This window comes from Corallococcus sp. CA041A, assembly GCF_003612075.1.
In the GTDB taxonomy this organism is placed as follows: Bacteria; Myxococcota; Myxococcia; order Myxococcales; family Myxococcaceae; genus Corallococcus; species Corallococcus exiguus.
In genome coordinates, this window is sequence record NZ_RAWF01000028.1 from 1 (window position 1) to 51,140 (window position 51,140).

At 70.0% G+C, this 51,140-nt stretch carries 48 protein-coding genes; 20 read left to right on the forward strand and 28 right to left on the reverse strand.

What is annotated here, in order from left to right; translation table 11 throughout:
• Nucleotides 1-392: 392 nt before the first annotated feature.
• From D7V77_RS07725 to D7V77_RS07760, 8 genes are all read right to left on the reverse strand, one after another.
• Nucleotides 393-845 (reverse strand): hypothetical protein, encoded by a 453-nt coding sequence (locus tag D7V77_RS07725; RefSeq protein ID WP_120575622.1) that lies wholly within the window; start codon nt 843-845, stop codon nt 393-395.
• Entirely contained in the window at nt 842-1,489 is a 648-nt protein-coding gene (locus tag D7V77_RS07730) for an anti-sigma factor (RefSeq protein ID WP_120575623.1), read from the reverse strand. The genes D7V77_RS07725 and D7V77_RS07730 overlap by 4 nt, the downstream gene beginning before the upstream one ends.
• 84 nt (nt 1,490-1,573) lie before the next feature.
• Nucleotides 1,574-2,188 carry an RNA polymerase sigma factor gene (locus D7V77_RS07735; protein ID WP_120575660.1) on the reverse strand — a complete coding sequence of 205 codons (615 nt, stop codon included), beginning with the start codon at nt 2,186-2,188 and terminating at the stop codon, nt 1,574-1,576.
• A 61-nt stretch (nt 2,189-2,249) separates the two neighbouring features.
• Nucleotides 2,250-3,323 carry an Immediate early protein ICP0 gene (locus D7V77_RS07740; RefSeq protein WP_233596751.1) on the reverse strand — a complete coding sequence of 358 codons (1,074 nt, stop codon included), beginning with the start codon at nt 3,321-3,323 and terminating at the stop codon, nt 2,250-2,252.
• A gap of 174 nt (nt 3,324-3,497) precedes the next feature.
• On the reverse strand, nt 3,498-4,016 hold the full coding sequence (locus tag D7V77_RS07745; RefSeq protein WP_199733751.1) for a hypothetical protein: 519 nt from the start codon (nt 4,014-4,016) through the stop codon (nt 3,498-3,500).
• The gene (gene hemF / locus D7V77_RS07750) at nt 4,016-4,915 is read right to left on the reverse strand and encodes an oxygen-dependent coproporphyrinogen oxidase (protein ID WP_120575624.1); all 900 of its coding nucleotides are present in this window, start codon (nt 4,913-4,915) and stop codon (nt 4,016-4,018) included. Before hemF ends, D7V77_RS07745 begins: the two co-directional genes overlap by 1 nt.
• 43 nt (nt 4,916-4,958) lie before the next feature.
• Nucleotides 4,959-5,708, reverse strand: coding sequence for a hypothetical protein (locus tag D7V77_RS07755; RefSeq protein ID WP_233591308.1), 750 nt, complete (start codon nt 5,706-5,708; stop codon nt 4,959-4,961).
• Between the two features lie 60 nt (nt 5,709-5,768).
• Complete coding sequence (locus D7V77_RS07760) at nt 5,769-6,062, reverse strand: DUF3467 domain-containing protein (RefSeq protein ID WP_120575625.1); 294 nt, start codon at nt 6,060-6,062, stop codon at nt 5,769-5,771.
• Between the two features lie 70 nt (nt 6,063-6,132).
• On the opposite strand from D7V77_RS07760, the gene D7V77_RS07765 reads away from it, so the two are divergent.
• A complete protein-coding gene (locus D7V77_RS07765; RefSeq protein ID WP_120575663.1) occupies nt 6,133-6,954 on the forward strand; it encodes a carboxylesterase in 822 nt (273 codons plus the stop codon).
• On the opposite strand, the gene D7V77_RS07770 is transcribed toward D7V77_RS07765, so the two are convergent.
• Complete coding sequence (locus tag D7V77_RS07770) at nt 6,908-9,025, reverse strand: ATP-binding protein (RefSeq protein ID WP_120575626.1); 2,118 nt, start codon at nt 9,023-9,025, stop codon at nt 6,908-6,910. The genes D7V77_RS07765 and D7V77_RS07770 overlap by 47 nt on opposite strands.
• A 223-nt stretch (nt 9,026-9,248) precedes the next feature.
• On the opposite strand from D7V77_RS07770, the gene D7V77_RS07775 reads away from it, so the two are divergent.
• From D7V77_RS07775 to D7V77_RS07785, 3 genes are read left to right on the forward strand one after another with little or no spacing between them, the layout of a single operon-like run.
• Nucleotides 9,249-9,977, forward strand: a complete 729-nt coding sequence (locus D7V77_RS07775) for an ABC transporter ATP-binding protein (RefSeq protein ID WP_120575664.1) — start codon at nt 9,249-9,251, stop codon at nt 9,975-9,977.
• Complete coding sequence (locus D7V77_RS07780; RefSeq protein WP_120575627.1) at nt 9,974-12,514, forward strand: FtsX-like permease family protein; 2,541 nt, start codon at nt 9,974-9,976, stop codon at nt 12,512-12,514. Before D7V77_RS07775 ends, D7V77_RS07780 begins: the two co-directional genes overlap by 4 nt.
• 3 nt (nt 12,515-12,517) lie before the next feature.
• Nucleotides 12,518-13,717, forward strand: a complete 1,200-nt coding sequence (locus tag D7V77_RS07785; RefSeq protein ID WP_120575628.1) for a lipocalin-like domain-containing protein — start codon at nt 12,518-12,520, stop codon at nt 13,715-13,717.
• Nucleotide 13,718: 1 nt separating this feature from the next.
• On the opposite strand, the gene D7V77_RS07790 is transcribed toward D7V77_RS07785, so the two are convergent.
• On the reverse strand, nt 13,719-14,132 hold the full coding sequence (locus tag D7V77_RS07790; RefSeq protein WP_120575629.1) for a DUF6194 family protein: 414 nt from the start codon (nt 14,130-14,132) through the stop codon (nt 13,719-13,721).
• 106 nt (nt 14,133-14,238) lie between these two features.
• Here D7V77_RS07790 and D7V77_RS07795 point away from each other — a divergent pair, with 106 nt between their 5' ends.
• On the forward strand, nt 14,239-14,667 hold the full coding sequence (locus D7V77_RS07795; protein WP_233596752.1) for a DUF3574 domain-containing protein: 429 nt from the start codon (nt 14,239-14,241) through the stop codon (nt 14,665-14,667).
• Here the strand turns inward: D7V77_RS07795 and D7V77_RS07800 are convergent.
• Nucleotides 14,664-15,557, reverse strand: a complete 894-nt coding sequence (locus D7V77_RS07800; protein WP_120575631.1) for an NmrA/HSCARG family protein — start codon at nt 15,555-15,557, stop codon at nt 14,664-14,666. The genes D7V77_RS07795 and D7V77_RS07800 overlap by 4 nt on opposite strands.
• Before the next feature lie 77 nt (nt 15,558-15,634).
• Between D7V77_RS07800 and D7V77_RS07805 the strand changes: the two genes are divergently transcribed.
• From D7V77_RS07805 to D7V77_RS07835, 7 genes are all read left to right on the forward strand, one after another.
• On the forward strand, nt 15,635-16,246 hold the full coding sequence (locus D7V77_RS07805) for a TetR/AcrR family transcriptional regulator (RefSeq protein WP_120575632.1): 612 nt from the start codon (nt 15,635-15,637) through the stop codon (nt 16,244-16,246).
• Nucleotides 16,247-16,268: 22 nt separating this feature from the next.
• Nucleotides 16,269-17,252 carry an SDR family NAD(P)-dependent oxidoreductase gene (locus D7V77_RS07810; RefSeq protein ID WP_120575633.1) on the forward strand — a complete coding sequence of 328 codons (984 nt, stop codon included), beginning with the start codon at nt 16,269-16,271 and terminating at the stop codon, nt 17,250-17,252.
• 388 nt (nt 17,253-17,640) lie between these two features.
• Nucleotides 17,641-17,877: a hypothetical protein gene (locus D7V77_RS07815; protein WP_120575634.1), complete on the forward strand. Its 237-nt coding sequence runs from the start codon at nt 17,641-17,643 to the stop codon at nt 17,875-17,877.
• A gap of 213 nt (nt 17,878-18,090) precedes the next feature.
• Entirely contained in the window at nt 18,091-19,575 is a 1,485-nt protein-coding gene (gene glpK, locus D7V77_RS07820) for a glycerol kinase GlpK (protein WP_120575635.1), read from the forward strand.
• 75 nt (nt 19,576-19,650) lie between these two features.
• The gene (locus tag D7V77_RS07825) at nt 19,651-19,962 is read left to right on the forward strand and encodes a 4a-hydroxytetrahydrobiopterin dehydratase (RefSeq protein ID WP_120575636.1); all 312 of its coding nucleotides are present in this window, start codon (nt 19,651-19,653) and stop codon (nt 19,960-19,962) included.
• A gap of 8 nt (nt 19,963-19,970) precedes the next feature.
• Complete coding sequence (locus tag D7V77_RS07830) at nt 19,971-21,215, forward strand: hypothetical protein (RefSeq protein ID WP_233596753.1); 1,245 nt, start codon at nt 19,971-19,973, stop codon at nt 21,213-21,215.
• 447 nt (nt 21,216-21,662) lie between these two features.
• A complete protein-coding gene (locus D7V77_RS07835; protein WP_120575638.1) occupies nt 21,663-22,973 on the forward strand; it encodes a hypothetical protein in 1,311 nt (436 codons plus the stop codon).
• A 4-nt stretch (nt 22,974-22,977) separates the two neighbouring features.
• Here D7V77_RS07835 and D7V77_RS07840 read toward each other — a convergent pair whose 3' ends face one another.
• Nucleotides 22,978-24,456, reverse strand: a complete 1,479-nt coding sequence (locus D7V77_RS07840) for an ammonia-forming cytochrome c nitrite reductase subunit c552 (protein ID WP_120575639.1) — start codon at nt 24,454-24,456, stop codon at nt 22,978-22,980.
• The gene (gene nrfH, locus D7V77_RS07845) at nt 24,453-24,971 is read right to left on the reverse strand and encodes a cytochrome c nitrite reductase small subunit (protein WP_233596754.1); all 519 of its coding nucleotides are present in this window, start codon (nt 24,969-24,971) and stop codon (nt 24,453-24,455) included. Before nrfH ends, D7V77_RS07840 begins: the two co-directional genes overlap by 4 nt.
• Before the next feature lie 142 nt (nt 24,972-25,113).
• On the opposite strand from nrfH, the gene D7V77_RS43640 reads away from it, so the two are divergent.
• The 3 genes from D7V77_RS43640 to D7V77_RS07855 are packed head-to-tail and all read left to right on the forward strand — an operon-like array spanning nt 25,114 to nt 27,955.
• The gene (locus D7V77_RS43640) at nt 25,114-25,434 is read left to right on the forward strand and encodes a hypothetical protein (RefSeq protein ID WP_158620727.1); all 321 of its coding nucleotides are present in this window, start codon (nt 25,114-25,116) and stop codon (nt 25,432-25,434) included.
• A 2-nt stretch (nt 25,435-25,436) separates the two neighbouring features.
• On the forward strand, nt 25,437-26,948 hold the full coding sequence (locus D7V77_RS07850; RefSeq protein ID WP_158624354.1) for an FAD-binding protein: 1,512 nt from the start codon (nt 25,437-25,439) through the stop codon (nt 26,946-26,948).
• Nucleotides 26,945-27,955: a hypothetical protein gene (locus tag D7V77_RS07855; RefSeq protein WP_147452010.1), complete on the forward strand. Its 1,011-nt coding sequence runs from the start codon at nt 26,945-26,947 to the stop codon at nt 27,953-27,955. Before D7V77_RS07850 ends, D7V77_RS07855 begins: the two co-directional genes overlap by 4 nt.
• A gap of 61 nt (nt 27,956-28,016) precedes the next feature.
• Here the strand turns inward: D7V77_RS07855 and D7V77_RS07860 are convergent, their stop codons facing one another.
• From D7V77_RS07860 to D7V77_RS07895, 8 genes are all read right to left on the reverse strand, one after another.
• A complete protein-coding gene (locus tag D7V77_RS07860; protein ID WP_120575643.1) occupies nt 28,017-29,417 on the reverse strand; it encodes a family 2B encapsulin nanocompartment shell protein in 1,401 nt (466 codons plus the stop codon).
• A gap of 33 nt (nt 29,418-29,450) precedes the next feature.
• Nucleotides 29,451-30,848, reverse strand: coding sequence for a family 2B encapsulin nanocompartment shell protein (locus D7V77_RS07865; protein WP_120575644.1), 1,398 nt, complete (start codon nt 30,846-30,848; stop codon nt 29,451-29,453).
• 53 nt (nt 30,849-30,901) lie between these two features.
• On the reverse strand, nt 30,902-33,163 hold the full coding sequence (locus tag D7V77_RS07870) for a family 2 encapsulin nanocompartment cargo protein terpene cyclase (RefSeq protein WP_120575645.1): 2,262 nt from the start codon (nt 33,161-33,163) through the stop codon (nt 30,902-30,904).
• A gap of 188 nt (nt 33,164-33,351) precedes the next feature.
• The gene (locus tag D7V77_RS07875; RefSeq protein ID WP_120575646.1) at nt 33,352-33,750 is read right to left on the reverse strand and encodes a cell envelope biogenesis protein TolA; all 399 of its coding nucleotides are present in this window, start codon (nt 33,748-33,750) and stop codon (nt 33,352-33,354) included.
• Nucleotides 33,751-33,893: 143 nt separating this feature from the next.
• A complete protein-coding gene (gene dapE / locus D7V77_RS07880; RefSeq protein WP_120575647.1) occupies nt 33,894-34,982 on the reverse strand; it encodes a succinyl-diaminopimelate desuccinylase in 1,089 nt (362 codons plus the stop codon).
• A gap of 45 nt (nt 34,983-35,027) precedes the next feature.
• The gene (locus D7V77_RS07885) at nt 35,028-35,660 is read right to left on the reverse strand and encodes a cupin domain-containing protein (RefSeq protein WP_120575648.1); all 633 of its coding nucleotides are present in this window, start codon (nt 35,658-35,660) and stop codon (nt 35,028-35,030) included.
• Nucleotides 35,661-35,743: 83 nt separating this feature from the next.
• A complete protein-coding gene (locus D7V77_RS07890; protein ID WP_120575649.1) occupies nt 35,744-36,571 on the reverse strand; it encodes a 2,3,4,5-tetrahydropyridine-2,6-dicarboxylate N-succinyltransferase in 828 nt (275 codons plus the stop codon).
• Nucleotides 36,572-36,634: 63 nt separating this feature from the next.
• Nucleotides 36,635-36,946 (reverse strand): hypothetical protein, encoded by a 312-nt coding sequence (locus D7V77_RS07895; protein ID WP_120575650.1) that lies wholly within the window; start codon nt 36,944-36,946, stop codon nt 36,635-36,637.
• Between the two features lie 198 nt (nt 36,947-37,144).
• Here D7V77_RS07895 and D7V77_RS07900 point away from each other — a divergent pair, with 198 nt between their 5' ends.
• From D7V77_RS07900 to D7V77_RS07910, 3 genes are all read left to right on the forward strand, one after another.
• Entirely contained in the window at nt 37,145-38,611 is a 1,467-nt protein-coding gene (locus D7V77_RS07900) for an aminotransferase class I/II-fold pyridoxal phosphate-dependent enzyme (RefSeq protein ID WP_120575651.1), read from the forward strand.
• A 56-nt stretch (nt 38,612-38,667) separates the two neighbouring features.
• On the forward strand, nt 38,668-39,387 hold the full coding sequence (locus D7V77_RS07905; RefSeq protein ID WP_120575652.1) for a glycosyltransferase family 2 protein: 720 nt from the start codon (nt 38,668-38,670) through the stop codon (nt 39,385-39,387).
• Between the two features lie 245 nt (nt 39,388-39,632).
• On the forward strand, nt 39,633-40,667 hold the full coding sequence (locus D7V77_RS07910) for a rod shape-determining protein (protein ID WP_014400170.1): 1,035 nt from the start codon (nt 39,633-39,635) through the stop codon (nt 40,665-40,667).
• Between the two features lie 68 nt (nt 40,668-40,735).
• On the opposite strand, the gene D7V77_RS07915 is transcribed toward D7V77_RS07910, so the two are convergent.
• Nucleotides 40,736-43,087: a hypothetical protein gene (locus D7V77_RS07915; RefSeq protein WP_120575653.1), complete on the reverse strand. Its 2,352-nt coding sequence runs from the start codon at nt 43,085-43,087 to the stop codon at nt 40,736-40,738.
• A 645-nt stretch (nt 43,088-43,732) separates the two neighbouring features.
• Here D7V77_RS07915 and D7V77_RS07920 point away from each other — a divergent pair.
• Nucleotides 43,733-43,942 carry a hypothetical protein gene (locus D7V77_RS07920; RefSeq protein ID WP_120575654.1) on the forward strand — a complete coding sequence of 70 codons (210 nt, stop codon included), beginning with the start codon at nt 43,733-43,735 and terminating at the stop codon, nt 43,940-43,942.
• 48 nt (nt 43,943-43,990) lie between these two features.
• The gene (locus D7V77_RS07925; protein WP_120575655.1) at nt 43,991-44,185 is read left to right on the forward strand and encodes a hypothetical protein; all 195 of its coding nucleotides are present in this window, start codon (nt 43,991-43,993) and stop codon (nt 44,183-44,185) included.
• 39 nt (nt 44,186-44,224) lie between these two features.
• Here D7V77_RS07925 and D7V77_RS44235 read toward each other — a convergent pair whose 3' ends face one another.
• From D7V77_RS44235 to D7V77_RS07955, 6 genes are all read right to left on the reverse strand, one after another.
• Entirely contained in the window at nt 44,225-45,043 is an 819-nt protein-coding gene (locus D7V77_RS44235) for a c-type cytochrome (RefSeq protein WP_199733752.1), read from the reverse strand.
• Nucleotides 45,044-45,066: 23 nt separating this feature from the next.
• Nucleotides 45,067-46,185 (reverse strand): metallophosphoesterase, encoded by a 1,119-nt coding sequence (locus tag D7V77_RS07935; protein WP_120575656.1) that lies wholly within the window; start codon nt 46,183-46,185, stop codon nt 45,067-45,069.
• Nucleotides 46,186-46,197: 12 nt separating this feature from the next.
• Entirely contained in the window at nt 46,198-47,508 is a 1,311-nt protein-coding gene (locus D7V77_RS07940) for a cytochrome-c peroxidase (protein ID WP_120575657.1), read from the reverse strand.
• A gap of 224 nt (nt 47,509-47,732) precedes the next feature.
• A complete protein-coding gene (locus tag D7V77_RS07945) occupies nt 47,733-48,662 on the reverse strand; it encodes a hypothetical protein (protein ID WP_121754089.1) in 930 nt (309 codons plus the stop codon).
• A gap of 364 nt (nt 48,663-49,026) precedes the next feature.
• Complete coding sequence (locus D7V77_RS07950) at nt 49,027-50,403, reverse strand: bifunctional lysylphosphatidylglycerol flippase/synthetase MprF (RefSeq protein ID WP_233596755.1); 1,377 nt, start codon at nt 50,401-50,403, stop codon at nt 49,027-49,029.
• 262 nt (nt 50,404-50,665) lie between these two features.
• The coding region (locus tag D7V77_RS07955; RefSeq protein WP_199733753.1) for a biosynthetic peptidoglycan transglycosylase at nt 50,666-51,140 on the reverse strand (475 nt) is incomplete at its 5' end.

A 51,140-nucleotide genomic window follows, 5' to 3' on the forward strand; every position in this document is an offset into this window, starting at 1 on the left:
CCGTCCCGCCCGTCCTGCCCTCAGACCCAAGAGCAACTGCCGTGCCGTCGCTCAACCCAGCGTTTTCCGAGGGAAGAAACCCTGGAGCACCCCTGCCTCGCAGGGCAGGACTGACTTTCTTTCAGCCCGGCTCCAGGTAGATCCGCCCTCTTTCCTGCCCTCCGGTGCCATGCGCACCCCGGCGCACGTCAGGCGGGGGACGGAGCTGTCCGACGCTGGGACAGCACACCGTCCACGCAGGGGTGGATGTGCGAGGACCTGGGAAGCTTCAGGGATGGTGGGCCCTGACGCGGGGCCGCCCGGGGAGAAGGGGGCCATCCAGGCGTCAGGGTGGGGATTCCGCGGACGGCGCCTGCCTCGAGGGCGGCGCGCATCCGTCACGACTTACACAGCTACTTCGACGGCGGCACCAGGACGAGGATGAGCTCGCCACCCACGTGCTTGCCGGCCTTCTGGTACACGGCGCCCTGACGGCCCAGCTCCACCTCCACGGAGGACTGGTTCGGGATGATGACGCGCAGCGTGGCGCTGCCGTCCTTCATGCCCAGCAGCTGGAGCGACGCGTTCGTCCCGTTGGGGAGCTTCACTTCCGTGGGCTTCTGGGCGCCCACCTCCACGGTGTCCAGCGACATGCGCTTGAAGGAGGTGAAGCTGAAGTTCTGCTTCTGGAACGCCTCCTTCATCTTGTTGAGCTCGGGCGGCTCCACCGCGGTGCCCTTGTTGGAGGCCAGCACCACCTCCACCTGCACCTTCACCTTCTGCTCCTGGGCGGAGGCGACCGCCGGCCCCATCACCAGACCCACGGCGAACAGCAGAGCCAGCACCGCCCACGTCGGCTTCGTCATAGCGCTCCTCCGGTGGGCCGGGGCGGGACGGACGGAGCCGGCGTCGGCTGTCCTCCCTGGCCATCCTGCTCCACGCTCGAATCCTGGGACTCCACCGCGCCCGGCTTCTTCTCCTTCACGGGCTCCGGGGCCTGCTCCTGCTCGTCCACCATCCAGATGATGGAGCCGCCGCCCTCCGTCTCCATCACCACCGGGGCCACGCGGGCGCCCTGGTAGGACTGGATGGACTTCACCGTCATGCGCTCGGCGGCGTAGCCCTCCGGCGCGTTGTCGCGCAGCACCAGCGGCAGGGCCACCAGCATCACCACCGCGGCGGTGGCCAGCGACGAAATCATCGCCGTGCGCTGGTAGAGGAACATCTCCGACAGGGCCAGCCGCATCCGCTCGATGAGGGGCGGCTTCTCCGGCGTCACCCGGGCCATGACCTTCTGGGCGAAGTCCTTGAAGTCGACGTCGTCCACCGCCATGTCCAGGCCGACCCGGAGCAACCCGGACTCGGCGCGCAGGTCCGCCGCGCGGCCCGTGCAATCCCGGCAGGCGGCCAGGTGCCGCTCCACGTTGACGCGCTCCCCAGGAGCGACTTCACCGTCGATGTAGGGAGACAGGAGCGGTACGAAACGCTCACACGCGGGATTTCCGGCCATACTCTTCACCCTGCGGGCTGGTGGGAATTCGTCGGTGGGACGCGACGGGCCCCACGGATATTCGAGGAGGCCTTTCTGGCATCCTCATTCGTTGCCCACTCCGCTCTTGGCTTCGTCCAGCTCCAGATAATCCCCCAGGATTTTCTGCACCTTGGCGCGCGCGTGGAAGAGCCGGCTCATCACCGTGCCCTTGGGGATGTCCAGCGTGCGGGCCAGGTCCTCGTAGGACATTCCCTCGATTTCGCGCAGCAGGAGGATGGCGCGGTGCTTCTCCGGCACCGTGGCCAGGGCCTCCTGGATCTTCTCCGCCAGCTCCTTGCGCAGGGCGCTCTTCTGGGGATTGGTCCCCAGGCGGCTGCCGAGCGCGCCGATGCGGGCTTCGGAGAGGTCCACTTCCTGCGTCTCGTCGAACTCCACGGCCTCGCCGCCGCCGCGGCGCTTGCGCAGCACGTCGATGCAGATGTTGGACGTGATGCGGTAGAGCCACGTGTAGAAGGACGCGTCGCCCTTGAAGTGGTCCAGGTACTTGTAGACCTTGACGAACGCCTCCTGAGAGACGTCCATCGCCTCCTCCTTGTCCTTCAGCATTCCGAGCGCGACGGCATACACCTTGCGCTGGTAACGCTCGACGAGGAGCTTGAAGGCGCGCTGGTCCCCGCTGCGGACGCGCTTGACGAGTGTGAGGTCGTCGGTGGCCAAGTGCGCGGCACCGTAGCACAAGCCGCGCCAACCCCAAGGCTTTCGACGCGCCCCGTCGCTCCTAGAGGGAGCTGACGAGCGCGATGGCCGCCAGGGCCAGGCCCACCATGGCCAGCACCGCCCCGAAAATCATGCGGTCCCACTGGGCCTGGGTGACGGCGGAGTCCTCCGTGTCCTCCCCGGCCCGGAAGGTGTGGAGCACGTTCCAGAACATGCGGCCGCCCAGCCGGCGGTCGCTGCCATGGCGGTCGCGGGGGTCGTCGTTCTGGAGGGGGTGCCCCTGGGCGTCCCGGCGCACGAAGGTGCCGGGCAGGGGGTGGTAGAGGCCGGGGGTGAGCGGGGCGGCCTGCTCGGAGTGGCGCACGTCGGGCGGGGGCTCCAGCCGGACGGCGTCCGCGCGCTCGCGGGCCTCCTCGGGGGTGGGCGCGTCCATCACCCACATCCCGGCCTCCACGCCGCTCTGCCCGGTGTGGGCATCCTGGAGGTGGGCGAAGCCCTGGTCCTTGAGGGCCTGCTCGAAGGCGGCCTTGCCCTCCGCGGCGGGAGGGTGCGCCGCGGCGGCCTCCGCGTAGGCGGCGAAGAAAACCCACAGGCGGGCCACCCGGTCCGACGAGGGCAGCGACGAGGGCCGCACCTGCGCGGACAGGAGCGCCCCGTCCGACGCGAAGCGCTTGCCCACCGCGAGGTGGCTCTCCAGGTCGTTCAGGTCGGACGGGATGAGCGACTCCACGTCCAGCACCGGCCCGCGCGCCTCGCCCGCGCCCAGGTAGGGGCTGGCGGTGGTGGGCACGGAGCCGGGCGTGCGGAAGCCGTCGCCGCCCTTGCGCCGGGGCGTCTGGGTGGCCGCGCCGGAGGACTCGAAGCCCGTGCCGGCGTCCGCGCGAGGGGCCCGACCCGTCCCGTCGGAGCGAGGGCCCCGGTTGGGAATGTCGACGCGGACCGAACGGGGGCCCACGTCGCCACCCTCCGGAGAGGCGCCGGCCTCCGTCCCTTCGCCGCCGGGGAGGCCGGGCTCGCCGGGCTCCGCGCCAGACTCCAACGGCGCGCCACCATCGGCTTCCGGCGGAAGCCCCACGGGCGGGGAGCCGATGCGGGTGCGGTCGCCGGACGAGGTGGTGGGGGTGGAGGTCTCCATCCCGTCATCGCGGAACGGAGACGCTGGCGATGGGCCCGTCGGCGCAGAGGAGCCACCGCCGGAGCGGGGCCCACCAGAGCCGGGAGGACCTCCTGCGCGGGGGCCGCGGATGTCGCCGACGTTTCCCATCACGAAGGATTCTCTCACAACGAGAACCCCGAGTTGCATGGGGGGCTACTCCCCCTCGCGCTCCACCTCCACGGGGCTGGTCATTCCGTTGGCATCCAGACGGACGCGGTACACGGCGTTGAGGCCGTCGCCATCTTCGTCCACGCGGGCGAGGCAGGACACCTCGGGTTCACCCACGGGGCTCTCCTCCGCCCGCACCTCGTATTGGAGGTGAACGATGGGGCCCGGGTCGAAGCCGATGCGGTGGAAGTCCTCGTGGTCCTGCGGGAAGGGCACGCCCTCGCCATGTCGAGGCACGGGCGCGGGATAGGGCGCGATGGGCACGTAGTCGCCGTGCTCGTCCCGGAAGGCCTGCACCGCGTCGCACAGGGCCAGCACCTGGACGCGGGCCTCATTGGCCACCCGCTCCGGCGACGCGCGGCTCCGGCCCGACGCCCCCATGATGGGCAGGTAGGCGATGTACAGGCAGCTCATGGCCACGGCGAGGAACACCGTGACCGCGACGCCCAGGCGCACCGCGAGGTTGCGGGGGCGCGCGGGGCCGGGCTCCGGAGCCGAGGACATCAGGCCCACTCCCGGGGATTGCGCAGCACCTCCACCAGCCGGCCTTCGGGCGTGCCGGGCTCCGGGTGGTAGTCGTAGCGCCAGCGCACGCGCGGCGGCAGCGACATGAGGATGGACTCCGTGCGCCCCTGCGTCTCCAGGCCGAAGATGGTGCCCCGGTCGTAGACGAGGTTGAACTCCACGTAGCGGCCCCGGCGCACCTCCTGCCAGTAGCGCTGCTCCTCCGTCACCGGCGTGTCCTTGTGCTTCCGCGCGATGGGCAGGTACGCGGGGATGAAGCTGTTGCCGCACGCCTGCACGAACGCGAACTCGCGCTCCAGGTCACCGCCCATGTTCTCGAAGAAGATGCCGCCCAGGCCGCGCGCCTCGCCCCGGTGGCGCAGGTGGAAGTACGAGTCGCACGCGGCCTTGAAGCGCGGGTAGTACGTGGGGTCGTGCGCGTCGCACGCGGCCTTGTGCGCGCGGTGGAAGTGCGCCGCGTCCGCTTCGTCCAGGTAGTACGGCGTCAGGTCCGCGCCGCCGCCGAACCACGCGCGCCCGCCCTGGTGGATGAAGCGGTAGTTGGCGTGCACCGTGGGCACATGCGGGCTCTTCGGGTGCAGCACCAGCGACAGGCCACCGGCCCAGAAGGTGCGCCCCTCGCCCTGGAGCTTCCTGGCGAAGGCCTCCTCCAATTCGCCATGGACGATGGAGATGTTGACGCCCGCCTTCTCCAGGACGGCGCCATCCTCCAACACGCGGCTGCGGCCGCCACCGCCTCCAGGGCGGCTCCACGCGTCCTCGCGGAAGCGGCCCTGGCCGTCCAGTTCCTCCAGCGCTCCGCAGATGTCGTCCTGGAGCTTCTGGATGAAGGCGGCCATGCGCCCCTTCAAACCCTCCACATCCACCGTCGCCGTCATGCCCGTTGTCTCCCTGTCGCGGGTTGAACGGGCAGACACACTACTAAGGGCCCTGGGCGGACGGGGCCTCGAAGTCCACGGGAGGCGTGGATGGCGCCAGGTTGCCCGCTGCATCGAAGGCCTCGATGCGCGCGCGATAGCTGCGCCCGTCCTCTAGAGAGAAGGCCCCACCGCAGGCCTCATGGCCCAGATAAGCCGTATTGCCTTGCACGGGCAGCAGGTACTGCTGGGGAGAGATGCCCAGCCGGCGCGGCGACAGCTTCACCACCAGGAAAGCGGGGCTCTCCTCGCGTAGCGCCAGGTTGAGCTTCACGAAGCGCGCGATGCCCTGGGGCGAGCGGCGCACGAAGCCTTCCGAGACCGCAGGGCGCTTCACCCATTTAGGTGCCTTGGCGTCCGGCCCCTTGCCGCTCAGCCATGACGGCTGCGCGCCCACCTGGCCGTTGAGGAGGGCGATGTTGGGGAGCACCTCCTGCAGGTTCAGGAAGTAGCGCTTGTCCGGCTGCATCGGCTCCGCCAGCTTGAGGATGATGGTGGCGCGGCCCAGGGAGCTCTCCCAGCCCTTGGTGACCTTGAGCTTCACCTCGTGGTCGGTGGAGACCAGCTTCAGCGGCTTGCCCACCAGTCCCAGCACCGGCGACTTCGCGGTGCCCACGCCTTCCAGCAGGATGCGCATGTTGGTGGGGACGATGCCGCCGGGCGCGGGATACAGCTGCACTCCGTCCCCGGTGCACTGGGCGGAGGCGTTGGCGGCGGACAACAGGGCAGCGGCGAACACGAGGGCTCGGAACACGATGCCGCTCAGTGTGCGCCGGGAAAGGCCGCGAGGGAAAGTCCCGGCGGCTCCTGCCCTTCAGTGCTTGGGGCCTTCGTCCTCGCCCAGGGTGATGGCGCCGAAGCGCGCTTCGTAGCGTTGCACGTTTTCCTGGAGTGCCTTCAAGAGCCGCTTGGCGTGGCGCGGGCTGGTGATGATGCGCGAGCGGACGCGGGCCAGGGGCTGCTGAGGTTGGACATAGAGGAAGTCCAACACGAACTCCGAGTCCGTGTGATTCGTCAGGACCAGGTTGCTGTACTGGCCATTGGACACCTCTTCGGTCATCTGCACCTGGAGCTGCACTTCAGGGGGCTTCGTCGGAGTGTCGGCCATGAGTCAGGCGGCATAGCGCCTGGGGCCCGTCGTGGCCAGTGTCCTCCCCGTGAGCACGCGCTGGCGCGACATCGACGGAGAGTCCACCGCGCCCTTCACGCTGGGGCGGGGGCCGGACGCCTGCCTGCTCCTGCATGGATTCACCGGCAGTCCCTGGGAGGTGCGTCCCCTGGGTGAGGCCCTGGCGGCGCGGGGGATGCGCGTGGTGGCGCCCAGGCTTCCGGGCCACGGCACCACGCCGGAGGCGATGCTGGGCGTGGACTTCCGCGACTGGCAGGCCTGCGCGGACGAGGCGCTGGCGTCGCTCTCCGGACACCGTCGCGTGTTCGTCGCCGGACTGTCCATGGGTGCGCTCCTGGCGCTGCGGTTGGCCGCGCATCAACCGGAATCCGTGCACGCGCTCGCGCTGGTGGCGCCCGCGGTGCGCTTCCGGGGCGCGCGCATGGCGCTGGTGAGACAGCTGTGCCGCACGCCGCTGCTCGAATGGACCACGCCGTGGGTGGACAAGGGCGGCACGGACATCTCCGACCCGGAGGTGCTGGCGAAGGCGCCAGTGCTGCCCGCGTTCCCGGTGGCCCGGCTGCGCGACCTGTGCAGGCTGCAGGACCTGGCGCTGGCGGACGCGCCCCGGGTGCGCTGCCCGGTGCTGGTGGCCACCGCGGAGCAGGACCACGTGGTGGATCCGGAGGGCGGACGCTGGCTCGCGCGGCGGATGAAGGCGTGTCCCCAGGTGCGGCACGTGGCCTATCCGGAGGGCTTCCACATCATCCCGCGCGACGTGAGCGGTGCGCGGCTCGCCCGGGAGGTGGGGGACTTCCTCCAGCCGTGGCGCGCGGAGGAGGACTTCAGGAGCCGACCGGATTGGCCGGAGCAAGACGCGCCACCGCCGTGAGCAACTCCACCGCGTCGAGCGGCTTGGTGACGAAGGCGCTGAAGCCCGCGCGAAGGGCGCGGTCGCGGTCCTCGCGGCGCGCGGCGGCGGTGACGGCGAGCGCGGGCACACCGCCTCCGGACTCCCAGGGCAGCGCGCGCAGCCGGTACAGGAGCGAATAGCCGTCCTCGCCGGCCAGCGTCACGTCCGTCACCAGCACCGTGGGCGGAGAGCGGCGCACCTCGTCCATGGCGTCGGTGACGTTGGTAGCGGTGAGCACGTGGGCGCCCACGCGGGTGAGCAGCACGGACATCCACTCGCGCGCGTCCGGCTGGCCATCCACCACCAGCACGCGCTGGCCCTCCAGCTCCGGGAAGCGCGGCAGCGTCAGGCCCTCCACGGGGCGCGGCACGCGCAAGGAGCCCGGGGCCGTGCCCACGCGCGAGTTGGGCAGCACGACCGTGAACGTGGCGCCCCTCCCCAGCCCTTCGCTGACGGCCGTCACGGTGCCTCCGTGCAGCTCCACCAGGTGCCGCACGATGGACAGGCCCAGGCCCAGGCCGCCGTGCTGGCGGCTCACACCGGTGTCCGCCTGATGGAAGCGCTGGAAGAGGAAGGGAAGGAAGTCAGTGGGGATGCCCTCGCCGTCGTCGCGCACCACCAACTCCGCGCCCTCGTCGCACGTGCGCGCGGACACCGTCACGTGGCCGCCGTGCGGAGTGAACTTGATGGCGTTGGAGAGCAGGTTCCACACCACCTGCTGCAAGCGGTCCGGGTCGCCGAACAGCGGCACGCCATCCTCGTCCACGGAGACATCGAGCGTCAGCTCGCGCGCGAGCGCCGTGGGCCTGACGGCATCCAGCGCCGCCTCCACCACGTGGCCCAATTCCAGCGGCACCGGCTCCAGGCGCAAGCGGCCGTTGGCGATGCGGCTGATGTCGAGCAGGTCCTCGATGAGCTGTCTTTGCGCGCGGGCGTTGCGCTCGATGGCCTCCACCGCGCGCTGTCGTTTGTCCTCGCCCAGCAGGCCCTGCCGCAGCATCTGCGACCAGCCGAGGATGGACGTGAGCGGCGTGCGCAGCTCATGGGACACCGTGGCGAGGAACGCATCCTTGGCGCGGCTGGCGGCCTCCGCGACGCTCCGGGCCGCGCGCTCCTCGTCGTACAGGCGCGCGCGGTCCAGCGCCTGCGCGCACAGGCGGCCCACCGTCAGCAGGAAGGCACGCTCCGGCGCGTCGAAGTCGCGCGCATCGCCGAAGCCCAGGCCCAGCGCGCCGAACACGCGCCCACCGCTCACCAGCGGCACGGACGCCCAGGCCAACAGGGTCCGCTCACGAGACAGCTGCGCGAGCCTCGGGTAGCGCGCCATGCACTCCGTCCACGAGCCCAGCGCGCAGGGCTCGCGGGTGCGCGTCACGTCCGTGAGGGGACAGGTCGCGGAGACCTCGAAGCGCTGCCAGCCCTCCAGCTCACCGGGAGCGAAGCCATGCGCGGCGGCGCGCTCGAAGACGTCCAGGCTCGTCCCTTCTGGCACCACCACCAGGCCGGTGAGGGCCCCCATGGCGAGGGCGCCTTCGCGAGCGGCCACCTCCACCACTTGCGCGGGGGTGAGCGCTTCGGAGAGCGCGGCGGTCATCGCCTGGAGGCGTTCGGTGCGCCAGGCCGCGGTGGTCCACGCGGCGCGGCGGGTGCTCACGAGCTCCGTCACGTCCACCGCGAAGGCGAGCACGCCCTCCACCTTCCCCTGCGCGTCGCGGCGCGGCAGCAGGGACAGGTTGAAGAAGAGCTCCTCGTCCGCGGGGCACGCGCGGGCGGATGCCTCGCGCAGGTGCAGGGCTTCTCCGGTGGCGAAGACGCGATCCCAGGCCTCGTGCCAGCCGGGGCCTTCCAGTTGGGGGCAGGCCTCGCGCAGGGGGATGCCCACCTGGCCTCGCGTGTCGAGCAGCGGCAGGCGCGTGGAGGTGCTGAACTCGATGTGGTGGCCGGGGCCGCGGTAGAGGCCAAAGAAGGCAGGGAGCTGCTGAAGCAGCTCATGCAGCGGCGGGGGCACACTGCCGGACGCCGCCACCCACCCGGCCTGGGCTTCATTCATGTGTGGCCCCCCCTACCCCGCGGAAGGCAAGGCTTCCGGCGAGGAGAGGTGGACATCAAACACCGGGACGTGTCGGCACGCACGAAAAGCAACCCGGACAACCTGCCGGGTGTCATGGGCTGAGCGCTCCCTGGCGCTGCTGGCGTCCAGTAGCGGGCATCCCTCCCGGTTGGGCGGGGAAACGCTCCCGGATGCCGGGCATCGGCTATGTCGGATGCCCGGCATGCCTTCTTCTCCTCCCGATTCGCGGCCCCTCGTCGAACTGCGCGGCGTCACCAAGTCCTACGCGGAAGGCGATTCCGTGCGCGAGGTGCTCTCCGGCACATCGCTCGCCCTGCACCGGGGCGAGTTCGTGGTGCTGCTGGGCCGCAGCGGCTCCGGCAAGTCCACGCTGCTCAACCTCATCAGCGGCATCGACCAGGCGACGCACGGTGAAATCCTGGTGGAGGGCCGCGACCTGGGGCGCATGCCGGAGCGGGACCGCACGCTGCTGCGCCGCGAGCGCGTCGGCTTCATCTTCCAGGCGTTCAACCTGCTGCCCACGCTGACGGTGGAGGAGAACGTGCGGCTGCCACTGGAGCTGCTCGGCCGCTCGAGCGCCGAGGCCAGCGCGCGGGCGAGGGAGCTGCTGGAACGGGTGGGCTTGGGAACGCGCGCGAACAGCTTCCCGGACCGGCTCTCCGGCGGAGAACAGCAGCGCGTGGCGGTGGCGCGAGCCCTGGCCCACGCCCCGCCGCTGCTGCTGGCGGACGAACCCACGGGCAACCTGGACGAGGAGACGGGCGGCCAGGTGTTGGACCTGCTGGAAGGGCTCACGCGGCAGGGCAACGCGTGCGCGCTCATCGTCACGCACGAGCCCGCGATGGCGGAGCGCGCGGACCGAGTGCTGACGATGGAGAACGGACGCCTGGTGGAGCGCCCCGGCGGCGCGCGCGGACGGGGGACGCCATGAGGGCGCTGCTCGCACGCTCCAGCCTGCGGCACCTGGGCGGACACCCGTGGCTCACGGCGCTGTCGCTCCTGGGCATCGCGATGGGCGTGGCGGTGGTGGTGTCCATCGACCTGGCGAGCGGCAGCGCGCTGCGAGCGTTCGAGCAATCCACGGACGTCGTCGCGGGCCGCGCCACGCACCAGATCACTGGAGGCACCTCCGGTCTGCCGGAGGGCGTCTACACAGCGCTGAAGCTGCGGCCGGACTCACCAGACGCGGCGCCCGTGGTGCAGGGCTTCGTGCAAGTGGAGGGCGGCAACCACCGCACGCTCACGCTGCTGGGACTGGATCCGTTCGCGGAGGCCCCCTTCCGGGACTTCTCCAGCGGGGGCGCGGTGGGGGACGTCGGCACGCTGCTCACGCGGCCCGGCACGGTGGTGATGGGCGCGAAGACGGCGCGGAGCCTGGGCGTGAAGGCCGGGGACACGCTGCAGGTGATGGTGACGGGGCTTCGCCGGGAGCTGCGCGTATCTGCCCTGCTGACGCCTTCGCAGGAGACGACGGAGCGCGCGCTGGAATCGCTGCTCATCGCGGACATCTCCACCGCGCAGGAGGTGCTGGGCCAGGAGGGCCGGCTGACGCGCGTGGACCTGCGCTTGAAGGGCGGCGAGGCGCAGGCCGCGGCGCTGAAGGCCACGCTGCCGCCGGGCGCGGAGCTGGTCCAGACGTCCGGGCGCGCGGGCACGGTGGAGCAGATGACGCGGGCGTTCCGAACCAACCTCACCGCGCTGTCGCTGCTGGCGCTCGTGGTGGGGATGTTCCTCATCTACAACACGATGACGTTCTCCGTGGTGCAGCGGCGCGGGATGCTGGGCCGGCTGCGCGCGGTGGGCGTGACGCGAGGCGAGCTGTTCGCGGTGGTGCTGGGCGAAGCCCTGCTCCTGGGAATGGTGGGCACCGCGGCGGGGCTGCTCCTTGGCATCCTGATGGCCAGCGGACTGGTGGGCCTCATCACCCGCACCATCAACGACCTGTACTTCGTGGTGAACGTGCGGCGTCTGTCCTTGGAACCGTTCACGCTCATCAAGGGCCTGAGCCTGGGCCTGGGCGCGACGGTGCTGGCGGCGCTCGTCCCCGCGTGGGAGGCGGCGCGAGCGGCACCGGTGACAGCGCTGCGGCGCTCGACGGTGGAGGACGTGTCGCGCAACCGGGCGCCCCGGCTGGCGGTGCTGGGGTTGATCATCCTGGCCCTCTCGGCGGCGGTGCTCGCGTGGCCCACGCAGGCGCTGATGCCGGCGTATGCGGGGCTCTTCGGCGTGCTGCTGGGCAGCGCGCTGCTGGTGCCTTGGGTGACGGAGAAGCTGACGGTGGCGGCGGCGCGGCCGCTGGGCGCGATGTTCGGTCCACTGGGACGCATGGCGGCCCGAGGCGTGACGGCGAGCCTGTCGCGCACGGCGGTGGCGCTGGCGGCGCTGATGGTCGCGGTGGCGACGACGGTGGGCGTGGGCCTGATGGTGTCCAGCTTCCGAGGCACGGTGGCGGCGTGGCTGGAGTCCGCGTTGCAGGCGGACGTGTTCGTGTCACCGCCGTCACTGGTGGCGCGGCGCGGGGATTCGTCGCTGGTGCCGGGGCTCGCGGAGAAGCTGCGGTCCACGCCCGGCGTCGAGGCGAGCGGATCCATCCGCGTTATCCACGTGCGCATCAACGACGTGGACACGGACCTGCTGGCGGTGGACTTCGCGAAGGGCCACGAGCGGACGTACCGCTTCAAGGAAGGGCGCGCGGAGGACGTGTGGCGACAACTGGACGCGTCACCGGACGCGCTCATCGTGTCGGAGCCCTTCGCGTTCCACCGGGGCGTTCACGCAGGCGACACGCTGCGAGTCGCCACCGACAAGGGGCCGCACGACTTCCGCGTGGCGGGCGTGTACTTCGACTATGGCTCGGACGTGGGGACGGTGCTGATGCCGCGTGCCACGTATGAGCACTGGTACGAGGACCGGGGCGTGTCCGGCCTGTCCCTCTTCGCCGCGCCCGGACAGGACGTGGACGAACTGGTGGCCCGCGTGCGCGACCGCGCGGGCGGTGAGCAGGCCTTGAACGTGCGCGCGAACCGGGCGCTGCGGCAGGCGTCGATGGAGGTGTTCGACCGCACCTTCACCATCACGCAGGTGCTGCGCTTGCTGGCGATTGGCGTCGCGTTCGTGGGCGTGCTGAGCGCGCTGATGTCGTTGCAGTTGGAGCGGGCGCGCGAGTTCGCGGTGCTGCGCGCGACGGGGCTCACGCCGGGACAACTGTGGGGCATGGTGTCGTTGCAGACGGGCCTGCTGGGCTTGCTCGCGGGGCTGTTCTCCGTGCCGCTGGGGTTGGCATTGGCCTACGTGCTGGTGCACGTCATCAACCAGCGCTCGTTCGGGTGGACGTTGCAGCTGGTGGTGGCGCCGGGCGTGGTGGGACAGGCGCTGGTGCTGGCCCTGGTGGCAGCGGCGCTCGCGGGACTGTACCCGGCGTGGCGCATGGCGCGCGCGAACCCGGCCATGGCGCTGCGGGAGGAGTGAGGCATGGGGCGGGGACTCGTCATCGGGGTGGTGTTGGTGCTCGCCGCGCTGGGCGTGGCGGTGGGCGTGGTGCTGCGGGACACGGAGGACACCGGGCCCGCGAACACAGGCGGCATGACGGTCGCGTCCGCGATGGGCGGAGACGGCGGCACGGAGGGCTACGCGCGCGCGATGGAGCCCCGGCCCTTCCACTTCCCGGAGGACCACGGCCCCCACCCCGACTTCCGCACCGAGTGGTGGTACTGGACAGGAAATCTAGAGACGCAGGACGGGCGCGCCTTCGGCTACCAGTTCACGCTGTTCCGCAGCGCGCTGTCGCCAGAGCAGCCGCAGCGTGAGTCCAGCTGGGGCACGCGGCAGGTGTTCATGGGGCACTTCACGCTCACGGACGTGAGCGCCGGGAAGTTCCACGTCACCGAGCGCTTCAGCCGCGCGGCGCAGGGGCTTGCGGGCGCGGACGGGGCGCCCTTCCATGTCTGGCTTCAGGACTGGGACGTGCGCAGCGAAGGCACGGGCGGCACGTGGCCCATGCACCTGCGCGCGCAGGGCGACGGAGTGACGCTGGAGCTGACGCTGGACGAGGGCAAGCCGCCGGTGCTCCAGGGTGACAAGGGTTTGAGCCAGAAGGGCGCGGAGCGGGGCAACGCGTCCTACTACTACTCGATGTCGCGCATGCCTTCGCGGGGCACGGTGTCGGTGGATGGGCAGACGGTGCAGGTGAAGGGCGAGAGCTGGATGGACCGCGAGTGGAGCACCAGCGCGCTGAGCGGCGACCAGGTGGGCTGGGACTGGTTCGCGCTCCAGTTCACCGACGGCAGCGAGTTGATGCTCTACCAACTGCGCAAGAAGGACGGGTCGAAGGACGCCTTCAGCGCGGGCACGTACATCCCCGCGACGGGTGAGGCCGTGCACCTGACCGCCGATGACATGCAGTTGGAGCCCCGGGGCACCTGGAAGAGTCCGCGCGGCGGCGAGTACCCGGCGGGCTGGCGCGTCCAGGTCCCCAAGGTATCGCTGGAGCTGACCGTGACGCCGAAGCTGCCGGACCAGGAGCTGCCGGTGCTGGTGCGCTACTGGGAGGGCGCGGTGACCGTGGACGGCACGCGCGAGGGCCAGCCCGTGCAGGGGCGCGGCTACCTGGAGATGACCGGGTACGCGGATGTGCCCCGGAGCGATGAGACCGTGCGCAGCCGCACGCCGTGACTCAGCCCCGGGCGGCCCGATTCACCTGGAGGGCATGGGCTTCCTTCAGGTACGGGCGCAGCAGCCGGAGTGTTTCGTGGCTGGGGTTGAGCACGCTCAGCCAGAACATCCGCGAATAGGCCGGGTGCGGTAGGAGCACGTCCAGATCCGTGTAGTCCACGCGCGGGTCGAGCACCGGGAACAGCTTCTGGAAGCTCTCCTTGCTCAAGCCCAGGTTCAGCCGGAACACCTCATCGCGGTCCAGCTCCGAGTGATGGTCGAACTCGGTGTCCCGCGTGACGATGGTCGCGAAGGGATGCTTCCGCTCGTCCCCCGCGAAGAAGAAGAGGTCCGGCGTGGAGGTGTCCATGTGCACGTCCTTGAACGCATCCTGGATGTACTCCGCCAGCGCTTCCAGGCTGATGGCTCCTGTCATGGCGCACTCCTCCGAGTCGTACCGGAGTCGCTCTATCACGCATGGAAACAGCCGGTCATGCTCCCCTCCCACTTTCCCGGAGTGACCCGCGATGCATCTTCCAGGGATGACCGCCGTTTCCTCACGGCTGTTGTTGGGGCTGAGCCTCGTGTTCGGGATGGGTGCCGCGGCGTGTGGCGGGCACGACGATGACGGCCTGAACTGCAAGGTGGGCGATCCCCAGTACCAGACGGACCTGTCCTTCGGCCGGAACCGGGTGGGCAACGAGCCCGTCAGTGAGGCCGAGTTCCAGGCCTTCGTGGATACGGTCGTCACGCCCCGCTTCCAGGATGGGCTCACCGTGTACGACGCCTACGGGCAGTACCAGTTGGAGTCCGGCGAACTGATTCACGAGCAGACCAAGGTCATCGTGCTGCTACACGACGGCAGCGCGGCACTCTCGGCTGACATCGAAGCCATCCGAGAGGAGTACAAGGGCCAGTTTGACCCCGAGTCGGTGCTGCGCATCGACTCCCTGCCCTGCGTCGCGTTCTAGACCGCGAAGCGCTCCCGGATCGCCGCGGCGCCCCCGCGCTCCAGCCACGCATCGAACGTGAGCAGGCCTGGCGCCAGCCGCCGCAGCGCCGGGATGTCCGCGCTCTCGAACACAAAACCATCCTCGAACAGCTTCACGAGCTTGCGCAGCATCGGGCTCGCCGCAAGCATCTCTGGCGGAAACCGTGAGTAGGAGATGGACGTCCCGGTGGCCCGGCCGATCTTCTCCGCGAGTGCATTGCCGGTGAGCGAGTCTCCCGCCATCTCCAGCGTGGTCCCCACGTACGTGCGCGGATCCGCGAACACGCGTGCGGTCAGTACGCCGATGTCCTCCCCCGCGATGAACTGCATGGGCTGCTCCGGCTGGATGAAGAACTGGAGCGCCCCCCGTGCCAGGCCGAAGTCCGGCACCAGCAGCAGCTCCATGAAGGTCCCCGGCCGCACGATGGTCGCGCGAAGGCCACTGGCCCGGACGTGCTCCTCGATGCGCCACTTGGTCTCGAAGTGGTCCACACCCGTGCCGGGACGCAGCCCCAGCACCGACGTGTAGACGAAGTGCTCTACGCCTGCCGCCTTCGCCGCGTCCGCGATGGATGTGCCGAAGCGGACCTCGTCGTCGTCCGTGACGCCGTAGCTCGCCTGTGCCGAGCTGGGCTGGATACTGAAAACACCGTAGGCCCCCGCGACCGCACGGTCGAGCGACGCGCGGTCCCCCATGTCCCCACGCACCAACTCCACGCCCGCCGCTTCAAGCTCGCGGGCCTTCGCGCTCGCCGGGTCCCGCACGAGCGCGCGGACCCGCCAGCCGTCCTTGAGCAAGGCTCGCGCCGTCGCGCCTCCCTGCTGCCCTGTCGCTCCCAGCACCAACACGGTTTCGCGCTTCGTCGCCATCAGGTCCTGCCTTTCCCTTGCTAAGCGGAGGATTGCTCCGGTTAAATGCGGAGCTATCCTCCGTTTTTCAAGTGGCAATGACAAAGCAGCCGAAGAAGCCTCAGGAGGACGTGACGGGCGGAGCCTTGCGCGCGGATGCGCGGCGCAATCGGGAGCGGCTGCTCGTGGCGGCGCATGCAGTGTTCTCCGAGCGCGGCGCGGACGCGTCGCTCAACGACGTGGCGAAGCGGGCGGAGGTGGGCATCGGCACGCTCTACCGTCACTTCGAGTCGCGGGAGGCGCTGCTCGCCGCGACGTGCGACGAACAACTGCTGACGCTCGCGAAGAAGAGCCTCGAACGCTCGGAGGCACTGCCCCCTCTCGAAGCCCTGCGCCTCTTCCTGGCGGAGCTCGTGCACTGCGCGGGGATGTACAAGGGGCTCGCGGCGTCGCTGGGGATCGTCCTCAAGAACCACACCCAGGGCTGTGACGCGACGACGGCCGAAGGCGAGCGCCTGCTGAAGGCCGCCCAGCACGCGGGCGAGGTGCGAAGCGACATCCTCCTGGATGACGTGGTGTGCATGGCGATGGCCATCTCCCTCGCCGCCGCGGAGGACGCCTCGGATTCCAAGCGCATCCACCGCCTCACCGGGATGTTCTTCGACGGGCTGCGCTCCCGCCCCGAGCCCCGCGGAGCACGGCACCGCTGACTCCGGCTAGATTGCCGGCCCCATGAACGTCCTCGTCACCGGGGCCACTGGCCTCATCGGCAACGCCATTGCCCATCGGCTCGTGAAGCAGGGCGCCTCCGTCCGCGCGCTCGTGCGGGACCCGGCCCGCGCCGCGAAGCTGCTCCCCTCCTCCGTGCAACTCGTCCCGGGTGACGTCACGTCGCCGGGCACCCTGCCCGCCGCGTTGCATGACGTGGAGCTCGTCTTCCACGCCGCGGGCATGCCGGAGCAGTGGCATCGGGACGACTCCATCTTCGACCGCGTGAACCGTCAGGGCAGCGTGAACGTCCTGTCCGCCGCTCACGCCGCGAAGGTGCGACGCGTGGTCTACACGTCCACCATGGATGTCTTCGCCGCGCCCCGAGGCGGCGAGCTGACCGAAGCGCATATCGACCCGCACCCCAAGCCCACCGTCTACGAGCGCTCCAAGCAGGACGCCGAGCGCGCCGTGGAGGCCATCCGCCAGCAGGGGCTGGACGTCGTCTTCGTCAACCCGGCCGCCGTCTACGGGCCCAGCCCCGTGCACGTGGGGCTCAACTCCTTCTTCATCCAGTTGCTCAACAAGAAGGCTCCGCTGCTCCCGCCGGGCGGCATGTCCGTGGTCCACGTGGACGGCTGCACCGACGTGCACCTCGCCGCCGCCGAGCGCGGCGTCAACGGTGAGCGCTACCTCGTCGCCGACCAGTACGCGAGCAACGCGGACCTCGCGCTCGCCATCCACCAGGCCGCCGGGGCCGGCAAGCCTCCCGCCGTCGCGCCCGTCTTCCTGATGGAGGCCCTGGCCCGCGTGTCCGCGCCGCTCGCGCGCGTGTTCCCCTTCACGCCGCTCGTCGCGCCCGGACAGCTGTCCTTCATGCGCTGGGAGGCTCGCGTCAACGCGGCCAAGGCCCAGCGGGAGCTGGCCTTCCGCCCCACCCCGCTCGCGGACGGCGTGGCCCACACCGTGACCTTCCTGCGCGACCAGGGCCTCATCCCTCGCGCCTGAAAGAACATGGGGGTCCGTCCCACAGGGATGACGGACCCCCATGCGTGTCGCGGCTTCCTGGACCGAAATCTGGAGACGCCCCCCAGGGCAGGGAACCGGGTGGGCCGTGCCTCACCTGGCCAGGGCTTCCGTTCGATGAGCAGGCGGTCATCGCCCGGGCGCTTCAATCCCACGCATCCGGATCCACCGCGCTCCCGTACCCACCACCGCCGTCCCCCAACCCGCCCGCCTGCCCTCCGGCCCGGGACACGGGCTTTCACGGGCCCCGTTCGACACGGGGTGTCGTCACACGGTGTGAGACCCACCTTTCAACGCACGCACGTCCTTCACGGGTCCGACCCCCGTCGAGGCCGCTCGGGCCGCGTATCCCTCACCACGGAGTGACACCATGGCATTGCTATCCAAGCTGCTGGGCGCGCTGGGCGCGTCACAACGGAGCGTCTTCAGGGGCAGTGGCTGGAACCGCGGACGCAGCGCCTATGGCCGCCGTCCCATCGGCTACGGATACCGGGGACGCAGGTCCTCCGGCGCGGGCGGCTCGCTGGGCCGGATGATTCTCGCGGGTCTGGGCGCCTACGGCCTGCGCCGCTACTTCAACAACCGCTCGCGGGCCACGGGTTACTGAGAGCGGGCCGCCGCGCGCGGTAGCGCCGGGAAGTACCGTGGACTTCCCCCGGCAAGGCGCACCGTCACGGCACCCCCACGCAGGCACGGGAGCGTTCCACGGACATCTCCCGGTGCCTGACATCCCGCACGCTCCGTCGGTGCGGGCGCCTTCTCTTGGAGTAGGGTCCCTTTCCGTGTCCGGCCATTGGCCGACGAAAGAGGCTCCGCACGCATGGCGAAGGCGAAATACGTCCTGGCGCTGGACCAGGGCACCACGGGGACCCACGTCTCCATCCTCGATACCCGGTTGCAGGTGGTGGGCCGCTCCTACAAGGAGCTGCCCCAGCACTTCCCCAAGCCGTCGTGGGTGGAGCACGACCTGATCGACATCTGGAACACCAGCGAGTGGTGCATCGCCCGCGCGCTCAAGGACGCCGGCCTCACCGGCCGCGACATCGCCGTGGTGGGCATCACCAACCAGCGGGAGACCACGGGCCTGTGGGACCGCGAGACCTCCGAGCCCCTGGCCCGCGCCATCGTCTGGCAGGACCGCCGCACCGCGGACATCTGTCAGAAGCTCAAGGCCCAGGGTGTCGAGCCCCGCGTGCGGGAAGTCACCGGCCTGGTGCTGGACCCCTACTTCTCCGGCACCAAGCTCACCTGGCTCTTCCAGCACCTCAAGGGCGCCAAGAAGCGCGCCGAGCGCGGCGACGTGTGCTTCGGCACCATCGACTCGTGGCTCGTGCACAAGCTCACCGGCGGCGTCGCCCACGTCACGGACGTGTCCAATGCCAGCCGCACGCTGCTCATGGACCTGCGCACGCTCAACTGGGATGACGAGCTGTGCTCGCTCCTGGGCGTGCCGCGCGCGTGCCTGCCGGAGATCCGAGGCAACGCGGAGGTGTACGGCACCACGCGCGGCATGCGCAGCCTGCCGGACGGCATCCTCGTCGCGGGCATGGCGGGAGACCAGCAGGCGGCCCTCTTCGGGCAGGCGTGCTTCGAGCCCGGCGAATCCAAGTGCACCTACGGCACCGGCGCCTTCCTGCTCATGAACACCGGCACCCAGCCGGTGCGCTCCACCGCGGGGCTGCTCACCACCGTGGCGTGGAAGCTGGGCAACACCACGCACTACGCGCTGGAGGGCAGCTCCTTCATCGCGGGCGCCGCCGTGCAGTGGCTGCGCGACGGCCTCAAGGTCATCAAGAAGGCCCCGGACGTGGAGGCGCTGGCCGCCAGCGTGAAGGACTCCGGCGACGTCGTCTTCGTCCCGGCGCTCGCGGGCCTGGGCGCGCCGCACTGGCGCCCGGAGGCGCGCGGCCTGTTCGCCGGCATCGACCGCTCCACCACCGTGGCGCACCTGGCGCGCGCGACGCTGGAAGGCGTGGCCCTTCAAATCCACGACCTGGCGGAGGCCATGCGCCGCGACAGCGGGCGGGACATCCCCGTCTTCAAGGCGGACGGCGGCGCCGCGGCCAACAACCTGCTCATGCAGTACCAGGCGGACCTCTTGGGCGTGCCGGTGGTCCGCCCGCGCAACCTGGAGACCACGGCCCTGGGCGCGGCCTTCCTGGGCGGCCTGGGCGCGGGCGTGTGGACCAGCCCGGACGCCATCCGCCGCGCGTGGAAGGCGGACCGGACCTTCAAGCCGAAGATGAAGCCGGAGGTGCGCGCGCGCCACCTGGAAAAGTGGAAGCAGGCGGTTTCGCGCGCGTGAAATGAGACAAAGGAGCCCGGCGCATTGAACGCGCCGGGGCTTCCATCGGGCAAGGGAGCGGGTAGAACGGCCGCCATGGCCTACGACCGCACGTTGCTCACCCCGGATGCGCTCCAGACCTTCCTCGCCCAGCACCCCGCCTGGAAGCACGAGGGCGGGATGATCCGCCGCACCTACGAAGCGCCCTCGTTCCTGGAGGGCATCGCCTTCGTGGAGCGCGTGGCGAAGGCCGCGGAGGCCGCGGACCACCACCCGGACATCGACATCCGGTGGTGCAAGGTGACGCTGGCGCTGGTGACGCACGACGCGGGCGGCCTCACGTCCCGCGACTCCGCCCTGGCGGCGGAGGCGGACCGCCTCTTCAGCGAAGGGGCCGCTGTCCGGTGATTCACGGCGTGCGTAGCACCCTGGCGGCCCTGGCGTGCGCGGTGTCCCTCGCCGCGCTCCCGGCCCTGGCCCAGGACGACGCTCCCACGGAGCCCCGTCCGGAACGTCTGTATTTCAACTCCGGCGCGCTGCTGGGGTCGGCGCGCGTGGTGGGCCTGGGCGGCGCCTACGTGGGCATCGCGGAGGGCGCCGCGGGCGTGTCCAGCAACCTGGCCGCCCTGGCCCAGCGCAGCGCGTCGCTGGAGCGCGACTGGGACCTGGGCGTCACCCTGTCCTGGCTGGACCTGCCCTTCACCGGCACCAAGCGCCGGGACGTGGACAACGACGGCCTGGCCGACGAAACCGTGGACAGCCGCCAGCTGCTGGGCGCGCTGATGCTGCAATACAAGCGCTTCGGCATCGGCTTCCTCTGGCGCAACAGCCGCACGGGCTACTGCCTCACCCTGGGCTGCCGGGGCGAGGGCGAGAAGCTGCGCGTCTCCCTCACCCAATCCACGCTCGCGGGCTCCATCGCCTTCGGCCAGGACGATTTCATCCTGTCGCTGGGCATCTTCTCCGCGCAGGCCAGCTTCAGCGAGATGGGCGACCAGTCCTGGCGCTACGGCGACACCGGCGTGGCGGTGGACATGCTCTTCCGTCCGCACGGGCGGCCCTACCGCATTGGCGTGGCGGTGCGCCCGGAGGTGGTGGCGGGCTGGCGCCGCGACGACGGCCAGAGCCCCTTCATCGCGGGCCGTCAGGTCTACGCGGCGGTGGTGTCGCCCGCGGTGCTGTCCCTGGGCGCCAGCTGGCGGCTGGGCGAGGGCGCGCACCGCTACAACCGGCTGTCCCCCGCCGCCCGGCGTCAGCTCCAGGTGGACGGGGACGCGCTGCCGGTGCCGGAGGAGGAGCCTCGCGACGCGCTGGCCGGCCGGTGGCTCATCACCGCGCAGGTGGACCTCATCTCCAGCGTGAGCAACGCGGTGGCGTCGCGCTCGCTCGCCATCACCACGGAGCCGCAGCCCGTGGGCGAAACCCCCACCTTCCAGCCGCGCCTGGGCGCCGAATGGGACACCTTCCCCGGCCTGTTGCGTCTGCGCGCGGGCACATGGCTGGAGCCGTCCCCCTTCCGGGACCGGAACCCCCGGCCGCACCTCACCGGCGGCTTCGAGCTGTTCGTGCTGCGCTACTGGGAGGACTGGTCCATCACCGCGTCGTTCGACCTGGCGAGCCGCTACTCCAACTGGGGCATCTCCATCGGCTTCTGGCGGTAGTGTCTGGCTTTGCGCCTGCGTGGGTAACGCGAGGACCTTCGTGGGTGCTCGCGTCGCCCATCCACGGCGTCGCGAACCCCACCCACGCGATACATCCGCCGTCCAGCAGCGGGCGGCCGAGCAACCTTCCGTGCCGTATTTGCCGGTGTGGGATGGCATGCGAACCCTGCCGTACACGGAGGGGATTCCATGTATCTGGGGCGGGGGTGGCGCCGGACTGTCGTTGGAGCGACGGTGCTGGGTTTCGCGTTTGGCGGAGGGTGGGGGTGCGGAGGCGGGGCTGAAAAGCCCGATCCGGACAACTGCCAGGATTCGAAGTTGGGGTGCCCACCCTCGGAGCAGCCTTCGATACCGGGCGAGGTTCCACCTCCGGGGAGCGGCACGCAGACGCCGCCGGGCAATCAGAACCCACAGACACCACCGCCTCCGGTCCAGGAGCCGGGGACCGTGCCGCCCGCCTCCGGGGCCACGCTGTGGTTCGCGAAGGAGGGCGCCGCGCAGGACGACCTGGCGCTGGACCTGGCGGTGGACGCCACGGGCGACTTCTTCACCGCCGCCGTGCACGGCTACGACGACCTGGAGGCGCGCACGCCCACGGATGACGCCGTGGAGCTGGTCCTCACGCGGCGCTCCGGCGCGGGGCAGACGCTGTGGACCCACGCGTACGACGTGCGCGTGGACGCCACGCCTGAAACGCTGCGCGCGGACGTTCGGGCCCGCGTGGCGGCGGACGGCGCTGGCGGCATGCTCCTGGCCGGCAACATCCAGGGCACGGTGGACCTGGGCACGGGCAAGCTCAGCGACGGCGCCATCGTCGCGAGGCTGTCCGCGGATGGCGCGACGCTCTGGGCGCACCGGGTGCCCGGCGAGCTGACGGTGAAGGACGTGGCGGCGGATGCGCAGGGCCGGCTGTACGTGGCCTATACGGCGCCGGGCACGGTGGACCTGGGCAACGAGGTGAAGGGGGCCTCGGCCGGCGTGGCGGTGTTCACGGCGGACGGCACGGCGGAGCGCGCCTTCGCAGTGGGCAGCGCGGAGTCCGAGGGCGCGGGCGCCGAGCCCCTGTCCCTGGCCCCCGGCGCGGACGGCAGCGTGGCGGTGGCGGGGCGCTACACGGGCACCGTGCGCTTCGGCACCAACGCCACGCAGGGCTCCGGCTCAGGCAGCCCGTTCGTGGCGCTGTACGGGCAGGACGGCGCGCTCGGCTGGGCGAAGGTGCGGCCTGGCGTGAAGGGGAGCGTCCGAGACGTGAGCCGCGACGCCGCCGGTGACGTGGTGGCGGGCGGCGACTTCCAGGGCAGCTTCTCCTGGGCGGGCGCGGCGCTGAAGGGCGCGGCCAGCCCCAGCCCCTTCGTGGTGGTGACGGGCGCGGACGGCACCGAGCGCTGGGCGCGCGACCTGGGCGTGGACGCGTCCGTGCAGGGCGTGGCCATCCACTCCACCGGAGAGGTGCTGGTGGTGGGCTACACGTACTCGTGGCTGGAGAACGGCGCCACGGGCCCGGACGGCCTGGGGTCCGCGCAGCTCTTCACCCAGCGCTTCGACCCCACGGGACAACCGCTGGCCTCGCGCCTCTTCCTGGGCACCGCGCCGGAAGCGCGCGGCGAGCTGTACGGCGTGGAGGCGGTGCCAGCGGTGACGTTGATGCCGGACGGCGACGCGGTGCTGTTCGGCTACACAGACCGCGTCACCGACTTCGGCGTGGACAAGTTCAAGCCCACGCGCGGCGATGTCTTCCTGGTGCGCGTGAAGTACTGACCGCCTACCGCGAGCCCCGCGGAGCGCTCCCACTTCCGGTGGCCGGGGGCGCTCCCGCGGGCCGCTGATCCGGGGCGGTGGAGGCGCCTCCTCCGGGCCGCAGCGCGTTCTGGCCCAGGCGTGAGAAGTTGATGGAGTTGCTCAGGATGCGCACCGCCTCCTGGTCCGCGTGGAAGCCCATGGAGTTCTCCGCCTCCACGAAGTCCAGGTAGAACTGGGCGCGCTTCTGCAGGTCGCGCGCCTTGGCCAGTGACTCGTCGGGCACTCCCGCTTTCCGTGCGCTCTCAAGGTCGTGGATGAGGTCCACCAGCGCGTCCATGGCGATGTTGCGCGTCTGGAAGGTGCGCGTCTGGATGGTCTCCGCCCGGTTGAGCAGTTCCGCCTCGCTCCACTTGTGGCACGTCTGACAGGCGCGGTTGATGTTGAGCAGCGGGCTGCGCACGTGGTGGTCGCTGATCTTCATCGCCCCCTCGCGCTGGTAGGGCATGTGGCAGTCCGCGCACGCCACGCCGCTCTTCGCGTGGATGCCCTGGTTGTACATCTCGAACTCAGGGTGCTGCGCCTTGAGGACCTTCGCGCCGGTGAGGGCGTGGGTCCAGTCGGCGTGCCCGTCCTCGTCGTAGTAGGCCATGATCTGGTCGATGTTGATGCCCTTGGCCCAGGGGTACGTGAGGCGCTTCTCCTTGCCCTTGAAGTAGTACTCGACGTGGCACTGCCCGCACACGTACGTGCGCATCTCCTGGCGGGTGGCGTCCTCATTCACCTTGAAGCCGGGCACGCCCTGGCTGGCCTTGAGCGCGGCGATGCCCTCGATGAAGCCGGGGCGGGTGACGCGCAGCTGCATGGTGGAGGGGTCGTGGCAGTCGATGCAGGACACCGGGTGCTCCACGAGCTTGCGAGCCTCGGCGAAGGGCATCTGGTTCATCTTCTCAAAGCCCTTGATGAGGTCCCCGTCCCCCAGCTTCTTGTAGGGCACGTACACGCTGCCGTGGCAGTGGATGCAGGTGCCCGGCTGCTGCGTCACCTGCTGCCGTTGGGTGAAGACCTGGTCCTCCAGCATGTGCGCGTGGCCGCGCTCCTCGCGGAAGTCGGTGGCGAAGGCGTAGCCGCTCCACATGGTGACCAGGCGGGGGTCCTCCTCCAGCCGGCTCTGCGCCACCACCGAGCGAGGATCCGCCTGGGTGGGCGTGCGCGCCACCGCCTCGCTCCCGCCGTAGCGGGTGCGCTTCTGGTCCACCGTGCGCTTGTAGCCGTCGTATTGCAGCGGGAAGTTCTTCCCCCACACGGCGGGGTCCGTGATGGTGTCGTCGAGCTCCACCACCCGGTAGAAGGGGTTCCTCGCCTCCTGCTTGCGCTCCATGATGTTGACCAGCAGGGCCGTGACGCCCGCCGAGGCCAGCGCCGCCGCCACCGCGACCGCCACCACGAGCTTTGTGCCGCTGAACCGCCGGCGCTTCTCCGGAGCCTTCTCGGGCTCGGTCATCGTGCATTCTCCTTACGGATGAGCTCGGGGTTCCCCGACCCTTCGGGATGACCCACGGAGTTGTGGCAGGTGAGGCACTGGAGCTGCTCGCCGGGGGCCACCTGCCCGTGCCCCGTGGGGGGCGTCTCGATGGCCTCCACGATGGAGGCATGGCACTTGCGGCACGCGTTCTCCGTCACCACGCGGTTGCCCGGACGCAGGCGGATGGGGTCCGGGAAGGTGCCGGTGGTGAAGTAGAAGGAGTGCCAGAAGCCGTTGCTCGCCTTCGTGTAGTACTTGGGCAGAAAGCCCGCGGGCGTGTGGCAGTCGTTGCAGGTGGCCACCGCGTGATGGCTGCTCTTGCGCCAGCCGTCGTACTGCTCGTTCATGATGTGGCAGTTGGCACAGGCGGCAGGGTCGTCCCGCAGGTAGGACGAGCCCTTCGCGTACGCGAAGGTGAAGCCGCCGAGACCGACCGCCACACCCATGGCAATCCCGAGGATCACGGCCAGCACGGTGCGGGATGCGAAGAGCACGTGGGCCACCCTACATAAATCGCCCATCGGTGGGGGAAACACTTCAACAGCGTGACGGTGGCGCGTGCGCGTGGAGTGTCAGACAGACGTCCACGACCGCTGACCGCATGGTCCCACCCCTCCGGCAGGCCCATGCTCGAGCATGTCCAAGCGTGCGGCGGCGTTGCTGTGTCTGGGGCTGAGCTCGGCCTGCGCGCACTACCGTGTCCAGGCGCCCGGAGCTGCCGGGGCCAGCGCCACCGAACCGCAAGGCGAGGTCCTCTGGTCCCTGGGCTGGGGGCTCGTCCAGGAGCGGCCCCGGGTGGACAACTGCCAGGGCCAGGCGCTCGCGGAGGTCACCCAGAGCACCAACGTGGGCTTCGCGCTCATCGGCGTGCTGACGCTCGGCCTCGCGATGCCGCAGCGGGTGGAGTGGCGCTGCGCCAAGGCCCAGCCGGCGCCCGGCGACCTTGGGGTGCGGTAGCCATGCCCCCCGTCATCCACGAGAGCAGCCAGAAGCGCTGGCAGAACTGGCACCAGAGCTACACCCAGAGGCTGGAGCTGCTGGTGGACGTCTGGAACGCGGATGCCTCCCAGTCCACGGTGCCGGGCTACCTCGACACCACCGTGGGCCTGCAGGGCCTCATCCAGCGCGCGCTCACCGAGCGCCTGGAGATCCGCGGCCTGGGCGGAGGCTGGTCCTTCTCCAAGGCGCCCGCCACCAGCGGCATCCTCGTCAACACCCGGCCGCTGAACTACCTCTTCCCCGCGCCCCGCCCCCATCCCGACCATCCGGGCCGGAGGGAGGACCTCCTCTTCGCGCAGAGCGGTGTCTCCGTCGCGGAGCTGAACCACTTCCTGAAGCAGGCCGGCAAGTCCCTGACCACCTCGGGCGCCAGCAATGGGCAGACCATCGCCGGGGCCATCGGAACAGGCACGCATGGCTCCAGCCTGGAGACCGGCGCCATGCAGGACTTCGTGGTGGGACTGCACGTCGTCGTCTCACCGGACCGCCACGTCTGGTTGGAGCGAGCCAGCGCGCCGGTCATCCACGACGAGATTCCCCAGAAGCTTGGCGCGGAGCTCATCCGGGACGACGCCCTCTTCAAAGCCGCCCTGGTGGGCCTGGGCGGCTTCGGACTCGTGCACGGCGTCCTGATGGAGGTGGTGGACCTCTACTACCTCCAGGCGTACCGCCAGCGGATGCCGCTCACCGAGGGGCTCTGGCGCGCGTTCGACCAGCTCGACTTCTCCGGCATCACGCTGCCGGGGCCGCAGGGGCTCAAACCCTATCATTTCACGGCGGTCATCAATCCCAATGACATGGACCGGGGCGTCTTCGTCACGGTGATGTACAAGCACGCGCGGTGTCCGGAAGGCTCGAACCCTCCCAGCCCCGGCAGCAAGCTGACACAGGGGGACAGCGCGCTCGAAATCGTCGGCGTGCTGACGGACATGGTCTCGGAGCTGACCATCCCCCTGCTGTCGCGGCTGATGGATCGCTTCTACACGGAATACGAAAACGTCTGCGGGACGCACGGCGAGCTGTTCACCGACACGACCACCCGGGGGAAGGCCTGGGGCAGCGCGGTGGGCGTTCCGCTCGGCCGGGTGCGCGAGACGGTGGAGCTGGCCCTCGCCATCAATCGCACCCACGCGTTCCCGGGGCTGTTCGGGGTGCGCTACGCCCTGCCCTCCAAAGCCACGCTGGCGTTCACCCAGCACGCGCCCATGACGTGCATCCTCGACATCGACGGGGCGTCGTCCACCCGCACGAAGTCCTACAACCGTCGCGTCTGGCAGCAGCTCGCCGAGTCCTCCATCCCCCACACGTACCACTGGGGCAAGTTCCACGAACTGGATGGCCCGGCGGTGCGCGGCCTGTACGGCGAGGCGCGCGTCAACGCCTGGCTCGAAGCGCGCCGGGCCCTGCTTCCCACGCCAGAGCTGCGCGCGGCCTTCGCCAATGACTATCTCCGCGGGCTGGAACTTGAGTGAATAGGCTCGCCGGCCTGTCGATGGTGGGCGCCCTGCTCGCCCCGGGCGCGGCGAGCGCGCGAGACAGCGATAACATCAACCTCTACCGCTACGTGCTCGACGTGGACGTGCCGGAGTCCCCGGCCCTGGTCGCGATGGAGGAGGCGCCCCTGCGCGTGCTGCTCGGCGCGGCGCCCAAGCCGGTGATGGCCACGGTCCTGGCGTCAGCGTCGCCGGAAGCGTTCCGTCCGGGGATCAGCCTGGACGTCGCGCCCTACTTCCTCTTCGGCGGTGGCATCCGGAGCCTGGCCCGTTACCGCTCGAACTCGGTGGCGGGCCGGCTGATGCGGGTGCTGACGAAGACGACCGTGTCCGCGGCCATGATTCCAGACCTGGACGGCACGGGTGCATGGCGCGTGGGCCTTGGGCTCAGGACGACGGTCCATGATCCACACGACCCCGTGCTCAACTCCACCCTGCCCGAACAGGTCGCGGAGGAACTGGAGCGCCACGGCGTGCCGCGGCCCGCGGACTCGGACGAGGACGTGTCCGAGCGGGGCGTGGACCTTTCCGCCATCTTCGATCAGGCCGAAAGACAGATGCGTTCCCGGAGCGGAGACATCCAGATCTCCGCGGGCTGGGGCGTCTCCGCCCGCACGGAAGGCGGCGTGCTCACGGGCGACGGGCTCCAGGACACGAGGCACACGTTCTGGCTGACCGGCCAGGCCTCGCTCGGCCGGCGCTTCGACGCGCTCGCGACGATGCAGGCGCTGGACCTGTTCCGGGACGGCAGGGCGCTGCGCACCGGGCTGGGCGTGCAGCGGAAGACCTCCGTGGCCGACTTCCGCGCGGAGCTGGCCTTCGACGGCACCGACAATCGCTTCCACCCGGGCGCCGCCATCGACGTGAAGCTGCCCGGCTGCACCAGCGCCCTCGCCTCGCTCACCACGGCGCCCGGCGCGGACACGGACGAAACCGTGCTCCGGGGCCAGCTCCAGTTGCGCTGGTACTTCGCCCAATGCCGCTAAAGACAACGGGCCCGGCGCGCTGAAGCACCGGGCCCGTTCATGTTTCACAGCGGAGAATGCTTCAGCCGCCGAGCGCCACGTTCTCCAGCACGCCCAGCGCGTCCGGGACGAGCACGGCGGCGGAGTAGTAGGTGCTCACCAGGTAGTTCGTCATGGCCTGGTCGTTGACGGCCATGCGCTTCACGGTGAGGCTCGGCTCCACCTCGTCGGGGATGCCCGCGTTGTGCAGGCCCACCACGCCCTGGTCGTCCTGACCGATGCGCATGGCGAGGATGGAGGTGGTGTTCTCCCGGCTGATGGGCAGCTTGTCGCACGGGAGGATGGGCACCCCGCGCCACGCCTGGAACTTCGCCCCGCCTACGTCCACGACCGTCGGGTACAGGCCGCGCTTGTTGCACTCCCGGCCGAACGCCGCGATGGCACGGGGGTGGGCCAGGAAGTAGCGCGTCTTGCGGCGGCGTGTCAGCAGCTCATCCATGTCGTCCGGCGTCGGCGGACCCGAGCGGGTGTTGATGCGCTGCTTGAGGTCGGCGTTGTGCAGCAGGCCGAACTCCGGGTTGTTGATGAGCTCCCACTCCTTGCGCTCCTTCAGCGCCTCGATGGTCAACCGCAGCTGCTCCGCGGTCTGGTTCATCGGGTCGTTGAAGATGTCCGACACGCGGGTGTGCACGCGCAGGATGGTCTGCGCCACGCTCAGCTCGTACTCGCGCGGCTTCAGCTCGTAGTCCACGAAGGTGCCGGGGAGCACGGGCTCGCCGTGGTGACCGGCGGCCAGCGCGATGGCGGACTGGCCCGCCTTGTCCTGGGGCTTCTTGAGGTTCGCCTGGTAGCGCGCCACGTGCGCCTTGAGCGCCGGGGACTGGTTGATGAGGGACTCGAACACATCCTGCGGCAGCGCCATCACCGTGCAGGCCGTGACGGCCTTGACGGTGAAGGGCCACACGTCGTTCGACTCCACCACTGCCTGGTCACCGAAGTGGTCGCCGTCCGCCAGCGTGTCCAGCACGACGGGGTCGCCGTACTTGCCGGCCTTCAGCTTCTGCGCCTTGCCGTGGGCGATGAGCATCACGTGCTCGGCGGACTTGCCCGCCTCCACGATGTTCTCCCCGGCCTTGTAATGCTTCTGGGTGAAGCGGCCCGCCAGGGTGCGGATGAGCAGGTCATCCACGTCCTGGAAGCCCCGCATCAGCGGCAGCTTGAGCAGCTCCTGGGGGATGATCTCCACCTTGGCGCCGATGTTGCTGAAGTTCAGCCGGTCATCGCCCACGGTGTACGTCAGCCGCCGGTTCACGCGGTACGTGCCGCCGGACACCTGCACCCAGGGCAGGATGTTCAGCAGGTAGCGGGGCGAGATGCCCTGCATCACCGGCTGCGTCTTGGTCGTCGTCGCGAGCTGGCGCGCACCCGCCGTGCTGAGGCTGGTGCCCTCGTGCGCCGCTACGTCCTTCTGTGAAGTCGTCATGGAAGAGCCTTCCCGTGATGGACGGACGAGGAACTACGAGCGGCCCAGCTCCACGCTCTCCAGGATGCCCAGCGCGTCCGGCGTCAGCACCGCCGCGGAGAAGTACGCCGTCACCAGGTAGTTCATGATGGCCTTCTCGTTGATGCCCATGAACCGGACGTTCAGGCTGGGCTCGATCTCATCCGGGATGCCCGCCTGGTGCAGGCCGACGACGCCCTGGTTCTTCTCACCCGCGCGCATCAGCATGATGGACGTGGTGCGCGACTCGCTGATGGGCAGCTTGTTGCAGGACACGATGGGGATGCCGCGCCACGCGGGCACCATGGTCCCGTTCATGTCGGTGCTGGTGGGGTAGATGCCGCGCTTGTTGCACTCCTGCCCGAACGCGGCGATGGCGCGCGGGTGGGCCAGGAAGAACGACGGCTCCTTCCACACCGTGGCCAGCAGCTCGTCCATGTCGTCCGGGGTCGGCGCGCCGGAGCGGGTGTGGATGCGCTGCTTCAGGTCCGCGTTGTGCAGCAGGCCGAACTCACGGTTGTTGATGAGCTCGTGCTCCTTGCGCTCCTTCAGCGCCTCCACCGTCAGACGCAGCTGCTGCTGGGTCTGGTTCATGGGGTCGTTGAAGAGGTCCGCGACGCGCGTGTGAATCTGGAGCACGGTCTGCGCGATGGCCAGCTCGTACTCGCGCGGGTGCGTCTCGTAGTCCACGAAGGTGCCGGGGAGCACGGGCTCGCCGTGGTGGCCGGCGGCCAGCTCGATGGCCTTCTGGCCGGACGTGTCCTGCTTCTTCTTGGAGCGGGCCTTGAAGTTGTCGATGTGCTTCTGCAGCGACGGCACCTGCGCCACGACCGCCTCGAAGGCGGACTGCTGCAGGACGAGCGCGATGACCGGCGTCACGGCCTTCGCCGTGAACTGCCAGTAGTCCTGCGACTCCAGCAGCGCCTGGTAGCTGTAGTGGTCGCCGTCCGCCAGCGTCTCCAGCACCAGCGGCTCGCCGTACTTGCCGGTGCCAATGCGGTTCACCTTGCCGTGGGCGATGAGGACGATGGAGTCCGCTTCCTTGCCGGCCTCGGTGATGACCTCACCGGCCTTGTACTCCTTCTGCTCGAAGCGGTTGGCCAGCGCGGTGAGCGCGTCCACGTCCTCGTAGCCGCGCAGCAGGGGCAGCTCGCCCAGCTCCTGCGGAATCACCTGCACCTTGGCGCCGGTGCTGGTGAAGGTGACGCGGCCGTCGCCCACCGCGTAGGTCATGCGGCGGTTGACGCGGTACGTACCGCCAGACACCTGCACCCACGGCAGCAGCTTGAGCAGCGTCCGCGAGGAGATGCCCTGCATCTGCGGCTCGGACTTGGTCGTCGTAGCCAGCTGACGCGCCGCCTGCGTCCCGAGGCTCTGGTTGTTGTCGTCGAACTTCTTGATGTCGTTGGACATGGATCACCCTTTTCCAGGTTGAAGAATCAAAAGGCTTCGGACTGCGGTTGAGCTCAAGGCTTGCCGGTGCGGAACAGCTCGGCGATGCGCATCGCGGACTTGCCCAGACCGGAGACGTTCCCGGTCTTGAACTTGGGCGCTGCGTCGTGGGTCAGCTCGGTCTCCGTGTAGCGGGTCACCTCCGCGTGCCACCGGGGGATGCCCGCCATCCACTGCTGGAGCTGCTCCACGTACTTGTTCAGCTTCTCCTGCGCCTTCGCATCCAGGGCGAAGGTGCGGATGACCACCGGCAGCTCCTTGGCCACCAGGTGCTCGAACTGCTTCATGCGCGCGGTCATCAGCTCGTTGACCGTGAGGACAGCCGTGTCCTTGTCCACGCCCAGGAACTTCTGGACCACGAGCACGCAATTGTTGAGCTCGCCCTCGAACTCGATCTCCTTCTGATAGGAGAAGAGGTCGTTGACGAAGCAGGCGTAGTCCGCGGCGGAGTTCTCCAGCCCGCGCAGCGTGCGGGTGTTGAAGACGTCCTCTGGCACCGCGTCGCCCTTGGAGAGGCGCGACAGGCTCATGGTGAGGTCCGAGCCGAACGTCTTGCGGCGCATCTCCACGTAGTCCACGGGGTCCGGCACGCGGTTGACGATCTGGTTGTTCAGCTCCCACACCCAGCTGTCCGTCATGTCCTGGATGGCCTTGCGGAACAGCGTGCGGCCGCGCGCCGACAGCGGGCCGGCGGTGCGCTTCCACAGGTCCACCAGGCCCAGCTCCACCGGGTTGGTGGGCACCGCGGCGTTGGCGGCCTCCACGTCATCCGGCATGAACTGGCCCAACCGCGCGGTGAACATCTTCGCGCCCGCCATGTCCCGCGTGTTCGCGTAGAGCATGGGGAAGTAGTCGTCCGCGTAGGTGCCCCAGACGAGCCAGCACGCCGTCAGGTCCAGCTGCTCCGGGGTCGCGTCCGGGTGGATGTACGCGCCGCAGAGGGCCACGTCCGCCGCGTCGAACTTGTGGTCGTCCCAGACGTAGAACCCCACGACGGGGACCACCTCCAGCATGCCCACCCGCCGCGCCCACTCCTTGGAGTGCTTGCGCGCGCGGTCCAGGTGCGGGCTCAAGTACGTGCTGTACGGCATGTAGAACTTCGGCAGCTTCGTGGGGCCCACGTGCTGGCGGGGCACGTGGCTCAGGGAGCGGGAGCGAGGCCCCAGTCCCAGCCCGCCGGGCGTCAGCGGAATCCGCAGCGCGGAGGTGCCCAGACCGGAGGGCACGGGGATGGACAGCGCCGGCCGCTCCTCCGAGTGCTGGTTCATGTAGCGGTTGGAGCGCATGTGCCACTCGTGGCCGCCGGACTGCCAGTCCTGGAGTCCGCGCAGGTACGTGAGCACCTGCGCCTGCTCCACCGGGTTGAGCCCGTACTCCGCGAACAGCCACGGCAGCTCCGTGGCGAACGTGGTCTCGAACTGCTGGAGCCGCGACGTCAGCAGGTCGTTGACCAGGTCCGCCGCGCGCTGCGTGTCACAATCGAGGAACTTCTCCACCACCAGCACGCCGTTGGAGAGCTCGCCCTCCTCCAGTTCGCGCTCGTAGGAGAACAGGTCGTTGCGCAGGTGCACCGCGTCCGAGAACGTGTCCTTGAACACGCGCATCGGCCGGCTTCGCACGACGCGGTCCGGAATCTCTGCGGCGACGGCGTGCTCCACCAGGTCGGACGACCAGGGCGCGCCGCCCACCTTGCGGCGCATCTCGATGTACTCGATGGGGTTGGAGATGCGCGCCTCGCTGATGTTCTCGATCTCCCACATCGATTCATCGAGCAGGTGCTTGGTGTTCTCGAAGAAGCGCTTGCGCCACTCCATGGACATGGACGGCACGGTGCGCTGCCACAGGTCCCAGAGGGCGCGCTCCACCGCGTTGGTGGGCTCCGGCGGCGTCTGGGACATGTCCAGCGGCATGAACAGCGGCAGCCGGTCCAGGTAGGCCTGCCCACCCGCCACGTCGCGCGAGTACTTGAAGACCTCCAGGAAGTGGTCGTCGAAGTAGAAGACCCAGACGTACCAGTCCGTGATGAGGTCCAGCTCCGGGCTCGGCGCCTCCGGGTGCGTGTACGCACAGAGCAGCGCGTAGTCCATGCCGTCGAAGCGGCGCTCGGACCAGACCTCGCGGTCCGTGCCATCCCGCGGCGGTCCCAGGATGCCCATCTGGTACGACCACGCCTTGGTGTGCGCGCGGGCCGCTTCCAGGTTCGGGTTCAGCCGCGCCGGCCACGGCACGTAGAACTCCGGCAACTGGAATGGCTGCTTCTGCTTCCCCTTGGACATCTCCACCCCTCGTTGGACCCCAGGCGACTAGTACTGTCGTTCAGTGTCCAACTCCACGCCTATCAGACCCTGCCGGAAAACTGGATTAATCCGGCGAATAAGAGGGCGCGGGGATGGGAGATGACCCGCCCCCGGGTCACTGGCGGGAACCCGGTGATGGGGGGTGTTTCCGCCAGCGACGGGGGCTGTTAGCGGCGCGTGGAGCGGCGCGACGGGCTCTTGCGAGCCGTCGTCTTGCGCGCGGACTTGCCACGGGCGGACGTCTTGCGTGCGGTACGTCCGGCGGCGGCGCGACGGGCCGGAGCCTTGCGGGCGCCGCGCTTCGCGGTGGCCTTCTTCGTCGTACCGCGCTTCGCCGTGCCGCGCTTCGCGGTGGCCTTCTTCGCGGTGCGCTTGCCCGCGGCCTTCTTCTCGGTGGTGCGCTTGGAGGTCGCCTTCTTCGCGGCCCCCGTGCGGCGGGACGACGCCTTGCGAGCGCCGGAGGAACGGCGGCGCGACGTCCTGGCGGGCGTCGCCTCACCGACCGGCAGGATCGTGTTGGACGACGGGGTCTCGTTCGGGTCCTGCATGTTCGACTCGGCGTGCATCAACAACCTCCAGGGATGACGACCCTGCAAGGGTAAGCGCAACCGCCGGAGTTGCATCCATGCCCCCCTGCGCAGATGCACGCCACCTGACGAATGCGCGAGGCCGAGAATCCGGCCCCGGAGCGCACGACGCTCGCGAGCCGCTAAGCCGCGCCCTTCAGGAACGCGGCCAGCTTCTCGTACGCCACGGCCAGCGGAGGGATGGGCGCGCTCTCGTGGAGCTGGTGCGCCTGCGCCGTCTCACCCGGTCCGAAGTTCACCGCGTCCACGCCCCACTCACCGAAGCGGGCCACGTCCGTCCACGCCTGCTTCGACGCGGCGGGCAGCCCCGTGAGCGACATCAACTGCTTGAACAGCGGGTTGCCCGCGGCCACCGGCCCGCTGGGGGACGCGTCCGTGAACTCCACCTCCGCGCGGCCCGCCACCAGCGCCAGCACGTCCTCCTTCGCTTGCGCCACGCTCTTGCCCGGCGCGAAGCGGTAGTTGAGGTTCAGCTCGAACGCCTCTGGCACCACGTTGCGCGCCCGGCCGCCCTTGGCCAGCGTGGCGCTCATGACTTCATAGAAGGGGAAGCCCGCGACGTTGACCTCCACGCGCTCGCGGCCCAAGAGCTCCGTGAGCAGCGGCCCCGCCTTGTGGATGGCGTTCTCCCCCTGCCACGGACGGGCGGAGTGCGCGCTGCGCCCCGTGAAACGGACGGTCACCTGCATGCTGCCGACGCAGCCCACCTGCACCACGCCGTCCGTGGGCTCCATGGCGATGCCGAACTTCACGTGGGAGAGGTCCGGCCGCTTCGCGTACAGCGGGATGAGGCCGCTCTCCGCGTAGGCGCCCTCCTCGCGCTCGTACAGGAGGAAGGCCACGTTGACGGGCAGCGCGTCGCGCTGGAGGTCCTCCGCCAGCGCCATCATCACCGCGACGCCGCCCTTCATGTCGGACGCGCCCAACCCGTGCACGCGCTCCCCTTCGATGCGCGGCACACGGCCCACGTCCCCGGGGTGCATGGGCACCGTGTCCAGGTGGCCGATGAGCGCCACCGTGGGCCGGGGGTCCTCCAGCGAGCCCAACAACAGCGTGTGTCCGACGCGGAAGACCTCCTCGCGGCGGAAGTGCTTCAGCGCCCAGCCTTCCACGTGGTCCGCGATGGGGCCCTCGTAGCCAATGGGGCTTTCAATGCGACACAGCTCGAGCGTCGTCTGGGCGAGTCGGGTGGCGAGGTCGGTGGAGGACATGCGCGAAGCACCATACTCCCCGCCCGGGCCCGGGACATCGTCCCGTCAGGCGCCGTCCGCCAGGTCCTCGAAGGACGTCACGCCATCCAACACCGAGACGCAGATGCACGCGGGGCCCTGCAGCGCGGTGAAGTCGTGCAGCGAGCCGTCCGCCTTCTCCAGCTCGTCCCCGGGCCATACCTCGTGGCCGGAGTCCTCGCGGAAGCCGCCCTCCAGCACCAGGTTCCACTCGCGGCCCAGGTGCGTGTGACGCGGGTAGCGGGCGCCGGGCTGGAGGCGCACGATGGCGGCCATCATCCCCTCGCGCGCCGGGCCCGTCTCCACCGGCATCAGCTCCACGCCCTCCACCGGGCCGGGCATCCAGCTGGACGGCTCCGACATGGACTCCAGCAGCTCTCGGGCCCGAGCCTCCGCCACGTCCAGGAGCGCGGCGACCTTCCCGGCCTGGCGGGCGAAGCGGCCGGGCCCCTCCATCTGCTCCATCAGCCGCTGGAGCGATTCGGCGGGGGGCGCCACCGGCTCCACGAGCGCCCCCAACGCATCCACGGCGGGCGTCAGCCGGGTCAGCTCCGCCCGGCAGTGCGCACAGCCGTCCAGGTGCCGTGCCGCGGCGTCGCGCCGGGCCGGCTCCAGGGTCCCGAGCAGCCACTCGGGGAGGATGTCGTCGAGGTGTTCCATGCTCTCCTGAAAACGACGCGGACGTAACAAGTCGCGTAACAACTCCTATACGCGACCCCGCCCGCGCCGGATTTGTCGCAGGCTCACACCGCGACGGCGAAGTCCCGCAGGGCGGCGTTGAGGCTGGTCTTCTGGTCGGTGGACGCCTTGCGCTGCCCGATGATGAGCGCGCACGGGACCATGAACTTCCCGGCGGGGAACTGCTTCTCCCGCATGCCCGGAATCACCACGCTGCGCGCCGGCACGCGGCCCTTGTGGATGACCTCCTGGGTCCCGGTGACGTCGATGATCTGCGTGGACGCGGTCAGCACCACGTTGGCGCCGAGCACCGCCTCCTCCTCCACCACCACGCCCTCCACCACGATGGAGCGGCTGCCCAGGAAGGCGCCGTCCTCGATGATGACCGGCGACGCGGTGGGCGGCTCGAGCACGCCGCCCAGCCCCACGCCGCCCGACAGGTGGACGTTGCGGCCCACCTGCGCGCAGGAGCCCACCGTGGCCCAGGTGTCCACCATGGTGCCCGCGCCCACCCGCGCGCCGATGTTCACGTACCCGGGCATCACCACCGCGCCCCGCTCCACGAAGGCGCCGTAGCGCACGGTGCCCGGCGGCACCACGCGCACGCCCGCCGCCTCCAGGCCCTTCTTCAGGGGCACCTTGTCGTAGAACTCGAAGGGGCCCACCTCCATCACCTTCATCTCCGACACGGCGAAGAACAGGAGGATGGCCTCCTTCACCCAGGCGTTGACCCGCCAGCCTTCCGGGCCCTTCTCCGCGACGCGCAGCTCCCCGGTGTCCAGCCGCGCGAGCGTCTCTCGCACCGCCGCCACCGTGTCCGCGTCCTTCAGTTTCGCCCGGTCCGCGAACGCCGCGGACACCCGCTGGGAGAGCTCTTCGAGGGATGTCGCCATGACGCCGGGTTGAATCACACTTCAGGTGTCCGCGCCCTCCTCAATGTCCACCGCCGGACGGCCTCACGCGTGCGACGGCTCGATCCCCAGCGCCAGGGGCAGGGTCTGTGTCGGGATTTCTCCGTGAAACATGGCGTCCGCGTGAGTCAGCGGGCCCGTGCCTTCCTTCAGGATGACGGCGCCCTGGAGCACCCTGCCCACGGCGGACAGGGGGGCCTCCTTCCAGTGGCGATGACGGACGAAGGGCGAGCGCCGGACGTAGAGGTGCTCCTGGCCGATGAGGGCCACGTACCCCAGGAGCTTCCCGTCCGCCGAGCGGACGCGCATGCCGCTGATGATGGAGCGCCGTTCGGACGGCGTGTCGTCGAAAGCCATCGGTCGTCTCCTCCTGTGCGCCGGAAAGGTGGGGATGGCCTGGCGGCGCCGCGAGCCGCCCGCCCCTTCGCCGGGCCCCTGCCCGCCCGGTCCCTCCGGGAGCGGAAGGGTTCCGTCGGCCGGCCGGGAGCCCGTCCGGCCCCTCGTGCCCCGGTTTCCCGCGCCCGGAAGATGCGCTCCCGTTAGCGTGCGCCCGCCATGACGACCCCTGTCTTCCCTCCGCTGCGCGCCGCCTATGAACCGGAGTCCTTCCGGGCCACCGCCCACGCCTTGATGGATCAGCTCGCGGACTACCTGAAGGCCGCGCTCGCCGGGGGCGAGATGCCGGTGCTGCCCTGGGCGCCGCCCGCGGTGAACCAGGAGCGCTTCGCCACGGCCTTCCCGGAGGAGCCGGCGCCAGAGCTTTCACAGGCCTTCGCGTCACTGATGGCGCGCGTGCTGGAGGGTTCGCACCACCTGCACCACCCGCGCTACGTGGGACATCAGGTGACGGCGCCCGTACCGCTGGCCGCGCTGTGCGATGCCGTGTCGTCGCTGCTCAACAACGGCATGGCCGTGTACGAGATGGGCCCGGTCGCCACCGCGATGGAGCACCACGTGCTCGCATGGATGGCGTCGAAGCTGGGCCTGCCTTCCAGCGCCCGGGGCGTGCTCACCTCCGGCGGCAGCGCGGGCAACCTCACCGCCCTGCTCGCCGCCCGTCAGGCGAAGGCCGGCTACGACGCGTGGAACGGCGGTGCACACGCGGGCCCGCCCCTGACGGTGCTGGTCCCCCGCTCCGCCCACTACTGCCTGGCCCGCGCGGTCCGCATCATGGGCTGGGGCGAGGGCGGCCTCACCCCGGTGGACGTGGACGACCACTTCCGCGTGCGGCCGGACGCCCTGGAGGACGCGCTCGCCCGGGCCACCCGCGCGGGGCGCAAGGCCATCGCCGTGGTGGCCAGCGCGGGCTCCACCGCCACCGGCGCGTTCGACCCGCTGGAGCCCGTGTCGGACTTCGCGCAGAAGCACGACCTGTGGTTCCACGTGGACGGCGCGCACGGGGCCGCGGCGTCCCTGAGCCCGAAGTACCGCGCGCAGGTGAAGGGCATCGAGCGGGCGGACTCCGTGGTGTGGGACGCGCACAAGGGGCTGCTCATGCCCGCGCTGGTGACGGCCGTGCTCTTCCGTGACGGCGCGCGCTCCTTCGACGCCTTCTCCCAGGAGGCCCACTACCTCTTCCACGGTGACGGCGACGACGCGCGCCCCTACAGCGACGTGGGCCTGCGCACGCTGGAGTGCACCAAGGAGATGATGCCCCTCAAGGTCTACGCGTGCCTGTCCGTGCTGGGCACGCGCGTCTTCGAGGAGGCCGTCACCGCCTCCTACGACCAGGCCCGGCGCTTCGCGGGGATGCTCACCGCCGCCCCGGACTTCGAGCTGGCCCTGGAGCCCGACTGCAACATCGTCTGCTTCCGCCACACCCCCGCGCACGTGCCGCCGGAGGGCTGGGACGCGCTCCAGGTCCGCCTGCGTGAAGCGCTGGTCTCCCGTGGAGATTTCTACCTGGTGCAGACGCGGCTGCCCCGGGGCGTGTACCTGCGCACCACGCTCATCCACCCGCTCACCGGGGACGCGGACCTGGAAGCCCTGCTGGCCGCGCTCCGGAGCGCGGCCCGGCCCTGAATTTTGTGTGCAAGGGAGTCGCCCTGGCGGGGGAAATGCGATAGGGCGGGGCCGCCATGCTCGTCTCTCTCGTCATCCCCGTCTACAACGAGATTCCCACCCTGGCGGAAATCCTCCGGCGCTGCATCGCCGTGGACTTCCCCAAGGAGCTCGTCCTGGTGGACGACTGTTCCAAGGACGGCAGCCGCGAATTCCTGCGCCAGCTGTCCGAACAGGGCCTGGAGGTCCTGGGGGGCTCGCCGAAGAACCGGAACGAAATCCGGGTGCTCTTCCAGGAGAACAACCAGGGCAAGGGGGCCGCGCTGCGCCGGGGCTTCGCCGAGGCCACGGGGGACATCGTCCTCGTGCAGGACGCGGACCTGGAATACGACCCCCGGGACATCCCCCGGGTCATCCAGCCCATCCTGGACGGCGACGCGGACGTCGTCTTCGGCAGCCGCTTCATCGGGTCGCCACGTCGGGTGCTGTACTACTGGCACACCGTGCTCAACAACCTGCTCACCACGCTCTCCAACATGACGAGCGGGCTGAACCTCACGGACATGGAGACCTGCTACAAGGCCTTCCGCGCGGAGGTCATCCGCTCCGTGCACGTGGAAGAGGACCGGTTCGGCTTCGAGCCCGAAATCACCGCCAAGGTGGCGCGCGGCAACTGGCGCGTCTTCGAGGTGCCCATCAGCTACCATGGGCGCACCTACGAGGAGGGCAAGAAGATTGGCTGGAAGGACGGCGTGCGCGCCCTCTACGCCATCGGGAAGTACTCGCTGAAGCGCTGAGAAGCCCGGACGTCCGCCCGGCTGCTGGCCTGGGGAGGACGCGGGTTGGGGTCCTTCAGGAAAAGCGCGGTCCGAATGCGGACAAGGGAACAGACGGGCGGGTGCGGTTGGTTGTCCAGCGAGCGGCGCCCTGAGAGGGGCTCCGGCTTTTCTTCCTCCGTATTGCGGCGCGTAGTAGTTTCGACAACGCACTCCGTCTGAAGGGCGGAGAGTTTCCCGACCCTTCCGAAAGTTTCCGTCCCCGTATGTTCGACTGGCTCCACACCCTGTTTTCGCGCGACCTCGCCATCGACCTGGGTACGGCGAACACGCTCATCTACATCCGCGGCCAGGGCATCGTGTCCAACGAGCCCTCCGTCGTGGCGGTGCAGCAGGACTCGCGCGGCGGCAAGAAGGTGCTCGCCGTGGGCAAGGAGGCCAAGGAGATGCTCGGCAGGACGCCGGGCAACATCGTGGCCATCCGGCCCATGAAGGACGGCGTCATCGCCGACTTCGAAATCACCGCCGCGATGCTGCGCTACTTCATCCAGAGCGCGCACAACCGCAAGACGCTGGTGAACCCGCGCATCATCATCGGCATCCCGTCCGGCATCACGGAGGTGGAGCGCCGCGCGGTGCGTGAGGCGGCCGCCAACGCGGGCGCGCGCGAGGTCTACCTCATCGAGCAGCCCATGGCCGCGGCGATTGGCGCGGGCCTGCCGGTGACGGAGCCCAGCGGCAACATGATTGTGGACATCGGCGGTGGCACGTCCGACGTCGCGGTCATCAGCCTCGCGGGCATCGTGTTCGCCAAGTCCGTGCGCATCGGCGGCGACAAGCTGGACGAGGCGATCATCCAGTACGTCAAGCGCAAGTACAACCTGCTCATCGGTGAGCGCACGGCGGAGCTCATCAAGATGGGCATCGGCACGGCGTACCCGACGGACGAGGTCATGACCATGGAGATCAAGGGTCGCGACCTGGTGGCCGGCGTGCCGCGCACGCTGACGGTGTCCAGCGACGAGGTGCGAGACGCGCTCGCGGAGCCCGTCAACGGCATCGTCGAAGCGGTGAAGCTGACGCTGGAGCGCACGCCGCCGGAGCTGGCCGGTGACATCGCCGACAGGGGCATCGTGCTGGCCGGTGGCGGCGCGCTGCTCAAGAACCTGGACACGCTGCTGCGCGAGGAGACGGGCCTGCCGGTGTTCCTCGCGGAGGACCCGCTGTCCGCCGTGGTGATTGGCGCGGGCAAGGCGCTGGAGTCGTTGGACATCCTCCGCCAGGTCTGCCAGCCGGGCTGAGGTTCCCCTCCCCCGCTGCACCGTGACGGCGCCGGACCCGGTTTCAGGGGTCGGCGCCGTTCGCGTTTCTACGGCGTCGTCGTGGCGGCGGTCCGGGGAAGCGGCAGCCCCGTGGGTCTGACGATGCGCGCCTCGCAGTTGGGGCGGCGACCCTCCCGGTCGTCCTCCTGGCGGGCCTGCTCTTTCACAAGGTCACCCCTCAAGAGGATGCCCTGGGGCAGGGACTGCTCCACCTTCGTGTCCATGCAGGCGTCGAACGCGCGCCGCATCCAGGGGCCGGCGGCGCGGACCGAGAAGCCCCCCAGCGCGTCCATGCGGGCAAGACCGTCCAACCGCTCCGTGAACACCGGATAGCCCTCCTTCGCCTCGCGCCGGGCGTGGACCAGGGTGGCGGCGGCGCGCAGGCCCGGGGGCAGGCGGTGGAAGTCCGGTCCCGGGACGCCCGAGACGGACAGGACGTGGTTTCGCAGCGGTTCGCGCGCGAGCATCAGCGGCAGCGAGACACTGAAGAGCCGTTTCCCAAAGGCATCGCCGGTGCGCGTGAACTCCAGGGCGAGCAGCGCGAGGATCTCCGGATCCAGTCGGGGCAGCACGACCAGGGGGTCGCCGTCGGCCTCTTTCAGCGCGCGCTTCGGATCCACCAGCACGTCCCGGGTGAGGCGCAGCATGGAGCGGTCCTCGGGGGACGCCAGCGCGGCGAGCTCCGCGTCCTTCGGCGAGCGCTGTCCGGTGAGCAGGTCCAGCAGCAGCATCCGCGCCGGATGCCGCGCGAGGTCGGCGGGAATCCAGTCGCGCATCACGTAGGACGTGTGCTCGGGCCCGGCGGCCTCCGCCGTGCGTCCGGCCAGTACCAGGAAGTCCCAGGTCCGGCGGCGCGGGTCCTGGCCGTAGCGGCGAACCAGCCCCGTGGCCGCGTCTCGCAGCCGCGCGCGCAAGAAGATGCGCACGTCCAGCTCCAGCGCCTCCAATGTCTCCGGCGGGTGCTTCTCCACGAAGGGCTTCAACAGCTCCGCCGTCTGGACCTCGTACGGCGGACGTCCGACGTCGTTCCCCCGGCCCGCGTCCGACGGGTGCTCCAGCTCGAAGCGCCACCGCGCCTCCAACCACGCGCGGGTCACGTCGGGCGAGTCCGGGAAGCGCACCGCCAGCTTCGAGTAGGCGTCGACGGCGTCCGCGGAGCCCAGGTCCGGCGGGCTCGCGCGCTGCAGGTAGAGGGCCGCCAGCGGTGAGTCCGGATGCTGCTGCGCGTGCTCCGCGTAGCGTGCGCGGGCCTGGGCCCCCTGGCCGATGTGGCGCATCAACGACAGCGCCAGCGCTTGCGCGGCCGGGTCCTCCTGCCAGGTGTGCATCAGCATCGCCGCGAAGTCGCGCGTGTTGCGCCAGCGCAGGTCGGCCGGCAGGTTCGCGGGCACCTGCGTGTCCACGAAGAGCCATGCGCGCGCGGCCATCTCCCGCGCGACGGTATTGCCCGGCTCCACCTCCGCAACGGCGGACGCCACACGGCCCGCGGCCTGCCAGCGCCCCTCTTCCGCGTAGAGGCGCGCGGCGGACTCCCACTTCGCGGACTGCACTGAGAGCTGTTCGCCCGGCTGGAGCACCGAGGCGATCTCCGGAAGGGACCTGGCGTAGGGGCCCGCGGAGACGACCCCTTCCTCCGGGACCGCCTCCAGCATCGCCGCGCCCTTCACGTTGTAGAGGATGTGCTCGCCCTGGACCGGAAGTGTCACGTCCTCGATGACGGACTCCTGGCCGGGCCAGGTCGTCACCGCATGGAGCGGTCCATCTCCCATCCTCACGCGCCCCTGCTCCTGCGTCCCGGGCGCCACCACCCAGTGCTCGCCGCCGATGCGCACGTCCACGGGGCGCGACAGACCGTTGACGACCGTCACGGCGCGCATGCTGCGCGCGTCCAGCCACACCGCGCCCAGACCCACCAGGCCGCAGAGCCCCAGCGCCACCCCAGCCAGGGACACCGCGCGGCGGCGCGACCTGCCCGGCGAGGGCGGCACCTGCCCGATGACCTGGAGCGGAGCCTTGCCGTCCGCGCGCACGAGGTAGCCCTCCAGGGGCCACACCGGAACGCCCAGCACCGTCACCGTGCGCTCGGCGACGAAGGGGGCGTTCGGGGCGGCGTCGCGAGGAGGCACGCCCCTCCACCGGACACCCGTCCCCAGCACGGAGGACGCGGACGGCGGACGGGCGGCGATGACGAAGGCGCCCCGGTCCTCCACCTGCGAAGCCAGCAGCTCTCGCGTGGGCCCGGGCGGCTCGTGCTCCAGCCGGCGCAAGAGCACCGCGTGCACCGCCCACGCATCACCCCGCGCGAGCGCCTCCGACAGTGCGGCATCCGGCAGGAGCTCCGCCAGACGCGGCGCGCGCTCCAGCAAACCGCTGGGGTCCGTGACAGGGACGAGGGACATGGCCCGCATTCAACCGGGACCCGGCGGGGGGAAGGCAAGCCCCCGAGCCCTGAATCCGGTCAGCCCATGGCCCGAAGCGGCCAGGCCACGAATGCCTTCGACCTCAAGAGGGCCACCAGCATCCATCGTCGCGCCGGGCCTCAAGGCCTGAAGGCTGCCTCCACCGATGAGCAGGTAAGAGCCCTTCCGAGCCCCCGGCGGCGGCGCGCGGCCAAAACCTGTCCGACTGTCGGACCGCTTTGGACCACCGCAACCAAGGCCCCCGACACCCGAGCCGAGAAAACCTGTCCGACTGTCGGACAAGTTCGGGGCAACCGCGGCCAAGACCTCCATCCATCCGGCCAGCGGAAACCTGTCCGACAAGAGCGGGCCTCCGTGCTGGGAGCCGCCGCTCAATCCGAGCGCGGAATCCTGTCCGACTGTCGGACAGCTTTGGGCCATCGTGGCTGGCCGGGGCCTCCGCCCAGTCCCACTCGCAGAAACCTGTCCGACTGTCGGACAAGTTCGGAGACAACCGCGGCCGGGGGAGCACCGCATCGGGCCAGTGGAAATCCGCTGGACCGGTTCGTGCGGTGCGCCACTGGCGGGGTGCGGCATGCCACTTGCCTTGAATCCCGTCAGGCCATTGTCCGAAGCTCCCACGCCATGGGCGCCTTCGACCTCGTGATCATCTCCGTCATCGTCGCGCTCGGCCTGGGGCGCTTCCTCGTGACGCGCGACCAGCGCCGCGCGCCGCCTCCGGAGGCCGAGCCGCGCAAACCGACGCCGCAGCGCATCGCCGGTCGAGTCCTGCTGGGGTACGCCTACGCGATGGCGCTGTTCATCCTGGTCCGCTTCTTCCTCAGCCGGATGTGACGGGGGCTGGCTTGCGCCCCATCCCGAGCACGCTTGATGCTTTCCCCCATGAACCCGTGGCTCGTGTCGGGGGTGGTGTCCTTCGCGCTGGGGGCATACCTGCGCCGCCGGGATGAACGCGGCCCCACGAAGGGTGTCATCGACCGGCGGCACCTGACGCCGCTGCAAATCACCTACAGCCTGCTGTTCGCGTATCCGTTCTGCGCGGCCTACACCGCCCTGAACCTGTACCTGGGCCCCTGAGCGCACGAAGCGCCCGGGGCCCGAGGTCCCGCCCGGGCTTCAGTGCTTGCCGTACTCCAGCTTCACGCCCTTGCGCTGCGCATAGATGTACGCCTCCATCGCGCGCATCTTCGGATCGCCGTCCGCCAGCGGCTTGCCTCGCACCGGGTTCTCGATGCACCAGTTGATCATGTCGCGCAGCAGCGCCACGCGGCCCAGCTGCACCTGGTACTTCGGGTAGGTCTCCGGGTGGGTGTTGGCCGCGTCCGGATGGCACATGTCGCACGACACGCCCACCGTGCCGCCCAGCGCGTCCGCGTCGTGGAACACGCGGTGGCCCTCCTTCACGGCCGCCTGCACGGAGTCCGCCCACACCTGCTCGTCGCGTTCGGAATACGCGCCGTAAGTGTGGCCCGTCTGGAGGTTGGCCTTCTGCTGCTGGGGCACTGCCTTCGCGCCCGTCTCCGCGCCCACGCCGCCCTGGCGCACGTCGTTGCCCGAGGGCTTCGAGCCGGGGTTGGGCTGGGGCGCGGGCGTAGGGGACTTCTTCGTGGCCGGGGGCGAGGCCTGCGCCAGCACCGGGCCGGGCACGTCGTCCCAGTTCGCGTCCGGGTTCTTCTTGCGCCAGTCATCCATCAACTGCGCGGTGGCGGTGATGGCCTGGGCGCGGGTGAGCTTCTGGCCGTCCTTCACGCCTTGCACTTCCATGGACGTCTCACCGTCGCACAGGCCCAGCACCAGGTTGCCGTCCTTGGACGCGGGCAGGACGTGCTTGGGGAGCGGTTCGGCCTTCGGCTCCGGGGACGTGGCGAGCGCCACGCCGCCGGCGAAGGACAGGGCCGCGCACGGGACCACGAGCAACTTCATTCGCAGGTTCATGGGAGGGAGTTCCTCTTCCGGTCCTAGTAGGTGGGCAGCTTGGGCTTGGGGGGCGCGGACTGCTTGCCACCGGAGCCCAGGTAGCTGGCGCGCACGGTGATGGGGTCGCGCTGCCAGAGGTTGTAGACCTTGTCCACGAGCCCCGACTCCAACACGTCCATGCGGCCGTCACCGCAGCCGTCGAACTGGCTGAACGGATCCGCGCGGTTCATGGGCACCGTGAGCGAGGGCAGGCCTTCCGGCGCGTACGGCCACGGCCACGCGGTGGACAGCATCCCGTGGAAGGAGATGTTGCCAATGCGGTTGCTGAGCAGTTGGTGCGTGTGTCCGTGGATGACGGTGACCTTCTCGTACGGCTTGAGAATGGCCTGCACCTCGTCCGCGTCGTCGGTCCAGAAGTTCCAGGGCTTGTAGTACTTGTAGAGCGGCGAGTGACTGAAGACGATGACGGGCGTCGTCTTCGCCACCTTGGCCAGGTCGTTCTGGAGCCACTGGCGCTGCTCGGCGCCGACCTCGAAGCGGGACTGGATGCCATTGTCCAGGCCGGCGACGATCTTCATGCGCTCCATGGGGGAGAGCTTCCGCTCCGTCCAGAAGTCCTTCTCCAGGATGGAGTTGAGCACCACGAAGTGCACGCCCTTGTGGTCGAAGGAGTAGTTGGGCGCGCCGAACAGGTCGCGCCACAGCTCGCCCATGTCCAGGAACCAGTCGTGCTCGCCCACCATCATCTTGATGGGGGCCTTCACGGACTTGAGGATTTGCGCGCCCAGCTTGAGCTCACCCGCCTGGCCCAGCTGCGCCAGGTCTCCACCGAAGAGGACGAAGTCCGGCTGGGGGTCCAGCGCGTTCACGTCATCCACGGCCTTGAGGATGGCTCGCACGAAGCGGTCGTTGAGCTTGTTTTCATACAGGTGCGTGTCGGAGATGTACGCGAAGGAGAACTTCGGCTTCTCTCCCTGCGCCTCCGCCACGTTGACCAGCTGGAAGCTGTTGGGCGTGAGCTTGCCCATGCCCGCGACAATGCCAGCGGAGATGCCGGCGACGCGCATGAAGGCGCGGCGGTCCAGCTTCCTCAGGCCCTCGAAGAAGGCGTCGCGTTCGGCGTAGTGCTTTGTCTCGATGCTCTGGAACTTGTTTGCCATGGCGCGCCTCCGTTACCGCTGCTTGGTGTTCGTCACCGGGGTGACGTCGCCGTAGAAGCCCAGGTCCGCCGGGTTCTTCACGTTCAGGTCCGGGTTCGGAGCCAGGTCGCCCAGGTTGCCCTTCTTGCCCAGGGCGATGGCGTTGTCCCGCTCCGGCCGGGTGTTCTTCCGGGCGCGCTGCTTCGCCAGCTGCTCCTTGTTGAGCTTGTCGAACTTCGTGTCCGTGAGGGTGAAGAGGAACGCCACCAGGTCGTCGATTTCCGGCTCCGTGAGCCCCAGGCGCTGCATCCCCCCGTCGAGGTAGGGATTGGCCACGCCACCCTTGTTGTAGTGGTCCATCACGTCCCACAGCGTGGTGAGCGACCCGTCATGCATGTACGGACCGGTGATGCCCACGTTGCGCAGGATGGGCGTCTTGAACGAACCCACGTCGTTCTCCTGCTTGGTGACGAGGAAGCGGCCCAGCTCGGAGAACTCCGAGTTGAGCGCCAGCTCGTCGATCTGCTTCTCGTCGCCGGTGCGGACCACCTGCACGCCCTTGCGCGCCAGGGTGACGAAGTCCTGCTTGTGCGCGGCGACGCCGATGTTGTGGAACTTCTGGTCGCTGAACAGCGGGGACACGGCGTTGCCCGCGTGGCAGGAATTGCAGCGCGCCTTGCCGTTGAAGAGCGCCCAGCCGTTCTTCTCCGACGCGGTGAGCGCCTTGCTGTCGCCCGTGATGAACTTGTCGAAGCGCGCGTCGCCGGAGAACTGCATCCGTTCGAACGCGGCGATGGCGACGGCCAGGTCGTCGAAGTTGGGCTCGCGGCCGAACACCTTCTGGAAGTCGGTGACGTACTCGGGGATGCCGCGCACCTTCTTCACGACGGTGTCCGGGTCCGGCATGCCCATCTCACGCGGGTTGAGGATGGGCAGCTTCGCCTGGTCCTCCAGCGTGGCCGCGCGGCCGTCCCAGAACTGGGTGGCGTTGAAGAGGGCGTTGAGGACGGTGGGGCTGTTGCGCGCCACCTTCTGCTGCTTGACGCCTTCTGACAGCGGCTTGCCGTCGGTGAAGCCCAGCTCCGGCTCGTGGCACGTCATGCAGGCCACGGTGTTGTCCACCGACAGGCGCTTTTCCCGGAAGAGCTTCTCGCCCAGCGCCACCCGCTCCGGCGTGGGCTCCATGCCCTTGGGGACCGACAGCCGCCACAGCGTCGCGGAGACGCCCGGCGGCAGCTGCGGCGGTGTCGCGTTCGCGGATTGTGAAGGGGGAGGTGCTGCCAGTCCCACGCCGGAGTTGAGCACCACGGCGAGCATCGTGACGACGCCCGAGGGCAGCCGCATGAACGCCTCCTACCCGTTCTCTGGAGCCGCGGCGGGACATCCGCCCGGGTCCGAGGCCGGTCCGGGCATTCCACGCAACCCGTGAGAACTGTTCAACGGTCCCTCGGTCCAGGGGGAGGGCGAGTGTCTGGGATTGGAACGTCAGACGTCACGCTCCACCCACCGAGACAAGGAAAGACACGCACGGGCTTCATTTTTCCGCCCGTGCGCGTCCCGAGCCTGCGTCAGCGGACCCTTCCGTCGGAGTCCGCGATGCCAGCCCTCTTCAGCACGGCCAGCAACGGGTTCTTGCCGTCCGTGAGGAGGACGGGGATGTCCTGCTCCCCGAACCGGACGGTGCCCCTGCCCGGCGCCCCCTCGTCCAACTGAGCGCCGGGGAGCGCCATCAGCATGTCGAAGCTGGACCTGGACGTGACCACCATCCCCTTGAGGTTTCCCTCGAGGGGGACGCTCTGCCAGTGCAGTTGCTCGTTGTTCGCCTGGGGGCTCCTGCCGCTCACGGTCGCATTGAAGGCGCTGTTGCGGGCCGACTCGGTCTGGCAGCGCCAGAGGGGAGCGCGGCCGAGGGGATCGTTACTGGGGAGGCCCCGTTGATGCACGACGGTCGAGCCCGGGACCTTGCCCATGTTGTCCGTGGAGGACGCCCGCCAGCCGTGGGCGGGGTTCTCCAGCACGGCGGTGCTGAGAATCATCTGCACCTTGCTGTCATTGCTTCCCACGCCGCTGCCCTGGGCCTTCCAGGAGGTCTGCTCGATTCCCACCGCGCGCGTGTAGACGGCCAGCGCTCCGCCGCCGTTCTTGTCCGCGGTCCGCGAGTAGATGCCGTCCTTGCCCAGCCGGGTGTAGGCGGAGTTGAGCTGGCCCTGCAGGAGGGCGGTCTGCACGTGCTCCGGGGAGATGCCATGGGTGAGGCAGGCGGCGTCGTCCAGATTGAGGGCCGTCTGACGTCTCGGATCCGCCGGGGCCAGCGCAGGGCAGCGGCCCTGCTCATACCGGACGCCGTTGCTGCTCGCGGCCAGCGTGGCGACGGGCGCCGGACTGGTGAAGGTGCTGACGCCCTGGTGGGATTGGACGGCGGACGGGGTGCTGGCCCGGGGCGAACGGGGCCCGTCGTCCGGGCGGGAGGTGTCGCGAGCGCTGGCCGGCGGGTTCACCGACTCGGGGCTCATACCCTGGCTGGCGACGATTGAGAGGGGGGGAGGCGTCCTCGGAGAGGTCGCGGGGGAACGAACTCCTTCCGGACGCGGCGTGGAGGATGGATTGGCGGACTTGGGAACCAAGGGCATGGTGGCGAGGATCCAATCTCCGGAGGGGACGGGGATGACTGGGACTCCGTCCATTCTACGCCACCCCCTGTCTCGGACCGCGTCCCCCCTCCGTCACCCCAGCCGCACCGGGACGTCTTGAGCTGGGGGCCAACCCCCTCCGTCCTGTTGGAGCCAGGAGGCCGGGCCGTATGCTGCACGGAGCTCCCGGACCGAGGCTCACGCGAGGCTCGCGACGGCCCGACCCACGAGTTCAAGGCTCCGGGACGCGCAGGTCGCGTGAGCGCAGCAACATGGCGGACGCCGTCGCGGGGGCGAGCACCGACGCGATGATGATGCTCCAGTCCCACGGCCCCCGCGCCCGGGCGGCGTTGAAAGCCAACGCCTGCACCAATGTCAGACAGGCATCCGCGGTGGTGAGCCGCCCCAGCAGCGTGGCCAGCCCGTCGCGCCAGCAGCGCAGGAGCAGCAGCAGGCCCGCGATGAGCCCCACGTCGAACACCACCCAGCCGTGCTGCACCCACGGCGAGGGGAACCAGTGCGCGCTCATGGGCAGCGCGAGCAGCACCGTCCACGGCACCAGCAGCGCCGTCAACGCACGCACGAAGAAGCGCGGCCGGCGCAGCAGCGTGACGAGCCCGAACTTCACCAGGCTTCCCCGCGCGAAGGCCCGGAGCGCGTCGTAGATGGCCCACGGCGCTGGCTCGTCCTTCGGGTGGGACAGATAGAGCGTCACCCATGCATCGGGGCGGAACTTCGCCTTGAAGGAACGCAGGCCCTCGAAGTCGAACAGCGGGCGCCCGGCGCTGCGCGCGAACCGCAGCCACGGCCGCACCGGCCCCGCGAGCGGCGCCAGGCCCAATGTCACGTACTGGCGCCCGTTCAACGCGGCGGCGCGCATCGCGGCGTCCACCAGCGTCTCCGCCGTGCCGTTGGGCGCGGTGGGCTCGCGCAGCAGGTCCTGGAGGAACCAGCCGTCGCGCGCGTACACGGGCGTCACCGACAGGAAGCCCACCACGCGGCCCTCCACCTCCGCCACGAAGGCGCGGCGCTCCCGGGCGAAGGCACCAGGGGCCAGTCCCACCAGGAAACCCATGGTCGCCATGCGGCGCGACGCGAGCCAGTGCTCGGCAAGCACCTCCACCGCCGCTCGCAGCGGGTGGCCTTCCGTCTCCATCACCTCCGCGGGCACCTCGCGCACGCGCACGCCGTGGGAGCGCGCGCGGCGGAGCTGTTCGCGCAGGCTGCGGCTGCCCTTCACCACTGATTCCCATTTTGTCGGGTCCCACACCGGCTGCTCGCCAATGGGCAGCTCCTCGAACGGGACGAGCCGGGAGAAGCGCGACTCCGTGGCGAAGAAGCTCACGCGCTTGCCCGCGCTCCGGGCCGCCTGGTGGAAGGCCTCCACCACGTCGTGCACGCGCTCATGCGAGGCGATGGGACCTCCTCCCGCCACCCACGCGCCGCCCGTGTCCACGTAGGCGATGCACCCGTCCCCCTCCGGAGAGAACCAGTACTGGAAGCCCGGCTGCAGCACCTGGAAGGACGTCGCGTTCCAGCCGTGGTGCCTGAGCAGCGCCAGCACCCGCTCGCGCGGGTCGCCTGCGGGGTCCTGGTGGGGGTCGGCCATGGTGTTTGCGTTCAAACTACGTCCCATGGCGCACCCCCGCCAGCCAAAGCCGCCCGAGGAGACAAGGCCCTCCTGGAGGGACGGGCTGTGAGGAAGTGCACCGCCCCCGGGTGGAAGTGCACGGGGAATGGATCCAATCCGGCCGCTCCCACGCACTACAGGAGGACGTCCTTGACGGGGAAATCAGGGCCGGAGCCGGGCCCCCATGGGGCGGCCCTCCCATGGAGGGGCCCGGCTGTAGTACCGCGGCGACGGTCCCGCCTCAGGAACCGTCATCCTCCGCGTCGTCCCCGCCGCTGTCCGCGGGAGCCCGGCCGAGCAACTGGTCCACCTCCGCGTGCGCGCTCTCCGCCTGCGCCGCGCTGATGCGCTTGTAGGTCTTCAGCGCGTCCACCACGTGGTGCGCGTGCTTCCACAGCGCTCGGGAACCACTGGACGGCGAGCGCTTGCGCGGGGACGGCAGCATCGCGGCCAGCACCGCTCCCTGCGCCACGGAGAGTTGGGACGCGGACACGCCGAAGTGCTCCCGCGCCCCTGCCTCAATCCCATACACGCCGTTCCCCCACTCCACCACGTTGAGGTACAGCGTCAGGATGCGCTGCTTCGTCAGCGCCTCCTCCAACCGGTGCGCGAGCACCAGCTCCTTCAGCTTGCGCACCAGGCTGCGGTCCGAGGACAGCCAGAGGTTCTTGGCCAGTTGCTGCGTGAGCGTGGACGCCCCCCGCCCCAGCTCCCCC

Bases quoted from the DNA above. Each gene is read 5' to 3' on its own strand.
- D7V77_RS07725 (WP_120575622.1), bottom strand. From the start codon at position 845: ATGACGAAGCCGACGTGGGCGGTGCTGGCTCTGCTGTTCGCCGTGGGT.
- D7V77_RS07730 (WP_120575623.1), bottom strand. From the start codon at position 1,489: ATGGCCGGAAATCCCGCGTGTGAGCGTTTCGTACCGCTCCTGTCTCCC.
- D7V77_RS07740 (WP_233596751.1), bottom strand. From the start codon at position 3,323: ATGGAGACCTCCACCCCCACCACCTCGTCCGGCGACCGCACCCGCATC.
- D7V77_RS07745 (WP_199733751.1), bottom strand. From the start codon at position 4,016: ATGTCCTCGGCTCCGGAGCCCGGCCCCGCGCGCCCCCGCAACCTCGCG.
- hemF (WP_120575624.1), bottom strand. From the start codon at position 4,915: ATGACGGCGACGGTGGATGTGGAGGGTTTGAAGGGGCGCATGGCCGCC.
- D7V77_RS07760 (WP_120575625.1), bottom strand. From the start codon at position 6,062: ATGGCCGACACTCCGACGAAGCCCCCTGAAGTGCAGCTCCAGGTGCAG.
- D7V77_RS07770 (WP_120575626.1), bottom strand. From the start codon at position 9,025: ATGAATGAAGCCCAGGCCGGGTGGGTGGCGGCGTCCGGCAGTGTGCCC.
- D7V77_RS07775 (WP_120575664.1), top strand. From the start codon at position 9,249: ATGCCTTCTTCTCCTCCCGATTCGCGGCCCCTCGTCGAACTGCGCGGC.
- D7V77_RS07780 (WP_120575627.1), top strand. From the start codon at position 9,974: ATGAGGGCGCTGCTCGCACGCTCCAGCCTGCGGCACCTGGGCGGACAC.
- D7V77_RS07785 (WP_120575628.1), top strand. From the start codon at position 12,518: ATGGGGCGGGGACTCGTCATCGGGGTGGTGTTGGTGCTCGCCGCGCTG.
- D7V77_RS07790 (WP_120575629.1), bottom strand. From the start codon at position 14,132: ATGACAGGAGCCATCAGCCTGGAAGCGCTGGCGGAGTACATCCAGGAT.
- D7V77_RS07795 (WP_233596752.1), top strand. From the start codon at position 14,239: ATGACCGCCGTTTCCTCACGGCTGTTGTTGGGGCTGAGCCTCGTGTTC.
- D7V77_RS07800 (WP_120575631.1), bottom strand. From the start codon at position 15,557: ATGGCGACGAAGCGCGAAACCGTGTTGGTGCTGGGAGCGACAGGGCAG.
- D7V77_RS07805 (WP_120575632.1), top strand. From the start codon at position 15,635: ATGACAAAGCAGCCGAAGAAGCCTCAGGAGGACGTGACGGGCGGAGCC.
- D7V77_RS07810 (WP_120575633.1), top strand. From the start codon at position 16,269: ATGAACGTCCTCGTCACCGGGGCCACTGGCCTCATCGGCAACGCCATT.
- D7V77_RS07815 (WP_120575634.1), top strand. From the start codon at position 17,641: ATGGCATTGCTATCCAAGCTGCTGGGCGCGCTGGGCGCGTCACAACGG.
- glpK (WP_120575635.1), top strand. From the start codon at position 18,091: ATGGCGAAGGCGAAATACGTCCTGGCGCTGGACCAGGGCACCACGGGG.
- D7V77_RS07825 (WP_120575636.1), top strand. From the start codon at position 19,651: ATGGCCTACGACCGCACGTTGCTCACCCCGGATGCGCTCCAGACCTTC.
- D7V77_RS07840 (WP_120575639.1), bottom strand. From the start codon at position 24,456: ATGACCGAGCCCGAGAAGGCTCCGGAGAAGCGCCGGCGGTTCAGCGGC.
- D7V77_RS43640 (WP_158620727.1), top strand. From the start codon at position 25,114: ATGTCCAAGCGTGCGGCGGCGTTGCTGTGTCTGGGGCTGAGCTCGGCC.
- D7V77_RS07850 (WP_158624354.1), top strand. From the start codon at position 25,437: ATGCCCCCCGTCATCCACGAGAGCAGCCAGAAGCGCTGGCAGAACTGG.
- D7V77_RS07860 (WP_120575643.1), bottom strand. From the start codon at position 29,417: ATGACGACTTCACAGAAGGACGTAGCGGCGCACGAGGGCACCAGCCTC.
- D7V77_RS07865 (WP_120575644.1), bottom strand. From the start codon at position 30,848: ATGTCCAACGACATCAAGAAGTTCGACGACAACAACCAGAGCCTCGGG.
- D7V77_RS07870 (WP_120575645.1), bottom strand. From the start codon at position 33,163: ATGTCCAAGGGGAAGCAGAAGCAGCCATTCCAGTTGCCGGAGTTCTAC.
- D7V77_RS07875 (WP_120575646.1), bottom strand. From the start codon at position 33,750: ATGCACGCCGAGTCGAACATGCAGGACCCGAACGAGACCCCGTCGTCC.
- dapE (WP_120575647.1), bottom strand. From the start codon at position 34,982: ATGTCCTCCACCGACCTCGCCACCCGACTCGCCCAGACGACGCTCGAG.
- D7V77_RS07885 (WP_120575648.1), bottom strand. From the start codon at position 35,660: ATGGAACACCTCGACGACATCCTCCCCGAGTGGCTGCTCGGGACCCTG.
- D7V77_RS07890 (WP_120575649.1), bottom strand. From the start codon at position 36,571: ATGGCGACATCCCTCGAAGAGCTCTCCCAGCGGGTGTCCGCGGCGTTC.
- D7V77_RS07895 (WP_120575650.1), bottom strand. From the start codon at position 36,946: ATGGCTTTCGACGACACGCCGTCCGAACGGCGCTCCATCATCAGCGGC.
- D7V77_RS07900 (WP_120575651.1), top strand. From the start codon at position 37,145: ATGACGACCCCTGTCTTCCCTCCGCTGCGCGCCGCCTATGAACCGGAG.
- D7V77_RS07905 (WP_120575652.1), top strand. From the start codon at position 38,668: ATGCTCGTCTCTCTCGTCATCCCCGTCTACAACGAGATTCCCACCCTG.
- D7V77_RS07910 (WP_014400170.1), top strand. From the start codon at position 39,633: ATGTTCGACTGGCTCCACACCCTGTTTTCGCGCGACCTCGCCATCGAC.
- D7V77_RS07915 (WP_120575653.1), bottom strand. From the start codon at position 43,087: ATGTCCCTCGTCCCTGTCACGGACCCCAGCGGTTTGCTGGAGCGCGCG.
- D7V77_RS07920 (WP_120575654.1), top strand. From the start codon at position 43,733: ATGGGCGCCTTCGACCTCGTGATCATCTCCGTCATCGTCGCGCTCGGC.
- D7V77_RS07925 (WP_120575655.1), top strand. From the start codon at position 43,991: ATGAACCCGTGGCTCGTGTCGGGGGTGGTGTCCTTCGCGCTGGGGGCA.
- D7V77_RS44235 (WP_199733752.1), bottom strand. From the start codon at position 45,043: ATGAACCTGCGAATGAAGTTGCTCGTGGTCCCGTGCGCGGCCCTGTCC.
- D7V77_RS07935 (WP_120575656.1), bottom strand. From the start codon at position 46,185: ATGGCAAACAAGTTCCAGAGCATCGAGACAAAGCACTACGCCGAACGC.
- D7V77_RS07940 (WP_120575657.1), bottom strand. From the start codon at position 47,508: ATGCGGCTGCCCTCGGGCGTCGTCACGATGCTCGCCGTGGTGCTCAAC.
- D7V77_RS07950 (WP_233596755.1), bottom strand. From the start codon at position 50,403: ATGGCCGACCCCCACCAGGACCCCGCAGGCGACCCGCGCGAGCGGGTG.